At 59.1% G+C, this 56,301-nt stretch carries 57 protein-coding genes and 1 tRNA gene (1 of these 58 cut by a window edge); 30 read left to right on the top strand and 28 right to left on the bottom strand.

From position 1 onward, the window contains the following. Nucleotides 1-753: 753 nt before the first annotated feature. On the bottom strand, nt 754-2,082 hold the full coding sequence (locus E2N92_RS04175) for an AIR synthase-related protein (protein WP_220682434.1): 1,329 nt from the start codon (nt 2,080-2,082) through the stop codon (nt 754-756). A gap of 128 nt (nt 2,083-2,210) precedes the next feature. Here E2N92_RS04175 and E2N92_RS04170 point away from each other — a divergent pair, with 128 nt between their 5' ends. Then, a complete protein-coding gene (locus E2N92_RS04170) occupies nt 2,211-2,447 on the top strand; it encodes a type II toxin-antitoxin system HicB family antitoxin (RefSeq protein ID WP_220682433.1) in 237 nt (78 codons plus the stop codon). Continuing rightward, nucleotides 2,444-2,704 carry a type II toxin-antitoxin system HicA family toxin gene (locus tag E2N92_RS04165; protein WP_220682432.1) on the top strand — a complete coding sequence of 87 codons (261 nt, stop codon included), beginning with the start codon at nt 2,444-2,446 and terminating at the stop codon, nt 2,702-2,704. The genes E2N92_RS04170 and E2N92_RS04165 overlap by 4 nt, the downstream gene beginning before the upstream one ends. A 221-nt stretch (nt 2,705-2,925) precedes the next feature. Here the strand turns inward: E2N92_RS04165 and E2N92_RS04160 are convergent, their stop codons facing one another. Then, nucleotides 2,926-3,084, bottom strand: a complete 159-nt coding sequence (locus E2N92_RS04160; RefSeq protein WP_220682431.1) for a hypothetical protein — start codon at nt 3,082-3,084, stop codon at nt 2,926-2,928. Between the two features lie 296 nt (nt 3,085-3,380). On the opposite strand from E2N92_RS04160, the gene thiD reads away from it, so the two are divergent. After that, nucleotides 3,381-4,184 carry a bifunctional hydroxymethylpyrimidine kinase/phosphomethylpyrimidine kinase gene (gene thiD / locus E2N92_RS04155; protein ID WP_220682430.1) on the top strand — a complete coding sequence of 268 codons (804 nt, stop codon included), beginning with the start codon at nt 3,381-3,383 and terminating at the stop codon, nt 4,182-4,184. 115 nt (nt 4,185-4,299) lie between these two features. Here the strand turns inward: thiD and E2N92_RS13695 are convergent, their stop codons facing one another. Further along, nucleotides 4,300-4,425 (bottom strand): hypothetical protein, encoded by a 126-nt coding sequence (locus tag E2N92_RS13695; RefSeq protein ID WP_281425795.1) that lies wholly within the window; start codon nt 4,423-4,425, stop codon nt 4,300-4,302. Nucleotides 4,426-4,618: 193 nt separating this feature from the next. Between E2N92_RS13695 and E2N92_RS04150 the strand changes: the two genes are divergently transcribed. The 9 genes from E2N92_RS04150 (at nt 4,619) to E2N92_RS04110 (ending at nt 10,684) form a co-directional block, all read left to right on the top strand. Continuing rightward, nucleotides 4,619-5,077 carry a type IV pilin domain-containing protein gene (locus E2N92_RS04150; protein ID WP_220682429.1) on the top strand — a complete coding sequence of 153 codons (459 nt, stop codon included), beginning with the start codon at nt 4,619-4,621 and terminating at the stop codon, nt 5,075-5,077. A gap of 36 nt (nt 5,078-5,113) precedes the next feature. Then, nucleotides 5,114-5,506, top strand: coding sequence for a type IV pilin domain-containing protein (locus tag E2N92_RS04145; protein WP_220682428.1), 393 nt, complete (start codon nt 5,114-5,116; stop codon nt 5,504-5,506). 357 nt (nt 5,507-5,863) lie between these two features. Next, on the top strand, nt 5,864-6,307 hold the full coding sequence (locus E2N92_RS04140; RefSeq protein WP_220682427.1) for a type IV pilin domain-containing protein: 444 nt from the start codon (nt 5,864-5,866) through the stop codon (nt 6,305-6,307). 349 nt (nt 6,308-6,656) lie between these two features. After that, nucleotides 6,657-7,100, top strand: a complete 444-nt coding sequence (locus E2N92_RS04135; RefSeq protein ID WP_220682426.1) for a type IV pilin domain-containing protein — start codon at nt 6,657-6,659, stop codon at nt 7,098-7,100. A 7-nt stretch (nt 7,101-7,107) separates the two neighbouring features. Further along, nucleotides 7,108-8,862 carry a hypothetical protein gene (locus tag E2N92_RS13550; protein ID WP_246589307.1) on the top strand — a complete coding sequence of 585 codons (1,755 nt, stop codon included), beginning with the start codon at nt 7,108-7,110 and terminating at the stop codon, nt 8,860-8,862. 142 nt (nt 8,863-9,004) lie between these two features. After that, nucleotides 9,005-9,535 carry a hypothetical protein gene (locus tag E2N92_RS04125; RefSeq protein ID WP_220682425.1) on the top strand — a complete coding sequence of 177 codons (531 nt, stop codon included), beginning with the start codon at nt 9,005-9,007 and terminating at the stop codon, nt 9,533-9,535. Between the two features lie 119 nt (nt 9,536-9,654). Then, on the top strand, nt 9,655-9,927 hold the full coding sequence (locus tag E2N92_RS04120) for a type II toxin-antitoxin system HicB family antitoxin (RefSeq protein ID WP_220682424.1): 273 nt from the start codon (nt 9,655-9,657) through the stop codon (nt 9,925-9,927). Nucleotides 9,928-10,065: 138 nt separating this feature from the next. Then, entirely contained in the window at nt 10,066-10,263 is a 198-nt protein-coding gene (locus tag E2N92_RS04115) for an antitoxin family protein (protein ID WP_220682423.1), read from the top strand. Beyond that, nucleotides 10,244-10,684 carry a type II toxin-antitoxin system VapC family toxin gene (locus E2N92_RS04110; protein ID WP_220682422.1) on the top strand — a complete coding sequence of 147 codons (441 nt, stop codon included), beginning with the start codon at nt 10,244-10,246 and terminating at the stop codon, nt 10,682-10,684. Before E2N92_RS04115 ends, E2N92_RS04110 begins: the two co-directional genes overlap by 20 nt. Before the next feature lie 982 nt (nt 10,685-11,666). Here E2N92_RS04110 and E2N92_RS04105 read toward each other — a convergent pair. From E2N92_RS04105 to E2N92_RS04095, 3 genes are read right to left on the bottom strand one after another with little or no spacing between them, the layout of a single operon-like run. Continuing rightward, the gene (locus E2N92_RS04105; RefSeq protein ID WP_220682421.1) at nt 11,667-12,236 is read right to left on the bottom strand and encodes a DUF447 domain-containing protein; all 570 of its coding nucleotides are present in this window, start codon (nt 12,234-12,236) and stop codon (nt 11,667-11,669) included. Beyond that, the gene (locus E2N92_RS04100; protein ID WP_220682420.1) at nt 12,224-13,045 is read right to left on the bottom strand and encodes a triphosphoribosyl-dephospho-CoA synthase; all 822 of its coding nucleotides are present in this window, start codon (nt 13,043-13,045) and stop codon (nt 12,224-12,226) included. Before E2N92_RS04100 ends, E2N92_RS04105 begins: the two co-directional genes overlap by 13 nt. After that, a complete protein-coding gene (locus E2N92_RS04095; RefSeq protein ID WP_220682419.1) occupies nt 13,017-14,153 on the bottom strand; it encodes a methanogenesis marker 9 domain-containing protein in 1,137 nt (378 codons plus the stop codon). Before E2N92_RS04095 ends, E2N92_RS04100 begins: the two co-directional genes overlap by 29 nt. Before the next feature lie 327 nt (nt 14,154-14,480). Between E2N92_RS04095 and cfbA the strand changes: the two genes are divergently transcribed. Genes cfbA through ilvE form a run of 5 tightly spaced genes read left to right on the top strand, consistent with a single transcriptional unit; the run spans nt 14,481 to nt 19,441 of the window. Next, nucleotides 14,481-14,885 carry a sirohydrochlorin nickelochelatase gene (gene cfbA / locus E2N92_RS04090; protein WP_220682418.1) on the top strand — a complete coding sequence of 135 codons (405 nt, stop codon included), beginning with the start codon at nt 14,481-14,483 and terminating at the stop codon, nt 14,883-14,885. Further along, a complete protein-coding gene (cfbE, locus tag E2N92_RS04085; RefSeq protein WP_220682417.1) occupies nt 14,886-16,067 on the top strand; it encodes a coenzyme F430 synthase in 1,182 nt (393 codons plus the stop codon). It begins immediately after the preceding gene. 6 nt (nt 16,068-16,073) lie between these two features. Then, on the top strand, nt 16,074-17,147 hold the full coding sequence (gene cfbD / locus E2N92_RS04080) for a Ni-sirohydrochlorin a,c-diamide reductive cyclase catalytic subunit (protein WP_220682416.1): 1,074 nt from the start codon (nt 16,074-16,076) through the stop codon (nt 17,145-17,147). Nucleotides 17,148-17,151: 4 nt separating this feature from the next. Continuing rightward, nucleotides 17,152-18,540 (top strand): Ni-sirohydrochlorin a,c-diamide synthase, encoded by a 1,389-nt coding sequence (gene cfbB, locus E2N92_RS04075; protein WP_220682415.1) that lies wholly within the window; start codon nt 17,152-17,154, stop codon nt 18,538-18,540. A gap of 34 nt (nt 18,541-18,574) precedes the next feature. Next, a complete protein-coding gene (ilvE, locus tag E2N92_RS04070; protein ID WP_220682414.1) occupies nt 18,575-19,441 on the top strand; it encodes a branched-chain-amino-acid transaminase in 867 nt (288 codons plus the stop codon). A 287-nt stretch (nt 19,442-19,728) separates the two neighbouring features. Here ilvE and E2N92_RS04065 read toward each other — a convergent pair whose 3' ends face one another. Beyond that, the gene (locus tag E2N92_RS04065) at nt 19,729-20,112 is read right to left on the bottom strand and encodes a PRC-barrel domain-containing protein (protein ID WP_220682413.1); all 384 of its coding nucleotides are present in this window, start codon (nt 20,110-20,112) and stop codon (nt 19,729-19,731) included. Between the two features lie 137 nt (nt 20,113-20,249). On the opposite strand from E2N92_RS04065, the gene E2N92_RS04060 reads away from it, so the two are divergent. The 7 genes from E2N92_RS04060 to E2N92_RS04030 all read left to right on the top strand — a co-directional run bounded on the left by E2N92_RS04060 (nt 20,250) and on the right by E2N92_RS04030 (nt 25,560). After that, nucleotides 20,250-20,322: transfer RNA gene (locus tag E2N92_RS04060), tRNA-Glu, on the top strand. Between the two features lie 57 nt (nt 20,323-20,379). Beyond that, nucleotides 20,380-21,600, top strand: coding sequence for a tyrosine-type recombinase/integrase (locus E2N92_RS04055; RefSeq protein WP_220682412.1), 1,221 nt, complete (start codon nt 20,380-20,382; stop codon nt 21,598-21,600). A 190-nt stretch (nt 21,601-21,790) separates the two neighbouring features. Beyond that, on the top strand, nt 21,791-21,934 hold the full coding sequence (locus tag E2N92_RS04050) for a hypothetical protein (RefSeq protein ID WP_220682411.1): 144 nt from the start codon (nt 21,791-21,793) through the stop codon (nt 21,932-21,934). Nucleotides 21,935-22,029: 95 nt separating this feature from the next. Continuing rightward, nucleotides 22,030-22,167 carry a hypothetical protein gene (locus E2N92_RS04045; protein WP_220683042.1) on the top strand — a complete coding sequence of 46 codons (138 nt, stop codon included), beginning with the start codon at nt 22,030-22,032 and terminating at the stop codon, nt 22,165-22,167. Beyond that, nucleotides 22,164-22,514 (top strand): hypothetical protein, encoded by a 351-nt coding sequence (locus E2N92_RS04040; RefSeq protein ID WP_220682410.1) that lies wholly within the window; start codon nt 22,164-22,166, stop codon nt 22,512-22,514. Before E2N92_RS04045 ends, E2N92_RS04040 begins: the two co-directional genes overlap by 4 nt. Then, entirely contained in the window at nt 22,511-25,324 is a 2,814-nt protein-coding gene (locus tag E2N92_RS04035) for a hypothetical protein (protein ID WP_220682409.1), read from the top strand. The genes E2N92_RS04040 and E2N92_RS04035 overlap by 4 nt, the downstream gene beginning before the upstream one ends. Continuing rightward, a complete protein-coding gene (locus E2N92_RS04030; RefSeq protein ID WP_220682408.1) occupies nt 25,321-25,560 on the top strand; it encodes a hypothetical protein in 240 nt (79 codons plus the stop codon). The genes E2N92_RS04035 and E2N92_RS04030 overlap by 4 nt, the downstream gene beginning before the upstream one ends. Before the next feature lie 284 nt (nt 25,561-25,844). On the opposite strand, the gene brxL is transcribed toward E2N92_RS04030, so the two are convergent. The 10 genes from brxL to E2N92_RS03980 form a co-directional block, all read right to left on the bottom strand. Continuing rightward, entirely contained in the window at nt 25,845-27,875 is a 2,031-nt protein-coding gene (gene brxL, locus E2N92_RS04025; protein WP_246589306.1) for a protease Lon-related BREX system protein BrxL, read from the bottom strand. A 22-nt stretch (nt 27,876-27,897) separates the two neighbouring features. Continuing rightward, the gene (gene pglZ, locus E2N92_RS04020) at nt 27,898-30,195 is read right to left on the bottom strand and encodes a BREX-1 system phosphatase PglZ type B (RefSeq protein ID WP_220682406.1); all 2,298 of its coding nucleotides are present in this window, start codon (nt 30,193-30,195) and stop codon (nt 27,898-27,900) included. Nucleotides 30,196-30,224: 29 nt separating this feature from the next. Next, entirely contained in the window at nt 30,225-31,883 is a 1,659-nt protein-coding gene (locus E2N92_RS04015) for a DUF2254 domain-containing protein (RefSeq protein ID WP_220682405.1), read from the bottom strand. Next, on the bottom strand, nt 31,864-35,160 hold the full coding sequence (locus E2N92_RS04010; RefSeq protein ID WP_220682404.1) for an Eco57I restriction-modification methylase domain-containing protein: 3,297 nt from the start codon (nt 35,158-35,160) through the stop codon (nt 31,864-31,866). Before E2N92_RS04010 ends, E2N92_RS04015 begins: the two co-directional genes overlap by 20 nt. Then, on the bottom strand, nt 35,157-38,639 hold the full coding sequence (gene brxC, locus E2N92_RS04005; protein WP_246589305.1) for a BREX system P-loop protein BrxC: 3,483 nt from the start codon (nt 38,637-38,639) through the stop codon (nt 35,157-35,159). The genes E2N92_RS04010 and brxC overlap by 4 nt, the downstream gene beginning before the upstream one ends. Beyond that, the gene (locus E2N92_RS04000; protein ID WP_220682403.1) at nt 38,639-39,190 is read right to left on the bottom strand and encodes a BREX protein BrxB domain-containing protein; all 552 of its coding nucleotides are present in this window, start codon (nt 39,188-39,190) and stop codon (nt 38,639-38,641) included. Before E2N92_RS04000 ends, brxC begins: the two co-directional genes overlap by 1 nt. Then, nucleotides 39,183-39,884, bottom strand: coding sequence for a hypothetical protein (locus E2N92_RS03995; RefSeq protein ID WP_220682402.1), 702 nt, complete (start codon nt 39,882-39,884; stop codon nt 39,183-39,185). Before E2N92_RS03995 ends, E2N92_RS04000 begins: the two co-directional genes overlap by 8 nt. Nucleotides 39,885-40,297: 413 nt before the next feature. Further along, complete coding sequence (locus tag E2N92_RS03990) at nt 40,298-40,438, bottom strand: hypothetical protein (protein ID WP_246589304.1); 141 nt, start codon at nt 40,436-40,438, stop codon at nt 40,298-40,300. Nucleotides 40,439-40,442: 4 nt separating this feature from the next. Then, entirely contained in the window at nt 40,443-41,642 is a 1,200-nt protein-coding gene (locus tag E2N92_RS03985; RefSeq protein ID WP_220682400.1) for an ORC1-type DNA replication protein, read from the bottom strand. Nucleotides 41,643-41,709: 67 nt separating this feature from the next. After that, complete coding sequence (locus E2N92_RS03980; RefSeq protein ID WP_343222874.1) at nt 41,710-41,961, bottom strand: hypothetical protein; 252 nt, start codon at nt 41,959-41,961, stop codon at nt 41,710-41,712. Nucleotides 41,962-42,074: 113 nt separating this feature from the next. Here E2N92_RS03980 and E2N92_RS03975 point away from each other — a divergent pair, with 113 nt between their 5' ends. Next, nucleotides 42,075-42,578 (top strand): hypothetical protein, encoded by a 504-nt coding sequence (locus E2N92_RS03975; RefSeq protein WP_220682399.1) that lies wholly within the window; start codon nt 42,075-42,077, stop codon nt 42,576-42,578. 470 nt (nt 42,579-43,048) lie between these two features. Continuing rightward, nucleotides 43,049-43,792, top strand: coding sequence for a hypothetical protein (locus E2N92_RS03970; protein ID WP_220682398.1), 744 nt, complete (start codon nt 43,049-43,051; stop codon nt 43,790-43,792). A gap of 763 nt (nt 43,793-44,555) precedes the next feature. On the opposite strand, the gene E2N92_RS03965 is transcribed toward E2N92_RS03970, so the two are convergent. The 6 genes from E2N92_RS03965 to E2N92_RS03940 form a co-directional block, all read right to left on the bottom strand. Further along, complete coding sequence (locus tag E2N92_RS03965; RefSeq protein ID WP_220682397.1) at nt 44,556-44,894, bottom strand: hypothetical protein; 339 nt, start codon at nt 44,892-44,894, stop codon at nt 44,556-44,558. An 89-nt stretch (nt 44,895-44,983) separates the two neighbouring features. After that, nucleotides 44,984-45,874 (bottom strand): ArdC family protein, encoded by an 891-nt coding sequence (locus tag E2N92_RS03960; protein WP_220682396.1) that lies wholly within the window; start codon nt 45,872-45,874, stop codon nt 44,984-44,986. Beyond that, nucleotides 45,874-46,107, bottom strand: coding sequence for a hypothetical protein (locus E2N92_RS03955; protein WP_220682395.1), 234 nt, complete (start codon nt 46,105-46,107; stop codon nt 45,874-45,876). Before E2N92_RS03955 ends, E2N92_RS03960 begins: the two co-directional genes overlap by 1 nt. Then, nucleotides 46,101-46,280 (bottom strand): endonuclease Q family protein, encoded by a 180-nt coding sequence (locus E2N92_RS03950; protein WP_220682394.1) that lies wholly within the window; start codon nt 46,278-46,280, stop codon nt 46,101-46,103. Before E2N92_RS03950 ends, E2N92_RS03955 begins: the two co-directional genes overlap by 7 nt. Further along, entirely contained in the window at nt 46,280-46,420 is a 141-nt protein-coding gene (locus E2N92_RS03945; RefSeq protein WP_220682393.1) for a hypothetical protein, read from the bottom strand. The genes E2N92_RS03950 and E2N92_RS03945 overlap by 1 nt, the downstream gene beginning before the upstream one ends. Next, nucleotides 46,420-46,689 carry a hypothetical protein gene (locus E2N92_RS03940; protein ID WP_220682392.1) on the bottom strand — a complete coding sequence of 90 codons (270 nt, stop codon included), beginning with the start codon at nt 46,687-46,689 and terminating at the stop codon, nt 46,420-46,422. The genes E2N92_RS03945 and E2N92_RS03940 overlap by 1 nt, the downstream gene beginning before the upstream one ends. A 122-nt stretch (nt 46,690-46,811) precedes the next feature. On the opposite strand from E2N92_RS03940, the gene E2N92_RS03935 reads away from it, so the two are divergent. Further along, on the top strand, nt 46,812-46,985 hold the full coding sequence (locus E2N92_RS03935; RefSeq protein WP_220682391.1) for a helix-turn-helix domain-containing protein: 174 nt from the start codon (nt 46,812-46,814) through the stop codon (nt 46,983-46,985). Between the two features lie 111 nt (nt 46,986-47,096). Here the strand turns inward: E2N92_RS03935 and E2N92_RS03930 are convergent, their stop codons facing one another. Next, nucleotides 47,097-47,519 (bottom strand): hypothetical protein, encoded by a 423-nt coding sequence (locus E2N92_RS03930; RefSeq protein WP_220682390.1) that lies wholly within the window; start codon nt 47,517-47,519, stop codon nt 47,097-47,099. A gap of 559 nt (nt 47,520-48,078) precedes the next feature. Here E2N92_RS03930 and E2N92_RS03925 point away from each other — a divergent pair. Then, nucleotides 48,079-49,761 carry an MBL fold metallo-hydrolase gene (locus E2N92_RS03925; RefSeq protein ID WP_220682389.1) on the top strand — a complete coding sequence of 561 codons (1,683 nt, stop codon included), beginning with the start codon at nt 48,079-48,081 and terminating at the stop codon, nt 49,759-49,761. Between the two features lie 285 nt (nt 49,762-50,046). Here the strand turns inward: E2N92_RS03925 and E2N92_RS03920 are convergent, their stop codons facing one another. The 4 genes from E2N92_RS03920 to E2N92_RS03905 all read right to left on the bottom strand — a co-directional run bounded on the left by E2N92_RS03920 (nt 50,047) and on the right by E2N92_RS03905 (nt 52,164). After that, entirely contained in the window at nt 50,047-50,619 is a 573-nt protein-coding gene (locus E2N92_RS03920; RefSeq protein WP_220682388.1) for a hypothetical protein, read from the bottom strand. 233 nt (nt 50,620-50,852) lie between these two features. Further along, nucleotides 50,853-51,044 (bottom strand): hypothetical protein, encoded by a 192-nt coding sequence (locus E2N92_RS03915; RefSeq protein ID WP_220682387.1) that lies wholly within the window; start codon nt 51,042-51,044, stop codon nt 50,853-50,855. A 111-nt stretch (nt 51,045-51,155) separates the two neighbouring features. Beyond that, complete coding sequence (locus E2N92_RS03910; RefSeq protein WP_220682386.1) at nt 51,156-51,455, bottom strand: hypothetical protein; 300 nt, start codon at nt 51,453-51,455, stop codon at nt 51,156-51,158. Nucleotides 51,456-51,552: 97 nt separating this feature from the next. Further along, nucleotides 51,553-52,164, bottom strand: a complete 612-nt coding sequence (locus E2N92_RS03905) for a class I SAM-dependent methyltransferase family protein (protein WP_220682385.1) — start codon at nt 52,162-52,164, stop codon at nt 51,553-51,555. A 173-nt stretch (nt 52,165-52,337) separates the two neighbouring features. Between E2N92_RS03905 and E2N92_RS03900 the strand changes: the two genes are divergently transcribed. Both E2N92_RS03900 and E2N92_RS03895 read left to right on the top strand, forming a co-directional pair. Further along, nucleotides 52,338-54,167, top strand: a complete 1,830-nt coding sequence (locus tag E2N92_RS03900) for a ligand-gated ion channel (RefSeq protein WP_220682384.1) — start codon at nt 52,338-52,340, stop codon at nt 54,165-54,167. 149 nt (nt 54,168-54,316) lie between these two features. After that, a protein-coding gene (locus tag E2N92_RS03895) for a hybrid sensor histidine kinase/response regulator (RefSeq protein WP_220682383.1) crosses the window boundary here: on the top strand, nt 54,317-56,301 show its 5' portion. 346 nt of this gene lie beyond the right edge of the window; the window shows 1,985 of its 2,331 coding nt (coding positions 1-1,985); it begins with the start codon at nt 54,317-54,319; its stop codon lies beyond the right edge, outside the window.

The raw sequence follows: 56,301 nt of genomic DNA, 5'->3' as shown, positions 1-56,301 counted from the left end.
TCAACTGAACCGGTTCTGAAGGATAGAGCGTGGTCCCCGGTCTGATCCTTCGGGCGGCCAGCCTTTCGGATGGCCCATTGGGCTTCGAAACGATTTCAACGGCATTTTATCATCTCAGAAAAGCCTTCCTGTCTCCCTTCAAAATCGCGCCGATCTCCGGGCGTTTACAACGGCCCCTGGCCCGCGTACCGCGGCTCTCCTGACCTCAGCATTACTTCCAATCATAACGCCCGTCAGGGGGCGTTTATGGGGGTGGTTTCCATGGCATGATCGGGAAATTGAGCCTATTCTGACGAGATTGCTCGATTTGCCCGGTACGGGCCGCGATCGGTCTGGCAGATCCCGAATCGGGGGCCGATATGGGCGTATTCTCCCCGGGATCAGGATGGCCCCGGCCCGGACCGGGGGCATGAAGAGAAAGGGTCGAAAAAGATCTTCGAGCGAATGGCCTCTTTACAGGGATTGGGCGTATAAATGGCCGTATTATGGCTCAAAAGCTCCCATGATCCCTTCAAAATCGCGCCGATATCCGGGCATTCACGACGCCCCCTGGCCGCCGCACTGTGGTCATCTGACTGGCAATATCACTTCCGGTCATATGGCTCATCAGGGGGCGTTTATGGCCGCGGTTTTCGGGGCGTATTCTGGAAAACAGGATTATTCCGGGGAGATCGCTCGATCTCCCCGATCCGGCCGGGAATCGGGGTGGCCGGTCCCGAAACCGGGGCTGATCCGGGCAGATCTCTCCCCGCTTCACCCGGTATTCTGGAGCCTTCTGAGGATCCGCTCTTTTTTCGCCACCGCGGCGTCGGCGGCGCGGCGGACCTGCTCCTTCATCTCCTCGAAGTCGCGCGGTTCGGTGTCCACGACCTTCTTCACCGGGGTGTAGGCCGATTCCCTGAACCGCGGCTGGAAGTCCCGCTCCTCGCCCTCGGAGATGAGGACCGACGCCGCCGGGCCTTCCTCGACGTACCCGATCTCCGCGATCGGGACGCCGGCAGACCTGACGACGGCCATGACCTCATCGGCATATTCGGGGGGGACGACGATGAGGAGGGCGTCGAGGGAGACGCCGAGATAGTCGATCTCCAGGTCGTCGAGCATCTCCAGCACCTGCGGCTGCACGAGTTTCCTGAGGTTGCCGTCGTCGACGACGATCTTGCAGTCGGCGGTCTCGGCCATCTCGTAGACGTCGCCGCGGAGTCCGCCGTTGGTGACGTCGGTCATGGTGTGGATCTGCTCGAGGACCGGGCTCCTGAGGAGCGCCTCGCAGGCCTTGAGGAAGTGGAGGTTGATCGTCTCCTCGACGACCTCGGAGCGGCCGAAGTACAGGGCGGTGGTGGCGATGGTCCCGCCGCCCGCGCCGGCGGTCATGAGCAGCACGTCGCCGGGCCTGGTCTCTTTGCGGGCGGTGAGGTGGTCGGCGACCCCGACGGCCCCGACGCACCCGGTCATCCGGTCGCCGATGACCATGTCCCCGCCGATGCGAAGGGTCGACCCGGTCACCAGCGGGACATTCATCGCCTCGGCGACGGCGGCGATCCCGGCGGTGTAGTCGAAGATCTTGGCGACGTCGCCGTCGTCGGCGACGTGGATGTCGGAGAGGAGAGCGATGGGGTGCGCACCCATCACGTAGGCGTCGCGGAGCGTCGCCCGGGTCACATGGAACCCGGCGAGGAAGGGGAAGTCGGAGAGGCGCGAGTGCATCCCGTCGACGGTGGTGATGATGTATTCTCCGCCGGCCCTGACGGCCCCGGCGTCGTCCATCTCGTCGACGCCGACGGCGGCCGCGGCCTTCCCGATGATCCTGGGGAACTGGCGGTGGGCGAAGAAGTCGCCCCGGCCCCTGGACCCGACGCCGAACTCGCCCATCGTGACGTTTGCATGTTCGTATTCGAAGAGGTCGCCGGTCAGCCCTGAGGTGTTCTCCACCTCCTCGACGACGGCCGCGGCGAACTGCCGGGCATATGCCCTGGAGACGCCGCTCTTGATCTCAAGGATCCTGTCGGTGAGGGCTTCGACCACGTCCTCCCTGCTCCTGCCTGCCGCACGTTCGCGGCGGGCGAATCCCTCGATGTCCATGAAAAGAGGTCGACCGGAGCCATGTTAAAGGCAGTGATGGGTGGCCGTGCGGGAGGGGCAAGGGTTGATATCGGGGGCGTCCCACTGGGAGGGTGCCGGCCTGTCCGGTATGTGGGGGGAGATGAGGAATGAGGAGGTACACCCTGACCGCGGCCCTCTGGGAGGAGGGCGGGGTCTATGTCTCGAAGTGTCCTGAGATCGGCGTCGCGAGTTGCGGCGAGACGCCCGACCGTGCCCTCGCCCATCTCAGGGAGGCGGCTGAACTCTATCTGGAGAACGCCAAGGCGCTCGGCATGAACGGCGACATGGCCCCGGCACTCCGCTCGCCGCGCAAGTTCACGACGACCTTCGAGGTGGCGGAGTGACGCGCCTCTCGATGGTCTCTTCCGACCGGGTCATCAGGGCGCTGAAGAGGGCCGGGTTCGACTTCGCACCGAAACGGAGCAGGGGGAGCCAGGTCGCCCTCACCCGCGTCGACGAGAGCGGCCGTCGCCTCCTGGTGGTCGTGCCGCGCCGCGGCGACCTCCCGGTGGGGACGCTTCTCTCGGTGCTCCAGCAGGCCGACCTCCCGAAGGAGCGGTTTCTCCTGCTCGTCCGTGAGGCGATTGCGGTCTCTTCCTGAGGGTGGAGGAGAAGGAGGGACAAATTGTTTTCTCAAGCCTGCCGGATGGACGTTGTTTTGAGCAGCGCTTCTGGGTGGGGAGATCCTTGCTCTCTCTCCCGCAGACTATCGTCGTCATGAGGGTATGGCATGAGACGGCAGGTGAGAATTTTTCTGGTGGGCGGCATGCCTGATTCTCACGACTTCCCTTCCATACGCGCCGGGGCCTGCCCTCCTCCTTTTCAATGCCGTTTTTTGATGAGGAGGCCTGCGATTGAGAAGCCGAGCGGAACTCCTATGGCAAGAACCAAGTTCACGTTCCCATCGACGACATAACCGAGCCCACAGATGAGAAGAAATATGACGATCGCCTGGAGGAGCACGTTCCCTACTTTTTCCATCGTGTTCATCATTTCATTGTGTCGGTGATCTAATTTGTCGTGTCCTGGTCGTTTGCAGGCGGTTTGAGCGCCCGGATCGCATCTCTCTTTTTCTGGATGAGGATTGGGCCGGGAAGGCACTGGCACCATCGGTGCACCTGAAGGGGAGGTTGCCACGCGGAGATCGTTCTCCAGGGCATTTCTCTGGAGCCGATGCATCTGGAGATGTGACCATCCTTATTGTTCTTGACCCGGCACGGCGTCTCCGCCATGGCAGTGCGCCACCTACTTCTGCTCGAAGTGCCCATCTTCAGATCATGATCCGGTATTCCTCTTCTCCGTGCGCCATGACGATCGCGGGCTCCGACTCGGGCGGCGGGGCCGGGATCCAGGCCGACCTGGCGACCTTCGCGGCCTACGGGGTCTGGGGGACGGCGGCGGTGACGGCGGTGACGGCCCAGAACCCTGGGGGGGTGCGGGGGTCTTGGGCGCTCCCGCCCGAGACGGTGGCCGCCCAGATCGCTGCGGTCTCCGAGGCCTATCAGGTCGGGGCCTTCAAGACCGGGATGCTTGCGGATGCATCGGTGATCAGGGCGGTCGCCGCCGCCCTGCCCGGCGGCGTGCCCCTGGTCGTCGACCCGGTGATGGTGGCGACCTCGGGCACCCGTCTCCTGGCCCGGGACGCCCTCGACGTCCTGGTCGACGACCTGCTCTCGCGGGCGGCGGTGGTGACCCCGAACCTTCCCGAGGCCGGGGTGCTCGCGGGTTTCCCGGTGAGGAGCATGGACGGGATGCGGGCGGCCGGGGCGGCGGTCCTCGCGATGGGGGCGGCCGCCGTGGTGGTGAAGGGGGGTCACCTGGAGGGCGCGCCGGCCGATCTCTTCATGGACGCCGACGGGGAGGTGCTCCTCTCCGGTCTGCGCCATCCGTATGCGGTCCACGGCACCGGGTGCTGCTTCTCCGCGGCCCTTGCCGCCGGCCTCGCTCTCGGTATGTCCCCAAGAGATGCCTTTGTCAGGGCGAAGTCCTTCATCGAAGGTGCCATCGCCCATGCCGTCCCCGACCTGCAGGGGAGGCGGTCGGTGAACCCGCTGTGGCGGTGCGGCAGGGGTGGGAATTGATCGTTCTGTTTCTGTCATGACGATGTTCAATCTCTCTTTTTTTTAGGGTTGCAATCAAATTCTGCATGGTTCGAAGGCCAAGATCTGATGGAAAAACTTATAATATTGATTCATGCTATGGCGGGGTCATCTGCTCGCCCGCACCCGCTCCGCCGGAGAGGACGATACGCTCCTCAATGTCCCGGATCGGGAATATCTCTGGGTATATGTCGTGAATTTCGGCACGGTCCCGGGTCTCCACCTCCTCGTTGCCCCTCCGCTCTCCGTCCCTGCGATCCCCCGACTTTTCTGGCCGGTATGGCATTTACTGGAGATAAATCCTCAAAATCGAATTATAATTGTGAAATTATCTCTGATTAAAATCGGCAGGTTTATATCTGCTCGCTTGAGAGCATATACTATCCAGCCTCACCTGAGGTCTGGAGGTGAAACCGATGAAACTGTTCGAGAAGTTTGAAAAGAATGACGAGGCTGTGTCGCCGGTTATCGGCGTCATCCTCATGGTCGCCATCACGGTGATCCTCGCGGCGGTCATCGCTGCGTTCGTGTTTGGTATGGCCGGCAACATGTCGTCCACCAAGAATGTCGCCGCCACCGCCACCCAGCAGGGTTCCGCCATTATCGTCACCTACCAGGGTGGGGCAGACTCCAACAATGTCGAGTATCTGAGGATTTCTCCTGACGGTACCAATTCGTTTTACTACTATGCGAACTCCACGGGAGTTATGAATGTGACCTCAGTGGATCAGATTAGCTCTCCTGTTGTTGGGAGCATTCCTGTTGGTTACAGTCAGAAGTTTGACAACAAGGGATCTGCAGCGAAGGACCACGTCGTCGTTGCCGCCCACTTCGCGGATGGCTCCGACCAGGTCGTCCTGGACACCTTTGTCTGAACCTCTTCCCCTTTTTCTTTATGAGGGTGGAGACCTATGATTCGGTCTGGAGATGACGACGCGGTCTCCCCGACCGTCGCCACCGTCCTCATGGTCGCCGTCACCGTGACCCTCGCCGCTTTTGTCGCTTCCTTCTCGCTCGGCACCCTCGGGGATATCCCTGAAAATGGGCTTGTCGGGGCAAAGGCTGTCAGGACGGATGACGGGGCGATTCAGGTCACATATCTCGGCGGCGATGGGTCGGCCGCGGTCGATCACCTGAACTGGACGATCGATGGGGCTGAACAGGCCGACCTGCTCGACCATACGATCGGGTCGGTGGCCGTCAATGCGACGACATCCGCAGATCCCGGGAAGAAGCACCGGGTCATGGTCATCGCGACGTACAACGACGGTTCGTCGCAGGTCGTTCTGGACACCTCTGTCTGACCATCTTTACCCTTTTTTCTCATAACGGCGTACCCCGGCGACCTCTCTCCTTTCGGTCCCGATGCCTGCCATCGCCCGCGCAGGTTAGGGGGCGGGGAAGAAGGCGCAGGGGCCGCTATACATCCTGATATCCTTGAATAATGGTGCTGAAACTCCTCTCTTTTCTTTCTCTCCCTTGTCCGTCCTCCTCGTCAGGGCGGAGGATCTGCCTTGAGGACGGCGGAATTGCAGAACTCAAAACATAAGATATAAATTATTGCCAATCAAAAGTTCAAAATTAAATTAATAATATATTTATACTGCTTTGGGCGAGCATATTCTATCCTGACTCCCCGGAGGAAGGAAGGTGAAAAACCGATGAATCATCTCGTCCAGAATGAAGAAGCAATCTCTCCGGTTATAGGCGTCATCCTGATGGTCGCCATCACGGTGATCCTCGCGGCCGTGATCGCCGCCTTTGTCCTTGGTATGGCCGGCAATATCTCGACTCCCAAGATTGTCGCCGTCACCGCCACTCAACAGGGCAGTGATGAAATTATCATAACCTACAAAGGCGGTGCTGATCACCAGTTGATAGAATGGCTCAGTGTAACCGCACCAAACGGTACGATCTATTATACTACCAGTAAAAAGGGCACTCTTAGCGCAAGCAGTTCAGGTGCTACTGGGCCCTTGGTTGGCAGTTCTATGGTGCTGATGAGGGAGAGTAGTGATGGTGACTGGAGCGGCAAGAACCATGTTGTCGTAACCGGCCACTTCACAGACGGCAGCGAACAGGTCGTTCTTGACACTTTCGTCTGAACGTCTCTCCTATTTTTTCTCATAACAGCACACCCCGACGATACCTTCGCTCTTTGCTCCGATGCCTGTCGTCACCGCGCAGACCTAGGGCTGAAAACGAGGGAGGAATGGGCGCGATCTGTCCGGGAATTGCGGGCTGCCGATGAGGCTGTACTGATCTTTTTTCTCTGTCTGTGCCCCTCCTCGGGGCAGAAGATCTGCCCGGTGGGTGGTGAAATTGCAGAACTCAAAACACAAGATATAAATTATCATGTGTTTAGAATCTCGTGATAAATTAAAAATATTATTATATTTCCTCGATGAAGCATATGCTATCCTGACTCCCCGGAGGAAGGAAGGTGAAAAACCGATGAAAGAGTTCGTAAAAAATGAAGAAGCGGTATCTCCGGTGATCGGCGTCATCCTGATGGTCGCCATCACGGTGATCCTCGCGGCGGTCATCGCCGCGTTCGTCTTCGGCATGGCCGGCAATGTCTCGACCACCAAGATCGTCGCCGCCACCGCCATTCAGCAGAATGATGATATTATTATCACCTATAAGGGCGGGGCGGACAACGGCGAATTAAGTTATCTGATAATGAATGTTGAGGACAAAGCCCTCTGTTATACTGTCGGCGATACGGGTTCAACTGGTACTAGCGCACCCGCGGAGTCTGAAGTGAGTGGATGCCGTGTCCCTGTAGGCAAAGCATGGACATTTACTGGCGCTGGCGGTGACGGTAAGAATCACGTCGTCGTGACAGGTCATTTCAAGGACGGGTACGAGCAGGTCATCCTGGACACCTTTGTCTGATCCTGAAATGAACCTTTTTTTTCGGGACTGCTGCACCATCTTTGTCGTCTGCGTACTGCTCGCCTGCAGTGTGGGCTATCCCGCCCTGTATCTGACGGACGAATGGATCTCGGCCAGTCAACTCAACCACCTGGTCGAGGGCAAAGACCCCCTCTTCGGTTACGAACCCTATGGCGGAGGAGGGTACGCACAGTCGCATCACGACTGCCTCTGCTACACCCTCGCCCTGCCGGTCGTCTCCCTCCCTGCCTACTATCTCTTCTCACTCTTCGGCGACGACTTCCGCCTCGTCGTGGTCCTCCTCTGGTCGGCCCTGCTGCTCCTTCTCCTCCTCATGATCGAGTTCTGGTACCCGCAGTACGCCCGCTGGCAGGGCATCCCGTGGACCTACGCGGGGATCATCTCGTGGGGAGTGCTTTTCGTCCTCAACATGGCACTCTACCGCCCCTTCTGGTTCGTGCGGGGGGTGCACCCCTACGACCTCAGCGTCTATCCCGAGGTCGCCGCGATCGTCTTCACCAACGGCGTGGCCTTCGCCCTCTTCGGTGTGCTTGCCTGCCTCATCTTCCGGGAAGTCTTCAACTCCGACCGCTGGGGACTCTTCGGTCTGGTGGCGACGGTCTGCTGCTCGTCGTATCTCTTCTGGGCAGGGAACGCCAAGGATCACATGCTCGTCGCCCTCTTCTTTGCGACGGCCCTGTACCTCTTTACCCTCTGGATCTCCCGCGACCGGCCCCTCTGGCTCTTCGCCTCCTTCATCGCCGTCGGGTGGACGGCATGGGCGCGGCCTGAACTGGGGCCCGCCCTGGCCGTCGGGTTCTTCCTCTTCGCCCTCGCGCTCTCGGTGCGGAAAGGGTGGCGCACCGCCGGAACAACGGCCCTCGCCGTCCTCGGGGTGCCGCTCGGCGCTCTCCCACTCTTCGTAAACAACCTGGCCCTCTGCGGCAACCCCCTCCTCCTCCCCTGGGTCGCAGGCTACGCCTCGGCCACCTCCTCGCAGATGCCGGAGGGAATGGGGAGCCTCCTGTTCAACGTGATCAGGCAGTTCACTCCCTCCTCCGGCGACCTCTTCTCCGGCCTCTACGGCGCCTTCATCGACCCGGTCTCTGGAAATTCGGCCGGGATCTTCCAGGTCTCCTCGCTCTCCTTCTTCGCCCTCATCCTGGCTATTACTGTCGGCTACGCCCTCTACCGTCAGGGCGATATCGGCATCCCTCAGCGAGATCTCCATCTCCTCGCCTTCTTCGCCCTGGCCGCGGTCCTGGTGATGATCACCTACCTCCGCTCCGTCGCCTGGATGCCGTCAAGCCCGGGCATCGTCCCGGACATGCGCTACCTCTCCCCCCTCTACCTACCGACGCTCGTCCTCGGCCTCTATGCCCTCAAATACGTGGGCTTCGGCGACGGCGAGATCAAGACCTCGTTGAAAACACTCTTCTGGCTCGTGCTCCTTGACCTGCCTCTCATCTACGTCGTCCTCCTGGTCATCTCAGGTACATGGGCGGCCGGAGAGATCGCCTTCCTGATGTATCTCACCTATCTCTACCTCGGGGTGACTGTGACGCTCTTCTGCGGGGTCTTCCTCAACAAAATCCCTTCCAGAGCCCTCGCCTATGCCGTCCCGGTGCTGATGATCTTCTCCCTTGCATGGGGACTGGTGGTGGACTTCCGCTTCGCCACCACCTGCTGGGAAGGCTACCACTTCTGGATCCCGGCGGTGCAGTATATCTGGTACATCCAGTACTGGCTCTTCCCCTTCTGATGAGGGGATGGCCATCTCTCTGGAATGAGACCGGATACGGCAGATTCTTCTCTGTACACGCCCTCTTCTTCAGGAGAATGACCGACGCTCTCTCTGACCAACACCATCTCGCACGACCATCCTGCCGGCAGGAGACGCTGCGATGACGACGACCACCCGCCCCTTCCTCGCCGCCCTCCTCGCCCTCACCCTCGCCCTGCCCACCAACATCTACCTCATCGGCGACGGCATCGGTGCCGGCATCCAGTTCGCCCTCTTCCGGTACCAGCAGACCTACATGGGCACAAATCTCATCACCCTCTTCCGCGACCTCGACTATGTCACCTCGGGCATCCTTGCTGGCCGTTCCGCACTCTCCGTCCTCCTCTGGCTCGGCGGCACCCTCCTCCTCCTCGTCGCGGTCGCCTGCCTCGTCCTCAAACGGCACGAGGAATACGAAACCTTCAGAAAACCCCTCTCCCTCCTCGTCACCGGCGCCGGCATCGCCTACCTCGCCGCGGTGATCGCGCAGTACGGCCCGCTCTTCCACGGGCCCGCGGGTTTCTCCGTGCCGGTCGGCGTGCCTCTCCTCCTCGGCGTCGCGTGGATCATCTCCCGCGGAACAGAAGAAGAGAATGAGAGAGAGGAGGATGGGATGTCGTGCATCGGGGAGGACGGGCCTGGTAAAGAATGAAAGGTACATACTCTGACTCCACCAGCACCACCCTCCCGGACCCGGCGACAGGACCGTCCATCCCCTCATATGGCAAAGTCTTATTCTTCTCAGGGATCCATGGTCCCTCTTGAGTGGACATGATCATCGAATACATCACGGCGGCATTGCAGCATGCCCACTATGAGATCATCGAGGGCGAAGAACCCTACTATGGGGAGATCCCTGACCTGCCGGGGGTATGGGCCACCGGTACGACCCTGGAAGAGTGCCGGAAAAATCTGGCCGAAGTCGTCGACGACTGGCTTGTGATCCAGCTGAGGAGGGGAATTTCCATCCCGCCAATCGATGGGATCACCACCCCGGAGACCCCCTATCAGGCCCGTCCAAATCCTTATGTACCAATACGATAGTACGAACCATCACGTGATGATGCCATCGAGTCTTCATTCCCGGAGACTGATGATCTATCATCAACACCCTCATACCCTGTCGGTGAGGGAAAAACCTTCCAGAAATATCTTTCATGGTACAACCGAGAGGAGAAGACGATGACAAAAGTGATCGATGCCATCTATGAATCCGGCGTCCTCAGGCCCCTCCAGAAGATCGACCTGAAGGAGGGGACACGGATCCGGATCGCCATAGAAGAACCATCCAACACCATCGATGCCGCATTCGGTCTTTTGAAAGGGAAAGATACTGAAAAAGCGCTGAAAGAGATGGAAAATGAATGGGGCCTTTATTGATTCAAATGTCTTCCTAAAGATACTGGAAGGAGATGAAGAGATCTCTCGACATTTTTTGGCCTTCAGTCAGAAAAAGCGGATCTACCGAAATGCAATTGTCGGGAGCGAAGTCATGCATGTGTTTATACGCCTGTACACCGGCAAAAAACCTCATGAAATAAAAACAAATCCCGATATTATAACAGAAATAAAAACAGAACTCCAGAAAGTCGAAAAACTTATTGATATTGCTCAGACCATCCCCCTCACCCATTCTGAAGAGCAGAAGGCGCGAGAATTGATGAGAGAGTACGGCCTTTTGCCGAACGATGCTCTTATCGCCGCAACATGTCTTCAGCATGCGATCCCTGAGATCGCAACATTTGACAATGATTTCAAAAGATGCCCGTTTCTCACGATCTCTCGACTCACGTCCGAATGAAAGGAGATTATAGGGTTCTGTAGAATCGGGCATGAACGTGGGGTTCAAGCATACGTGATGAAAATTTCTCGTCACGTGCTCTCTCTCTTTTCAAGACAGGAGAACTGGTGGAGACTTCGTTCCATCGCAGCCCCCACCTATCTTCGGTCCGTGGAGGGTCCGGGGGGTGAAACTCCCCGGCGCGAGATGGCAGGGAAATCTCGACGATGGGGGCGGTCGATCCATCAGAAGAATTTTTTTATCCTCTGCGTATCGGCTTCAACGTGATATGAAGAGTGCAAACTCTCATGCAAACTTGAAGAGAGGATCGTCTGGATCATTTTCATGGTAATTCAACATGAAGGGAAAGCACGTCTCAAGCATATGGGATGAAAATTTCTCGTCGCTCGATCGCTCTTTTTCAAGACTGAAGAACCGATGGGGATCGTGTTCCTTCGCCGCCCCCGCCTATCCTCGTCGTGGGGGGTCCGGGGGGTCTCCCCCCGGCGCGAGATACCAGGACAGATTCTGCGATAGGGGCGGCACGCCTGATCATCATGCCTTCCCACACCCTTGTGCCGGGGGCGCTGTCCCTCGGACCGCCGGGGATGAAGAGAGGACCGGGAAGGCAGAGGGTTGATCGTTCAGAGGGTGTTTCTTTCCTCTGCATATCAAGTCCATGCAGGTGCTTGGGGCGGTAAAATCTTTATCCACCACCCCACAGCCAAAAATGATCGTAAGTATCAGGAGAAGGGACGGATCGTGCTCCCTCTTCGGAGAAGCCACCACGTAGGAACATTATCGGAGAGCCGCCCTCAAACTCGCCCACGGCGCGGCGGTGTAGGAAGGTGATGAATGCAGAGTTGCGCGACGGAGAAGCAGGTCTCTCCCCATCGTCATCATCAATGAGGAGGAGGGCCGGAGAGTTTTGGGATGACCTCAGTGCCAGATCCAGAGACGAGATCGATTCCGTCTTCCCGTGATCGCGGTTCACCCGGAACGTTCACTTCTTCTCGTCGCCGAGAAATCCCTTCAACACCCGCGCCGCCTCCCACTCCCGCGGCCCCCCGCACCGCTGCACCAGCGCCAGGTGATGATCGATGAGGGCCCTGAGATGCGGGTCTCGGTTCTGCACATACCGGGTGGCATGCACCGTCGCCTCGATGATCCCGGCAAACCCGCGGTTCACCGGGCAGACCCCCTCCTTCAGGACCACCGGCTCCGCCAGCGGGGTGAGGGCGACCAGGGTCTTCTCCGCGGTCTCGTGCTTCACCTCCGCCGCGAACGCCGCCCAGGCCTCGCACGCCCGCAGGCGCTCCACCCGCCGGCCCCCGACCTCCTCGGCGACCAGATCCTCGGGCGGCAGGTCCTCGAAGGCCGTGCGCACCCAGACCACCGGGTCGGCGGTGAGGTTGGCGACCACCCATCCGTCCCGTCTGATATTTGCCTCGGTGTGGGAACCCCGGAACAGGACCATCGAGAGCGCGCCGTTGCGGCAGATGATCCCCATCGGTGCGGCATTGCCGCGGGTCGTCGCGACCACCTCGTTGATCCCCTCTCTCAGGAATCCCATGCCCACCCCTCGTTGAGCGCGAGATAGATCCCCGCGATCATGATGTCGGCCAGCGAACCCGGGTTCACCCCGGCGGCCAGACACTCCTCGTCGAAGGCCTCCAGCGAGAGCGTCCCGGCCTTCACCTCGCCGGCCCGTTCCATCGTCCGGCGGGCCGCGTCGTCGCCCAGTTTCTTCGCGACAAAGGTGTCCGGGTGGGCCGCCAGCAGGTCGAGGAAGGCCCGCACGATCGCCTCCTTCCCGCTGCCGTGGGCGAAGAGGAGATCCTTTGTCTCCCGGCAGAGCGCGAAGCCGTTCGTCCACTCCCGCGCCACCATGTCCCGCGGCGCCGAGTAGGCCATCACATCGTAGAGGGTCATCCCCTCCTCGCGCAGGCGCTCCAGCGCCGTGGGATCGTTCACGTCCAGGTCGTCGCTCTCCAGCACCCGCACCTGCGTCGCCCCGAAAGCCCGGTAGAAGGCCACCGCGTCATCGACCGTCGTCGCCTGCACCGCCCGCACGGCCCCGTCGACGCCGCCGCCCCGGACCAGCGGGACCAGCAGGATAAACGCCCCGAAATGCGTGTTCCCGCCGGCATGGCAGTTGGTGTCCTTCACCGCCTCCAGGATCACCTCACCGATCCCCGGCCCGCCCTCCTCGGCCAGACCCAGGGCCCGGCCCGCGAAGACTGCCGAGGCCAGGAAGTGTTCCAGACGAGTGTCGGGATAGTCGTGGCCCCGGTCCACGTTCCCCGGCTTCGGGGAGGCCGAGACCTCCAGGGCCATCGCGAGCTGCGCCAGCTCAGCACTCTTCTTTGCCCGACACTCCATCGAAGATCCGCTCCATGATCTCGTCGGCAAGCCGGCGCTTCAGGCGCATATACTCCTGGTCGCTGATTCCGGCCGCTTTCGTCGCGATCCCGCGCAGCATGCACGGCGAACTCGACTTGCAGCACCAGGCCATACTCCCGAAACAGGTCATCTTCCCGTCGGCCAGCGGGGTGTCGGCGACCGCTTCGGCCTTCATCGCCATATACTCCTCCCTGGTGAGTCCCAATCTCTCCAGGAACGGGAGAAGCGGGCAGTGCTTCACCGGCAGGCAGCAGAAGGTGAGCGACCTGATGTCGCCGCCCCGGCAGAGCTGCTTGGGGGCGTTGTACCACCCGGTCTCGTCGGCCCGCCGGCAGATCGCCGCATCGATCCCGGCCAGCGTCCGCTCGTCCGAACGTCGTGCGAGCGAGACCATATCGGCCCCATGGGCGAACATGTCCATCGCCCGGTCGAAGGAAGTGATCGAGTTGTTCGCGATGAGCGGCAACGGGCAGGCATTCCGGATCTGGCGCAGCCGTGCGTAGCCGAAGTCCATCAGGTCCACATGGAGGAGGTCGGCCCCGCTCTTCCAGAGGAGACGGGCGAGCGCGGCGTCGTTCTCCGCAACGCCGGCCCGCATCTTCACCGAGACGGTCACGTCCAGCGCCTTGAGCGCCCTGACGATCTCGGCAAGCCGGTGCGGTTCGTGCAGCAGGGCCTCGCCGCACCCGATCGCCGTCATCTGGGGCTGGCGGCAATGGGCATCGATCTCGTAGACCACACCGTCCCCGATCTCCTCGGCGACTGCCGCGTACGAGGCGGGCGTGCTCCCCCGCAGGTTCAGGCCGATCAACACCCCGCTTCCCTCCAGGGCACTGACCTGTTCCTTCAACTCGGCGACCGGGTCATCGTACACAAACTCGTCCCGGCCCCCCGCCGCCATCGCGCGGCTCGCCTCCATCGTCTCCGCGTCGATGGAGTATCCGCCGATGAACGCGGCACCGATATGCTCTTTTCTGGCCAGCACATAGGCGGCGTCGGTTATCCCTGCCATCGATGCAATGACAACCGGAGTCTTCACCACCTGGCCGTTGAGGATCAATCCGCAGCGTTCGTACCACTCGATCATGCTTCCTCCAATGTTGTCCCTGTCATCACAAAGCCCTTTTGTTACGGGCTGTTGAGGGTGTACGCCTTGCCGGTGCGTTCAAGCGGGATGCCCCTCGCGAAGTCCTCGTTCTCGGACGTGTCCGGCATTCGATGGACTGATGGCCGTGCCGTCTGTCCTTCTCCGAAAACACCGTGATCCCGTCGACCGGGCGGAGTTGACCGTGAGGAACGTCCCCTTGCATCGCACAGGAGGTGCGGGTGTCGGAAGGCAATGCCCCGGCGGCCCGGCGGGCCGGAAACCCAATCGGTAACACATTTATGCTACGAAAGTTGTACTCATTATTATATGTCACGAAAGGGATTACTACTCGTCGGCCACGGCAGCAAACTTGCCTACAACAAGGAACTCATCGAGAAGACCGCCGCTCACATCGCCGACCAGCACCCCGAATACCTGGTCAGGCCGGGCTTCATGTCCATGAACACCCCGACGGTGGAGGACGCCCTGAACCTCTTTAAGGAAGACGAGATCGAGATGCTCGTCGTCGTCCCGCTCTTCCTTGCCAAGGGCATCCACATCCTCAAGGACATCCCGGCCCTCCTCGGCCTCCCCGAGGGCGAGAAGAAGGGGCTCTTCGCCCACACCACCGGCGAGATCCCGCTGGTCTATGCCAACCCCATCGGGCCCGACCCCCTCCTGGCCGACCTGATGGTCAAGAACGCCGAAGACGCGATCAACGCAGAAGTCTGAATGAAGATTCTCGTCCTCGACACCATCCACGGCGGCGCCGAGATCGCCGGGGCGCTGGAGGAGGCCGGGCACACCGTCGACGCGGTGGACGTCTACCGCGGCGAGACCGGGATCCCCGCTGCCGTGGCGGCGGGACGGTCCTACGACCTGGTCGTCGCCCCGGTCCACCTCGACCCCGACCACCCTCTCCTCGGGCGGGCGCCTGAGCGCGTCACCCACCATGAGGCGGTCCGCCGCCTCCTTCTCTCCTGCCGCCCGGAATTGATGGTCGAGGTCACCGGTGCGAGGGGGAAGACCACCACGGCGACGGCCCTCGCGCATCTGCTCGGGGGCCCCGGGGTGCTTCACACCTCGATGGGCACCTTCGTTTTTCCTGAACGCCGGCGTCTGTGGAGACGCTCCATCACGCCGGCCTCGGTCCTCCCGGCCGCGAAGGAAGCGGTCGCGTGCGGCGGGTGGTTGATCGCCGAAGAGTCTCTCGGGGTCTCGGGGGTGGGCGACCTTGCGGTCCTCACCTCGGGCGACGACTACCCCTGCGCCGCCGGGAAGAAGCGGGCCCTCGCCGAGAAGGTCCGCTCCCTCGCCGCCGCGCCGCGGGTGCTCGTCCCCACCGGGGTGAACGTGCCGGGCGCGATCGCCGCCGACGCAGTCGCCGTCGTCGAGGGGACGCGCTGCACCTACCGGTACGGCGATGCGAAAGGCTCCTTCGAGAACCCGCTCCTTGCCCTGCGGGGTTACCGGACGGCACTGCACCTGGCGGCCGCCGCCGCCTGCCTGCTCGGCCGCGATCCCGCAGGCCTCGCGGACTTCGCTCCCCTTCCCGGACGGATGGCGGTCTCCCGCGAGGAGGGCCGCCTCACCGTCGACTGCGCGAACAGCGGCGCCTGCCGCGAGGTCGCCGTCGACGCCGCCGCGTACGCCCGGGCTCTCGGGGGCGCCGCCCCCCTCGTCCTGGTGATCGGGACCGAGGGGCAGACCATCTGCGAGGGCTTCCCGGCCGCGGAGGTTCGGGCCGCGGTGGCGGCGATCGCACCCGACCGCACCGTCGTCGTCGGCGACTACGACGCAGACGACCTCCCGGCCGGCGCCGTGACGGCCGCCGACCTGGAGGACGGGATCCACAGAGCAGAGCAGATGAGCTACGGTGGGACTATTGTCCTTGCCGTCAAGACATGGAGATAGGATAGAATGGAATACGTACAACCACGCCCAAGCTCGATCGTCGCTTCCCTGTACACCGCCCGCGACCTCGGGGTGGAGGTGGCGATCCTTCACGGCCCATCGGGCTGCTCCTTCAAGCACGCCCGTCTCCTTGAAGAGGACGGGATGCGGGTCCTGACCACCTCGCTCGGCGAGAACGAGTTCATCTTCGGTGGTCAGGGCGTCCTGGAGCGGGTGCTCAGGTACGCCGAGACCGAGTTCTCCCCGAAGCGGATGGCGGTGATCGGGACCTGCGTCTCGATGATCATCGGCGAGGACATCGAAGCCGCCATCGAGGCGTCGGGCGTCGAGACCCCGACCATCGGCGTCGAGATCCATGCGGGCTTCAGGGAGAACATCGAAGGCGTCCTTGCGGTCCTCGAACCGGCCGCACGGGCCGGGTGGATCAGCGAGGACGAACTCGAACGGCAGCGCCGTCTCCTCGCCGCGGCAAACCAGGTGGAACGGCTCAGGGGTGCGGCCTCGCAGCCGTACATCGAACCCTCGCGGGGCGACCTCAAGCACCTCGCCGCCTGCCGTCTCCTCGACCTTGCGCGGAGCGGGAAACGGGGGGTCGCGGTGCTCAACGCCAAGAAAGAGACGGCATACATGTTTGCCGACGAACTCTGCGCCCTCCGCGAGGCCTGCCCTGAGGCCGAGATCACCTATCTCGCCAACCTCGAGGACCGCGGTCTCCCGAAGGTCCGGGCCGACGGCGAGCGCGTCCTGGCCGGGATGCAGGAGCGGGGGCTCGACCCCGAACTCCTCGGCTCGCTCGACGAGTATGGCGAGAACGGCGCGGCCGTCGGCGAACGGATCCGCGAGATCAAACCCGACTTCGCCTTCCTGGTCGGCGTGCCCCACGCCGTCCCGCCGGAGTACACCGACGGGATCGAGACGATCTCGGTCACCAACGGCCCCAGGCAGGTCGCGCCCCTCAAGGCGATCGGCCACGCCATGGTCGTCGTCGAGGTCGACCTCCACCCCAAGACCCTCGGGGTCAGGGAGATGGTGGAGAGCGAGTTCGGGGCGGTGTTGCGGAGCATGGCAGAGGGAGAGTGAGCAGATGAAAGGGCTTCTCATCTCAGGCGACCGCTCGGGCAGCGGGAAGACGAGCATCACCCTCGCCCTCGCCGCCCTCCTCTCGCGGGAGGCCACGGTCCAGACCTACAAGGTGGCGATGGACTACATCGACCCGTCGTACCTGACGGCGGTCACCGGCAGGCCCTGCCGGAACCTGGACTCCTATGTAATGTCCCCGGCCCAGATGCGGGGAGTCTTCGAGCATGGTGCGAAGGGCGCCGACCTTGCCCTGGTCGAAGGAGTGCGGGGGCTTTTCGAGGGTGCCGAGGCCGTCGGCGACGCCGGCAGCACCGCCTCGGTCGCCAAGGCCCTCGATCTCCCGGTGGTCCTGGTCGTGGACGCCCGGAGCATCACCAGGAGCGCCGCCGCCATCGTCAACGGGTATGCTGGCTTCGACCCAGACGTGAAGGTCGTCGGTGTCATCCTCAACAACATCAGGACCGCAGGTCACCGTGAAAAGACCACGAGAGCCATCGAACACTACTGCGGGCTCCCGGTGATCGGTGCGGTCCCGAGGGACGAGGGGATGCAGCTGGCGATGCGCCACCTCGGCCTGGTCCCCTACCGCGAGGGGCAGGAAGGCGGCGACTTCCTGGCGCGGGTCGAGGCGGTCCAGGACGTCGTGGCCTCGTGCATCGACCTCGACGCCCTGAAGGCGCTGATGGTCGAGTACACCCCGCAAGGTCCGGCCGAAGAGATCTTCGCGCCGGTGCGGGCGGCGCCCGACCTCAGGGTCGCGGTTGCCTACGACGAGGCCTTCACCTTCTACTACAACGACCTCTTCGACCTCCTGCGTGTGCTGGGGGCAGAAGTCGTCACCTTCAGCCCCATCCACGACTCATTCCCGGAGGCCGACGGCTACATCCTCGGCGGCGGGTATCCCGAGATCCACGCCGCCGGGCTTGAGAAGAATCGGGGGATGCGGGAGGGACTCCGTGCCGCCGCCGAGGACGGCGTCCCCATCTACGCCGAGTGCGGCGGACTCGTCTATCTCACCGACTGCCTGGTCCTGCGCTCCGGGTGGCAGGGACGGGAGCATGAGGAAGTCTACGAGATGTGCGGTGTCCTCCCTGGTGAAGCGGCCATCCCGGCCCGCCGGACCCTGGGCTACGTCGAGGGCCGGTCAGGCCCTGCCTGTCCCTTCGGGGACTGGGCGTTCAAGGGGCACGAGTTCCATTATTCCGAGGTCGACCTCGCCGAAGGGACGACCTATGCCTACCGCCTCTCCAGGGGTACCGGGATCGCCGGCGGGATGGACGGGGCGGTCCGCGGCAACGTCCTCGCGAGTTACACCCACCTCCACCCGGTGGCGAGCGCCGCCCTGTACCGGGGATTCGTCTCCCGGTGCAGGGAACGCTGGAACGGACCATAAACTTCTATACCCTCGTCGCGCCAACAGATCACGCATGATCATTTACCTCAACGGTGAGTTTGTCCCCGAGGAGGAGGCAAAGGTCTCGGTCTTCGACCACGGCCTGCTGTACGGCGACGGTGTCTTTGAGGGGATCCGGGCCTATGACGGACGGGTCTTCAGACTGGACGAGCACATCGACCGACTCTATGACTCGGCCAAGACGATCGACCTTGAGGTTCCCATCACCAGGGAGGAGTTCAAGGAGGCGCTTCTTGAAACCCTGCGCAGGAACAACCTCAAGGACGCCTACATCAGGCCGATCGTCACCCGCGGCAAGGGTGACCTGGGCCTCGACCCGCGCAAGTGCGCCACCCCGACGGTGATCATCATCGCCACCGGGTGGGGCGCGATGTACGGCGACCTCTACGAGAAGGGCCTGACCGCGATCACCGTCTCGGTCCGCAGAAACGCCGCCGACGCTCTCCCGCCGAACGTCAAGAGCCTCAACTATCTCAACAATATCCTTGCCAAGATCGAGGCCAACTACAAGGGCGGCGACGAGGCGATCTTCCTCGACACCCACGGCAACATCACCGAGGGCTCGGGCGACAACCTCTTCCTGGTCAAGAACGGCGTCCTCATCACCCCGCACACCCTCAACAACCTGCGCGGCGTCACCAGACACGTCGTCCTCGAGGCCGCGGCCTCGCTCGGGCTCACGGTCATGGAGCGCGACGTCGGCTACTTCGACCTCTACACCGCCGACGAGGTCTTTGTCACCGGCACCGCGGCCGAACTCGGCCCGATCGTCACCATCGACGGCCGGACCATCGGGACCGGCACCCCCGGCCCGGTCACCAAGCAGCTGATGGCCGGGTTCTCGGCGATCACCAGGAACGAAGGGACCCCGATCTACTGATCGGACCCTCGTTTTTTGTGGCTCTGTTCACAATCTTTTCTGAGGTGTGTGCCTGGGGTCAACCCCTTCCCTGCACCTGTATCTGATCGGCAGAGGACGGAAGTATCTTCAGCATGATCAGGCGTGCCGCCCCGGGTCGTCGGATCTGTACCGCCATCTCGCGAGAAGATAGGGCGGGGGCGGCACCTGAGCGGTGCCATCCGGGATCGATCTTTCCGTCCCTCGAAACACCGATCTGAACATTTTTTGTCCATTCTGCCTGATTCAACAGAGCCTTTGCTTCTTTTTTATTTGATCTCGATCTCCCAGGGCGGGCTGTAGTCGTAGAACCGGTACACCCGCTCGAACCAGGAGAGGTCGTCGGCCTTCGGCCAGTGGCCGCGGTCGAAGTTGGGTGCGGTCTCCATCGTCTCTTTCCTCATCTTCAGGAGGAAATCGTCCTCTTCTTCGGTGAGCGCCTGCCAGGGCACGGGGTACAACTTCTCTCCCAGGCCCATGATCCCGCCTGACGAGAGGACGGCAAAGACGATCGAACCCGAGGCCATGTCCACCATCAGGTGATGGACTTCCCCGAGGTATTCGCCCAGGGCGTTCTTCACCCTCTTGCCGATGATCCTGTCGGTGGCCACAATCCGTGGGTGGACCACCGTGACCGGACTTGCAAAACTCATTTCTTTTGCTCCCCCCTCTTGTGTGCATGCGTCTGTGGCCATCCGATTATTTGAAGGTTGTGGGGAGAGGGCGCTGGCGGCCGCCGGCGTACCGAAAATTTAAGTACCAGAATTTGCATATAGAGTATGGCACTTCTGCTGCCATAGTGTAGTGGCCAATCATGTCGGCCTTTCACGCCGACGACTGGGGTTCGAATCCCCATGGCAGCATTCCGACTTTCGGTCCAAATCCCTAACGCTTTTCCCGTCTTGACCGAAGGCATATGTATGAGATCTGCTCCAACACGATCTGATAGCTCTTTTCATTGCATCAAGAGCGAGTATGCGGACCGTTCCGTCGCCAAAGGGCTTGCAAACGGCACCCTCACCCCGTGCGACGCCGACCTGATCCGCGAGTTCGTTGCAGAATGCCAGTCCTGCAACAACATCAGTGCAGCCAGAACCAACAAACTCGTCTACACCCTCGTCGGGTGGCGACGCTTCATCGGCCCGTACCTCGAGAACCGCATGGCCGACATCTACCAGGGCATCACTCTTCTCAAAACCGCCAACAGCGCCCGCGGCAAACCCTTCAAGCAAAACACCGTCGCCGACCACGTCATCATCCTCAAGCAACTCTACACCTGGATGATCGAGAACGGCTACACCGACCTTCCTCACAGAAAGATCCAGCGCATCAAAAACCCGGCCAAAGACACCATGACCAAAGAGGCCGCCGACCTCCTCACGCCCGCCGAGGTGACGGCCATCATGGATGCCTGCTTCTGGAGCCGGGACCGCGCCCTCATCATGATGCTCTATGAAGGCGGGTTCCGGATCGGCGAGATCGCCACCCTCGCCTGGAAGGACGTTCTCATGGACGAGTATGGCGCGGTGGTCAACGTCAAGTTCAAGACCAACAAACCCCGGTACATCAGGCTCGTCATGGCCCGCGAGCACCTCGCCGCGTGGCGTGCCGACTACCCGTTCAAACCTGTCGGCGAGGCCCTCGTCTTCCTGAACCAGCGCAACCGTCCACTCACGCACGCCACTGTCCAGAAACAACTCACCCGCATCGCCAAACGGGCCGGGATCACCCGGCATATCACGCCGCACATCTTTCGCCACTCCAGGATCACCCACATGATCACCGAAGGAGTCTCGGAAAGCGTGATCAAACTGATGATGTGGGGTGACATCACCACTCCGATGTTCAAAACCTACGCCCATCTCACCGGGCACGACATCGACCAGGAGATCCTCCGGACCTACGGCATCGCCCAGGGAGACGGCAACGGGAGACACCGGCGGCCGCGGCTCGAACCCCGACAGTGCCCACACTGTCAGGCCGTCAACGGTCCGTCTTCAAACTTCTGCAGTCTTTGCGGCCGGACGCTCACCGAGGAGGCGACCGAGAGCATGGACGAGTGCATCACCATCGCCAAAGGTTCCCAGGAGTACGACCTCCTCCTCAAACAACTGCGCAGCGACCTGGACCGGCAGGGGTGAACCCCACCCTCTTTTTTTGAGATCGCCCCGGGCGATACGTAACCGTGTCCTATAAACCCCGACTTCCCGACTTTCGGAGCAATCACCTCTTCTTTTTATATCCCCTCGTCCACCTTCTCCTTAGTGCGGTGCCGCCGGTCCCCCCGACCTGTTCTGACACAAAGCGGGCCGCACAGGAGGAAACCAGACTATGAGAGAAATCTCTCAGGAAGTCCTCGACCACATGCCCGACCCGATCGCGAAGATGGTCTGGGAAAAGTGGATCCAGGACGGTAAAGCCAGATTAAAAACCCCCCACAACGAGGTACAGAAATGTCAGGCGACGGCCCGATAAATGGCAGCCCCCATGTAGAACCATGCTCCAACACGAGTTCACGGAGGTCTGCCACATCCCCGTCGTCGTGCGAAGATGTAATATCTGTCGATCCGGTGCCGTTCTACCTCATCCCCCAGGCACTCATCCGGGAGATGCAGCAGTACGGCGACGCCATTTCTGAGATGTACGTCCACCGGACCCGCGGGCACGTCTATCAGATCACGCTGATCGTGCGGGGTGAGGACCTATGAGCGAGGCGGCCGTCAACGGCACGCTGCGCCTCGGGTCCCGCGGCGGCCTGCACCTCCTCGTCGGCGACGAGCATTACCGCGTCGGTGCCGACGACCTCAAACCCCTCCTCTTCCACGGCCATGTGGTCCCGGTGACGGGGCTCGTCGCCGAGGAGATGGAGGACGGGTCGGTGGTCACCGAGACGGCGATCGTGGGCCACGCGGCGATGAACGTCTTCGAACGGTCGGTGAAGGTCTTCACCGTCGCCGGCCACTTCATCGTGCCGCTGGTGAGTGTGCAGCGGGTGGTGCGGGGCGAAGCGGCCTCGGCGCCGCTGTTTCCGCTTATCCCGGAGGGGTGCCCATGATCGCTGCGGCCCTTGCCGCCCTCTTCCCGGCGGGCGGTGTGGTGGAGGTGCGGGCACTCGCCGACCGCTTCACCCACTCAGGCTACTTCGACGATTTTGCGAAGTTGGCAAACGCCGCCGAGGCGCTCGACGCCGACCCTGAGGTGAAGGGGACGTACGTCACCCTCAACGTCGTGGACCCGGCGCTGCTCGCGAGGCGGGCAAACCGCGTGAAGATGCGGTTGACGCGAAGCGACCCCACCACCGCCGACGCCGACATCCTCAGGCGCCGGTGGCTTCCCATCGACCTCGACCCGGTGCGGCCGAGCGGGGTGTCGTCCACCGACGAGGAGCATGCGGCGGCGCTGCAGCGGGCCGAGACGATCGCCCGCTGGCTCGCGGAGCAGGGCTTTTCTGATCCGATCATGGCCGACTCGGGCAATGGCGCCCATCTGCTCTACCGCATCGACCTTGCGAACGACGAGGCGGCCGCCGCCCTGGTGAAGCGGGTGCTCGTCACCCTCGACGCCCTCTTCTCCGACGACGCGGTGACCGTCGACACGGCGAACTTCAACGCCGCCCGCATCTGGAAACTGTATGGGACCACCTCGCGCAAGGGCGACCACACCCCCGCCCGCCCGCACCGGCGGGCGAAGATCCTCTCGGTGCCTGAGAAGACGAACATCATCACCATCGAGGTGCTCCAGAAGGTCGCCGGCCGCCTCCCCATCGAGGCACCGCCACCCGCACCGAAGAACGGCACGCCCCTCGAACTTGGCGCCTGGCTCAGGGACCACGGCCTCGGCGTCCGGAACACCCGGCCCTGGCAGGGCGGGACGCTCTACGCCCTGGAGGACTGCCCGTTCAGCGGTGCGCACCACGACGGCGCCTTCGCCGTCCAGTTCCCCTCCGGTGCGATCTATGCCGGGTGCCACCATGCGAGCTGCGGCGGCGGGGTGCAGCGGTGGCCTGAGTTGCGGGACCGCTATGAGCCGCGGGAGAAGCGTGCCCGGAGAAAACGGGAGGAGGTGCCGCCACCACCCCCACCCGTCCCGCCGGCACCCGACCCGGCCGACCGGGAGGAGGCGATGGAGATCCTCACCGAGGGCGACCCGCTCGCCTTCCTCCTCGACACCTTCGGCCGCGAGCACGTCGGCGACCGCATCGTCGCCGAGTGCCTGGTGATGTCCCTCGCCTCGCAGTCGGTGGAGAACACCACCGGCCTGCACGTCTCCGTGTCGGGCAACTCGGGCAAGGGCAAGAGCCATGCCTGCACCACGATGCTCAAGCAGGTCCCGGCGGCGTACCGTCTCGCCGGCACCGTGAGCAACAAAGCGCTTTACTACCACGACAACCTCCGCCCGGGCACGGTCTTCCTCTTCGACGACGTCTCCCTCTCCGACGATCTCCAGGAGGTCCTCAAGGCCGCGACGGCAAACTTCAGGGAGCGGATCGAGCACCACACCGTCTCGCCGGACCGCAAGATCCAGGTCTGCCGCCTCCCGGAGCGGTGCGTCTGGTGGCTCGCCCGCGTCGAGGACCCAGGCGACGACCAGGTGATGAACCGGATGCTCACGGTCTGGATCGACGACTCGCTCGAGCAGGACGAACGGGTGCTCGAGCACATGAAACATGCCGAGGCCCGCGAGGCGGCGGAGGGCGACGCCGAGGACCCCGGCCTCCCGGTCTGCCGGGCGATGTGGGAGGTGCTCAAGGAGGAGCGTCTCCACGTCTCCATCCCGTACGCCGAACGGGTGCAGTTCTCGGTGACGGCCAACCGCCGCAACCCGGGCATGCTCTTCGACCTCATCAAGGCCTCGGCGCTGCTCCACCGGTTCCAGCGCGAGCGCTACGACGGCGGCATCCGGGCAAACCGCGAGGACTTCGCCATCGCCGCCAGGATCTATACGGCGATCAACGGCGACTCTGGCGGGCAGGAGACCAAACTAACAAAAAATGAGGCCGCTGCCCTGGAGACGGTGGCGGCGATGGGCTGGGACCAGTTCACGATCAAGATGCTCCAGGACGCCCTCGGGCTTTCCTACCACCAGGTCTACCGCATCCTCCACGGCTATGCGAGCCGCGGCTCGACCTACTCCGGCCTCCTGGAGAAGTGTCCGGCGATCAGTTACTTCGACACGACGGTCACGGAGGACGCGGAGGGGTGTGCGATCCGCCGGCGTGAGCACCTCTTCTCCTTCGACCTGATGGTCTACCGGCAGTGGGCCCGCGGGGCCGGGGTGTGGATCGACGACCGCAGAGACGGCGGTGAGGACCGGGACCGGGACGATGGTCCCGGCCCCGCCGACTCTTGCAACATTGCAGCAGGTTTCCAGCAGGATTACAGCAGCGGCCGCGAAGATCAAGCGGCGCAGGACGACGTTGTAACTGACAGTACTAGTACAGATAGAGAGACGCGTCTCTCTCTTAGTACTCGTTTCCAGCAAAACCCACACCCACCCGGTGGCCGGGATCCTCATGGGTCTGTGGGTGGGTGTGTGTGCGAAACCCGAAATGTTGCAACTGATCCGGTGATCTCGACGTCTAGCAGAGAAAAAAAGGATCGGGCCGCGCCGTGTTGCTCGTTGAGTGACGGCGCCTTCCGCAAACTGCTGCAAACGGCTGTAAAACGGAAGGGTTTGTTGCAAGAGACGTTGCCGGGTGTCCTGGACCACCGGGAGTTCACGCGGGTGAGCACCGACCTGGGCCGGTGCGATGTGTGCGCCGAGGGGAAGGCGGTGCACCGGTCGGGTGATGGGCAGGTGGTGCTCTGCGAGGGGTGTTTTGCCCGGCTGGTGCGGGAGTGGAATATGGGGAAGGGGATCTCATGATCCCTTTTGATCCTCTCCTCGCGCCGGCGGTGGTGCTCGGGATGGCGGGCGCGGTGCTGGTCGCGTGTCGGAGTGCGAGGGTGCGGACGGCGGGGTTTGGCGTGTGGGTGTGCGGGAATATGTTGTGGGTGGCGTACGGGTTCTGGAGCGGGAATGTGTACGTGACAGTGATGTTTACGTTTTATGCGGTGACGGCGGGGGTGGGGATGGTGAATGCGGGGGAGAAAAGTGCTTGAGAGGTTATTTTAGAGGGTTGTATAATTTTCTTGACGGCGATGACGAGCCAGGTCAACGGAGTTTCCATCCCTGAACTATTCCATCGACGATGTTCGAACCTTTAGCAGTGAGACCATGACAGGATTAATGACGGGAGAGAGAATAGTAAAGAATTCTTGGTAGGGCCGATCGACATCGTGGGGGGGACATCAGATCAACAAAGATGGACATCTCCCCTTCTTAATGGTGACTTTTCCTGTAGAGAGAAGGATGCTGTTGGTGAACATCCACACATGGCATCTGATCACTCTCCGATCGCCTTCAGCAGAGCATCACGAGGATCAGTGTAGTAAACCACGGTAAGTCGTGTTGCGAGTTCATCGGACATCTCATTCATCTGCCTTCGGCTCGCGACAGGGAGGAGGAGCATGGTCGCCCCCTTCTCAACCACAAGTTCGGCCATGTCGAGAGAATGGTAAACTGGTTCGATGGTCCCGCCGACGCTCATCCCGCCGCCGATCACCATGCCCCCTTTGAGGCTCTTGTTGAGCGTCGCCGAGACCAGTGTTAGGAGAATTGGGACCGAAAGTGAAACCCCGCCACCGGCAGGCGTCATCGAACGGACCTGGACAGAGTACTCGACGTTGGTCGGGTCATGGTCGCCAACGAGATGCCGATACTGAGTATAGAGCACCTGCTCCGCCGTTCGGAGACTCTCGCGAAGGCCTGCCGGCGCCTTGACGTTGATCAGCCGGATACTCGAACCGGGGGTTACCGTTACTTCGATCTTGTAGAGGCCGCTGCCGCCTCCTTCCTCGTCAGGACCGACAGCCCAGCATTGGCCGGACGGGAGGGGGTCAGGGCTGATCGTGTTCTCCTTGTGCAATTCAGGAGTGGCAACGTACTGCTCAATGCCTCCATGGCCGAGCCGGTAACTGAACATCGTGTTGCGAAACTCCGCTGAACCGATCCGCTTCTGCTGCTCCTTCACCCGGCGCCGACACTCGAGCCCGAGGCGGGTGGCCCATTCGAGATCCTTGTCGGGGATCTCTGTCTCGGCCGAGGGGTAGAGGAGTTTGAGGAGGCCGTCGATTGTCTTCATGACTGCCCGACGGTCACGGCCAGATAGGGCGTCGCCAAGGAGGAGCTGGTCAGAGATGAGGTGGAGTCGAGTGCTGCTGCGGAGTTGCCGCCAGGACTCACTTAGGAAGTCGCTGACGAGCCCATAGTGCTCGGTCATCATGGATGGGTGGATCTTTGGGTAGTCCCACCCTGGGATGTAACTGTGAATCCGATCCATGAAAGCCGTGTCGTCCCGCATCTCCGGCGGCATCGGACCAAAGAGATGGCCGATGCGTTGCTGATGCTCGACATCGACGTCGAAGTTGCCGAGCAAGATAATGCCGCCCTCGGCGCGGATACTCTCACGGCCACGACTGAACTCACCCGATTCCATGTAGCCCTTCATGATGTTGACACCATCCTTCTGGTCGAATCTGATCCCTGAAACCTCGTCGAAGCAAACGACGTCATACTGGCAGACGAGACCGCGCTGGCCTGAGGCGTTGTTGACGAACATCTTGGCCACCGTTGCCTTGCCACCAGAGACGAGGTGCGAGTATGGACTGATCTGCTGGTAAAGGTAGGATTTGCCCGTGCCACGCGGACCAAGTTCAATGCAGTTGTAGTTCTTCTCGACGAACGGGACCATTCGGAGGAAGAGGACATTCTGGGCGCGCTCGTCAAGGGATTTTGGTTCGAGGCCGACACTCCGGATCAGGAATTCTTTCCACTCGTGAGTGGTCATCTCCTGCCGTCCGCGAGCCAGATCCTTGAGGACGTTCCGCTTGGAAAGCTGGATAGGTCGGAGATTGACGATAGAGAAGGGCCTGCTGCTCCTACTCTCACCGGGGCCTGCACCGTACTCGAGTTCGACTTCGGCGTAAAACCCGCCAGTTAACATCCGTTCGTTCTCATAAACCATCTCGGCTGGGATATAGACATCGTTGAGGAGGAGGGTTGGAATGGTCGCCATGAAGGTGTCGGAGCGGGTGTCAAGGCGGGCGGTGATTAGATCGATCACTTTGACTGAACCCTGCTCGCGTGCGCGGGCTTTGAAGAGTTCGTTCTCGCCAGCGCGGACGATCCGCTCGGCGAGTTGCCTCTGGACGATGTCGAGGCCTTCACGGATCTCGACTTCGTCGGTGGTGGCGCAGTATTTGCCGATCAGGAACTCGGCAACGTAGGTCGGGACAGGGTAGCCCCCGCGGAACTTGTGGGCGAGGTCTTTGCGGACCACGTAGCCTTCGAACGCCGCTGTAACCTTTGAATCCAACTCGTCAAAGCCACACATTCAGTTATTCCACTCCGATTTTGACATTTCTCTGTGCCACTGGATTTTTCTGCCGATCCATAACGACGAGCCAGGCGTCCCTACCTTCCATACTGTCATCGCTGATGATAAGTGATACATTGCCCTCGATTCCAACTTCCCGACTGCTTGCTGTGACACTGCTCTGTGCGTCGGCTGGCCTCAATCGGATGTCGGCTACATGGCCCTCAGCACCGTCAACATGGGCCTTGCATCGCAACCCAGTCCATGTGATTCGGCCAATCACAATGCCTTTACTACGGCTCGCGCCTTTTCGGACAACAATCTCCGGTACAACTGTCTCCTGTGGACTGAGTCCACCGTGCTCATATTCCCTCCCCCCCTCAAAGCAGGAACTCCCTGGGGCCAGGACGATCCGAACTGTGCGATTCCAGAACCACGGAACTACAGGATATTCAACGACGGCGTTGGCTCTTAAAACTGCACATCGTCCCTTCTTCACCTCAGTGAGCCCAGGCTTCAGTTCGGTTTTCCGGAGTTTGCCAGGGAGGAAGAGCCAGCCATGGTCGGTGACGATGCGTACCTGTTGCCAGCCGGCATCAAGGAGTTCAATCGTCCGGTCGTGGATCTTTTTGATCTCCCGATCGAGGACTTCTGGGAGGGCATATCCCTTGTTGTGCCCTTCCGTATCGATATCACCACAATCTGTCCACGCGGATCTCTCGGGATCCCCGGTCTCTGATTCGCTGAGCACGTTGAATCCTTTGTTTTTAAGAATGCTGCGCAACGCCGAGTTTGTCGCGATCGCCCCACTCTTTGTTTTGGGAGTCAGGTCTTCCCCAGCGTTGAGTTCACCGGCGATCGGCATGACTGCGGGTTTCGCAGTCGAGGTCTGGGTTGGGAGGGCGCTGAAATGATGAGAGAGTTTACAGGAACACCCCGTTTCCTTCAAGATCGAGCAGAGGCGATGGCCGAGGTCCATCCGGAGGCCATCGACAAAGATCATTACCTCACCAGCTGTCGGTTCTTGATTCTCTTTGCGCATCGTTGCGGGTTCCCGTTGCCATTCCTTCTGAAATGCCTCCGCCATTACATCGAGCCAGTTCCGGTAGAGTGCATTGACAGCGACTGTGATCGCCTCTCGATTCTTCTTGTCTGTCGCCTGTTCGAGGGCACGGACCACCGCGTCATCTGCCTGCCACATATCATGGGCGTACCGCTCCGCCTGCTCCTGTATAGTTCCGCCAAACTTCGCATCCTTCGTGATCGTCGCGAGCTGTGCGAGGTGTTCGAGGGCTCGTGCAAGCGGACTCTCCCCCATCTCCGCCCATATCCACTTTCTCCGCTGGGCATGCGTTTTTTCCAGATTAACTATCTGTTTGCGCGCTTCCTCAGGGGAAACACCACTGAGAGCCATGAATTTCAGGGAGAGTTCTTTTTCTTGTGCATCATTGTGTTGTGGCCACGAGTCTGTGTAGACAGTCCACTTCGGTTGTTTTGCACTACGGAGGAGTTGAGGGATCTGGGGATATGCCTCGGGCTTCTCCTTGAATCTTTCCCAGACCTCCGCCCACTTGCCGACCTGAGCCCCGAGTTTATCTGCACCGGTGGAAGCCCCGTCCTTTTCGGGTTCGAGGTCATACTCTTTCCCGCAGATCTTGCAGAAGGCTCCCCAGTCACTGTTGTTTTTCATCCGCTGTTCTTCCCCGGTCGGATCGTTCATCCACTGTAAAATCTGTTTGTTTGGGTCGGGGTGGTGGAGTTCGTTGAAGAAGGATGCGTTGAGCGGTTCCTTTGTCTTCAGGAACTCCACCGATTCGTCGGCGAGAACGGCGGCTGCGTTTCGGATTGCGTCCCGAGTCTCGGAGTCATCGTGGACTTGGATAGAGAGGCCACCCTGGCTTGTCTTTATAAATGCAAGCAGAGTCCAGTCACGCCCGTTCCGTTGCGACCAGACGTTGCCGAGGTATTGGAGGCCGGCGAGTGGTTTGATCTCGTCGGGGCAGTCTTCGAGGTTACGGAGTTGTTCTCGGGAGTATCCAGGAAGGTACACAATCACCGGTTGATCTCTGGGGAGGGGAGAATCGATGGTATGGGCAACGAGGCCGCGGAGGTAGATGGCTGGGCCGGTCAGGTGTTCAGGGTCATAGGTGCCGAAGGTGATAACGGGGAGAATGTCCCGAAGGCGAGCTACGATGGGCGCCCATTCTCCTTTCATGTCTGGGAAGACGACCACCCGCTGCCGGACGACGTCTTCCCGGTTGTAATCATTCATGGCACCAGCGAGCGATTCGCATACCCGGTCAAGGAAGGTTTGTTTCATTTGAATTACCTCGTGCAGTCTGATTTGGATTATAGCGAGATGACAAGTGTTTCGTCATCATAACTCTCATCATAACTCTCATCATAATCATCCGGTGGCTGAAGATATTGTTCCAATTGGAAAGATTCGTAGGCGAGTAAAAGATCGTATTCTTTTTTTGATATTGTGATTGAATCGAGAGAGCCATAATCAAATAAACGAATCTTGTTTTCACCCTTAAAATGTGAAGGAAATATAACTTGGAATTTTACAATCAAATCAAGAGCAATTGTTTCAGTTTCGTTCATCTGATTTTTTATAGATACAATGGCAATATATCGAATTGCATCTACTACACTCTGGACAACCTGTGCTTTCTTTTGATGAGCTGCATATTTTCCAATCTCCTTCAGTTCATCCAATGTCCATAGTGCTTCCTTACTGTGATCGTGGCGGATAGAATATGCACCAAGGAACTGTAATGTTTGGATAGATGAATTAACTAAAGTAGTTTTATCTTGTTTTAAAGATTCGAGTACGATTGCACTTATTCGTTTAAAGATAAAATCATCCTTGAAGAACAGGTTCTTTTCTATTGCAGACCTTCCAAGAGCATTGAGCATTTCACCCACTTTCCGCGCTGAAGTGTTCAGATCTTGCCTGACCGAGGCCTTACCGATATTACTTATTGATTCAACGAACGAAAATAATGTGCAACTCCATTTTATCGTAACCTCATCGTCTTGGGATAATCCTTCAATTCCTTCAATTGAGTCGGATGTTTCTTTCAATATTGTCAGTGAACGATCGACAACAGAAACCAGGCCAGATTCACACGCTTTGAATGCAATTTCTTCTATCGCACGGCAAGATCTATTGAGAATAAGTGTATTCTGCTCTTTGAAAGCCCATTCATTTATTGTATCCAAACGATTGATTATCTCAAATGCATATTTATCTTCCTTATTTTCAATGAGAAGAAAGCCACAACGTTTTATGTCATCAAAGAACCGGAACAAAACGTAATCATCCTGCCAATTCGCCGGACCGCTGGTGACAAGTTCTTTAAATCGCTCTTCAGCACAGATCAGACCCGTGCTCATGGTAGTAAAATCATTAATTTTAATTGCACCGTAGATGACGTCGAAGACTGATTGGAATGGGTCAACCTGCGGGCTGATAGAGTTTACATTGACTAAATCCGCAAGCCTTTTGATCGTTTTCTCTGGGTTCAAGAATTCCAGCGTGCTCAAGACATAAGGAATAAACATAAATATGAGAATAATTCCCAGCGAAAGAAGAAAGAACGTCCCGGTTGTAGTGGATACAGGAAAATTCGGGCTGCCAATGAACAGGAGAAAGATCGAACCGATTGTGATTGAAAGGGCATAACTAGAGAGAAAAACCCACAGTGATGCATTTTTTTTGAATATTTCAATAACTCTCGGGGAATACTTTGAGGCAGTCATTTCAACTGCAAGAAGCGTGAGGGAGATTACGATGGCAAGGATAGTTGCCTGAATCTGGTTTGAAGCGCTAATAAAATATCGGGCATTTTCATCGGTGATGCTTAATTCTGGAAATAATGTTGTAATCACTGTTGCCAAGAAATATGTTCCTACAAAAAGGGCACCGATAATAGAAATCGCGTGCCCATATGGGTGGGTATGGGTCCAATCACTGCATTTTTTATGCAATCTTTCCAGCATTTTTCCTCGCCTTCTGTTTTTCCTCGACGAGCAATATGCACTGGTCCGCCTCCCGCATCTCTCCAGTATTTTCCCTCGCCTTCTGTTTTTCCTCCAATTTGAAGTGAAGGTCGTTTAAACGCTCCGTCGTCCCTGAACAGTTCGGGACCGAGTCGGTACCCCGGTCTTTCCCCCACTTGATGTTTGGTTTCCACCGTAGGATCCCGGCCTCCATGAACGGGCGAATGTTCATCCGCACGCCGTCGTTCAGGTCTGGTTCCCAGCCCATCGCCTGTTCGTGGAGTGGCTTCCACCGTACGTAGATATCAAACGGTGGCTCGCCTTCGAGGATCTTTTCCAGTTTTCCTTTGAGATTCTCTGCAGCGGCAAGCCTCCGTTCTGAACCAGGTTTCTCCTGTCGGATTTCATCCTTCTGTTGGGCGATCCAGTTCCCAAGGTATGTGTAGATCAGTTTCTGGAGAGCGTTCCGGTCGAGTCTGTGGTAATTGAGCAGGACAGAGAAACCATCCTTCGTGCCGTCCCAGACCTGCCAGATGAACGGTCGGTGGTGGAAGAGTTTGCAGTGCGATGCAAAGAACTCGTCGCGGAGGAATCCCTCAAGCCCACTGTTCTTCGTGTATCCGGCCTGTTTTAGGATTTCCTCCTCCTTTCTTGGCGACCAATCACCCCCATATGCGGCGGCGAGAATGCTCCGAAGACGTTCCGTTGCCGGGCGTTCTCCCCATACTGGTGGGATGCAGACGATGCCGTCCGATTTCGCAAATAAAAGGAGCTTTTCGCTTTCGGCAATCCATTTTTTTGCCATCGATGATAACTCCACTGTCGGATCGATTTCCGCCGGCCAGCGGTACCCAAGGAGACCGACAATAGAGACGTGTAGTGGGGTAGCAGAAGGTTTTGGATGGCCGTGAAAAAGCCATTGGGTGGGATCGTCAGAATATGGTTTTGGTAGTCCATTTGGGTATTGTTCAGAAGCAACCTTTATCCAATGATCAAGGTTAAAGGGGACTTTACCAAGTGTGGCATTGGTTACCTTCAAACTTTGATCAATTTGACGAACCGCAGCATGGTATTCTTTACTCTGACAAAATGTCCAAATGGGGAGAAGGTTTCTTATATCCTTTGGCAATAATATTGCAACATTAGAATCAAATGTTGCCCCTGTATATAGAGCGACAGGGAGGGGTTCCATCGCACTAACTGCAACTCCCCATTTTCCCCAGCATTTATTTCCTCTTTGATCACTATTATGCAACTTTTCCCGCCGGATTCTTGCATCTTCCCGTAAATGTCCCTCTTTTATATCAAAAAATAAAATCATATATTGCCCGCCAAAGGGGATGTTTTTCTCCACAGTAGTCTGTTGGAAAACCCAAAGATCGTCTAGTTTGGGAATTTCCCAGAATCTTCTCTGAAAACGAGGGGAGTCCCCATTCAATACCCCTACATAACAATCCGAATATTCTTCGAGTAGGGGTCCCGCAGAAACAGTGGTGAGAACGATTCGTGAATCGGGGTTTTTAGATTGTTCAATTTGATTTACTATTTGAAAGTTTTGATTTGATAATCCATTTGATTTTTCATGGGTTTCCTTGATTTCAGATACGTCCATTGTTAAAATCGACGAATTATACTCTGGATCCATATTTGAGGACACAATTAAAATTGCTTTTACAATATGTCCTGAAATTTCTTCAAATGCATTTGGTCCCAATCTACAGATTATCTTTACACACTGGCTTTGTAATAATTCATTGCGCATTTTATGATAACTAGTCAGAAATAACCAATTTTGTGGAGAAACTAATCCGAATAAACCTCTAGCACAACAGAATAATTTTGATCGCCCAATAAAAACAGTAGACAAATCATATTTTGAGGATGGAAAGTCTCTTTCAATTACTGGCCTCAGACTGTCTGCTTGCCTTCGGTTACTCAAAAATGGCGGGTTCGTCACCACGATATGATAGTCCTTCCGGCGCAGGTATTGCACCGCTTTCAGGATCCCACTCGCCGTCTCGCCGAACGCCTCGGCCACCGGGTCACTGATCGCCTTCTCCTTTGCAAGTGCCGTCTCCAATTTATTCATCAGTACATCTGCTGGAACTAAGGTGCCGGTTTCCTCGATCTGGATCAGACTACCGAGGCTGTCGGCGTTCTTAAACAGGTCATAGTACTTCTCGAGTTCATCTTCGAGCAACCCGTCTCCAGCGGCAAGTTTGAGCCACTCGGCCTTCTCCGCACGGATGGGGAGACCGACACAGGCCAAGTTCGGGAGCGGAAGGTACTGATTGGTGGGGAAGCCAGCCTTCCATGCTTCCATTGCGATGGCAAAGGCGGCGATCTGGATGCAGCGGGGATCGAGCTCGAGCCCGTGTAAGTTATCCCGCACAATCCCCCTGATTGCCTCGTTGCGGGACTCACCCTCTTCCTGCCGAATCGCAAGCAGCATGTGGAAGGCTTCGACGAGGAAGTGCCCGCTGCCGCACGCCGGATCAAGAAGCCAGAGTTCCTTTGCCTTCTTCGGGAACGTGGAGAAATTATGCTGGACCTCGTCCTTGTAGTAGATCCACTCAGACCGTAAGGGGCTCTCTGGATGGCAGTCGAGCCACCAGGCGCCGAGCGTGTTCTGGAGCAGGAACTGCACCATATATGGCTCGGTGAAGAGTTGCGTGACTGCGCAGATGTCTGCTCCTTCGATTTTTCGTTCCGACTTTTTGACTTTCTCCTTCTCCTCTGTCTGCCAGAACTGGTAAGTCCAACCGAGTGCATCCTGTGTTTGGAATGTTTCCGTCGGTATGCCCTCCAGGATCTCCTGAAGGGCCGCTTGATCCTCCGGGGCGTACTTCAGGAGGAGAAGCGGATCATCCTGCTGAAAGATTCCCGGTAGCATTCCCGCTGCATACTCGGTCACGACCTCCCACTGGTCGATACCACGGTTGCGTGCGATCTCGGCGCATTCGTCAAGTGTGACCGGTACTTGATAAAGTGGGTGAATCAACAGATCGTTCTCAGCCAAGAAACGGGCAAAGAGCATCCGGTGCCACTGTTCATACGCGACCGCCCGGACGAGATCCTGCCATGACCCAAAGCCTCGGCACCGGACACGGAGCCTCCGGCGCAGTTCGTTTTGCTCAGGAGTGAGGTAAGTTGGCTTCTTTCCCTGATCCACGGAGAGTGCCCGCAGGGCACGATCTGCGCCAGCAGTCGCTGCTCGTCGGGCAGCCTGCACTGCCTTATCCAACTGGTTCCGCGCTGATTTCTCCAGCACTGTCATTTTAGCATCACTGGGTTGCCCTTACCTATTTCGCTCATCGCTCGTTCTTTCAGATCGGCCAGATAGGAGTCAAGTTCCTCCTCGGTTCTGACAATAGCCCCAGAGGAGAGTAGAACCTCCACTGTCTTCGGCTCCAGCATTTTCGCCATCTCTGCTCGAATATCAGGCAGAGACTGCTCTATTAATCGTGCGGTCTGTGAGAAGGATATGAGTGGGGTCTTTTTGATTTGAGTGATGATCTCATCATCGTTTTTCAGGGACAGAGGAGATTGGATGATAAGGTTGTACCTGATCTGAAGATCCACCTGCTGGGATTCTGAGAGTTGCTGCCAGAGTTTGTCTTTTTTCAACTCAGTGAGTGCCGACTCCTGCGCAGACCGAACTTGCTTTGCTCCTTTGGTCAGGGCTTCGCGCAACCCGTTTCGAACTTTCATCAGAAGTGGAGGTACCGGATCCGGATCTGAGAGTAAACTCCGCTGCTCGAAGATCGCGTTGTACTGCTCTAGAACCTCATTGAGGATGTCCAGTCCTTCTGCATAATCGATTAATACTGTCAATTGTCGCCATGCCGGAATTCGTTCCACAATCTGTTGAGATTTTTGTTTCAAATTCTTGACATCGCTCTTGATGGCGGACTGATTTGCCACAATCTCTTTGACAAGTTGGTTGCCGGAGAGTGATCGCAGATCTGCCAGGTATCCAGGCGTCTGCAGTTCCGGCCTGGGCGCTTCACCCCCTGACTTCTCGGCGAGTCTGCTGACCACATCAAGCACACTGGATGCGGATTCGACCCATGCAATGCCTTCGGTTGGAATTGAGAGGTCCGTACAGAGAGCCCGCAGTAAGAGTTTATCATCCACTGAGAGAACTACTGTTTCAGTGTGGAACTCCATCTTCCCGAGATTCTTCCGATCCATTTCTTTCGCTGTGATCTGCTTCCTTTGCAGGGTGCCACTCAGATGTTCAGAGGCACAGAGGGCAATGAGCGCTCCATCGACCGCGTCCTTCGGCCACCCAAACGGAGGACCTTCAAGCACTTTTCGCATCTCGTTGCCGGTCTTTGGACCAGAATGTAATTGATGCAGGATTTCCTTGCAGACAGGGTGCTCTTCGGTCGCCTTTGAGAATCCGATCGCCTCTAGTGGAGATTTCACATCCGCCTTGACCCGAGTGATCACTCGATCCCAGCCAACAGCATCCGCTTCGTTGAACCTGGGGAACATGCGGAGCATCGAGTTCAGCGCCGCGTCGTGAACTGCTTTGGGGAGGTCTGGACAGTCGACGGGGATCCCACCCCCGGGATACATCTTCGTATTCTTAAGTATAGAACCAATATACCTCTCAATCTTCGTTTGATGACTCTTGCACTTCGCCTCGATATTGGTTCTGGCCTGATGCCCTTCAGACGTCGTTGGTGTCGGTCGACTCTGAATAATCTCAGTTGCGGCAAGCATCCCAGCAATCTCATTCTTAATCTCGTTGTGATGCATCCGGGGTAGATAGATCATGACAAGGGGACTCTCGTTCCCTTCCTCCTGGGCCTCGAGCCTTACCTGAGACTCCTGGGCCTCCCACCCGTGCCGTATCCAGAGCGGGGCGTCGGTTCCGATTGCCGGTTTCGTCGGCCCAAAGATTGTAAGGTCGATCTTGCGAGGGGTCTTGCTCTTCCCCTGGACTAGACTGAGCCCACGCAATTCCTTTTCAATAGCGTGGCCAAGCAACTCGTCCCGCTTGAACATGATCTTCGAATCGTCTGCTTTGTAATGCGCGATTTTAGTCCGATAATCTGAATCCCACGCCTTTCCTTCCTTGGTCTGGATGTGATAGACCCGATCCCCTACATCACTGATCACACAGCGATCATTGAGATCTTCAAGGAGTTTGGGAACCTTCTTTCTGAGCGGATCACTCCCTGCGACGAGATCTGTGACAAGAAGATCTGATAATGTTTGTTCGTTTGCACGGACACCAAAGGAATCGTCAATATGCTGAATGAGAAAGATCAGCGCACAGATACGTGACCTGAGTTCACCATCTGAGGTCCCATCATTCTCCTTCCCGATCATCTCGTTGATCTCTGCAGCGAGCAGTCCGTTCCGTATCAAATAGGTATTCAACTGGTTGAAAATGAAGTCAGCCGGGATGACGGTCCCAATAGGCTTGGATGCAGCGTTCTGGGCACCATCGTATGCCAGGCGCAACTGTGTCCGCAGTTGCGTACTCATCCCCCCCGTATCGACGGCGTGCAGGATCCGGTCCCACAACCGTTTCCGGGTAGGAAGAAGTGGATAGTCGAGGATGAGAGCCTTATTGTCTTCCATCTGGTGGGCGAGTTTGGTTCCACCAAGATGCCTTGAGATCTCCCCGTTCACCTGATCAAAGACCTCCTGCAGCGGCTTCTTCATTGACTCCTTCTTGCGTAGCACCGTCTGACGAAGTACTACATCGACATCCTTCGACTCTAACTGGACGCGAACCGAAAATCGTCCTTGGAGCCTCTGGAGCAGGACATTCGCTTGAAGGGCCTCCTGTCCTGTAGCTACGATGAGCAGCTTCCCCTCGAAACATTTACAACAGTCTTCAATGATCTCTTGAAATGCGAGCAATTGCTTATTGCTCTCTCCGATCATCAGATATTGTTGCACTTCGTCAAGCACCAGGAGGACGAGTGGAATTTGTCCCTCGATAGAACCCTTCAGAAGGAAGATATCTTTCATCAGACCGATCAGTTCGGGATTTGTCATCTGACGGTTTGTGATGAACTGATTGCTAAGAAATTCGGTCGCCTGTGTGGTGGAGTCAGCGAATTTCGGTTTCAGTTCGAGAAGGGCGTGGGCGAAATATTCTGAGACAAAAGGCCGCCCCATATCCTTCTCTTTTCCGAGTTCTCGCAGTTTTTCATACAATTCGTCATAAATGCCTTCCTGCACGAGCCAGAGATGTACGCGTGCGATATCGGGGTTGTCTGGCAGTCCTGCGGAGCGGAGAACGACCTGGAGTACCGCAAGACGGGGATCGTCCGAATCACCATTGGAGAGCGTACCCGCTGCTGACCAGATGCCTCCCGCCCGGCGGGCTTCTGTCGTCAACTCCTTCAACGCTTCAACAATGTCGGGCTGAAGATTGCAGATCCCGCGGGCGGTAGCTCCGTCAGCAAAGTTAAGATCCGACCAAAGAAACTCAAGGACGCGAACGAGATGTGATTTCCCGGATCCAAAGAACCCGCTCACCCATGCCGCGGGTTGTGAAGGATGATCGAGATTCTGGAGATATGATCTGAGGATCCTTCTGAGTCCATCATGATAGGATCCTTCACAGACAAAGTGTTCAAGTTCGTAGCGTGCGACAACCCATTGCTTATCTTCTCTGTTCTCTGGGAGTGGACCAACCTTCGCAACACCGTCGTTGGGTAAGGTGTAGGTCTTCGGGTCATCGTCGAATACTTCTCGGTTTAAAATTGAAGAGTAATTTGGCATCATCAATCTGTTCCCCCTGCTTCAATCGGGGTGGCAAGATAGTTCCATCCATCCCGCGCCTTCAATAATCGATAATTTCTTCCATCCCGTTCTCCTGGGAAAAAAACAAGAAGGCGACCTGGAATCGGGATGTTGTTCACAATCTCCTCCACGACTTTGCTGATCCGTATGATACCATACAGCGATCCAATGCCCGTAATCGCAATAACAGACGAAAATGTACTCCTCTTAGCATGTTTCTCGACGTATTCAGAGAGGAACTCGAGGAAATTTATCTCTTCAAATTTTATGAGTTTAGGATTTTGGTAGTATTTTTCACGATATTCATTTGATGCAAGAAACTGATCAAAGAGGATTGTAAGATCAATTAGAACCCAATTGTGTCCTGCTTCCCGTGTGTCAATAGCAAATAATTCCATCTGCTTTTGAAGCCGGCGTTCCAGTGGAGGGTCATAGATGCAGAACCAGACCTTTTCTTGTGGTGATAGTGAGTCATTCCATGGGAGCGATACTTGTCTCTTGTATGCCGCACGCAGGTCGTCGATTTTACTCACTGGTGGTCACCCCGGCGAAGATCTCTGGGGAAAAGGTGATTTCCATCATCCCACCACTCTCACGGTATTTTATCCATCCCTTCTTGGAAGCCAGATGAACCGAATCCTTAAGTTCACGTTCGGTTGCATCGAGTGCGTGAACCCAGAGGGAATCGAAAAGTGTCCGTCCCTGTAATCCGCTTAAATGCCCGATGTAAAGTGCAAACACAGTTGAAACAGCGTTAGGTGAGGCCTTCGTTCGTTTTTTATTCACACTGCCATGAAGATGCCCAGACTGGGTCCACGACGAGAGCAGTTCCCGTGTCATCACTCTGATCACTACCGGGCTGTACCCATTTTGAAATGCCTCTTCGAGTAATGAGGACAGCGTCTTTTTTTCCGCGATTGCCCCCGGGGGCAGTTCGAGGATGTAAGATGCGGAAACCCGAAGAGATGCGTCACGACATAAGGCACAGAGAAGTGCTAGAACCGGACGCTCATCCTCTTCGCTCAGGCTCCAAGCCCAGCGAAATGCCCGAAAAAGAGAGATCCGAGGATCGAGCCCGTATGTTTTCTTCAGGAGAGAAAAAGACTTTTTTCTTCCATAGGTGCTAGATTTTTGGAGTAGATTGTCCTCTTGCACTCTGTGTTTGAGTTCATCAAATGAAGTCTCCGTGTCGGTTGCATTCAATAGTATTGATATTTCTTTGAACATTATAGTTCGAGCAGTGTGAGCTCCGACTGTGTTTAAAAAACCAGCATCCTCAGGATATTGTTGATCGCTAAAATGATGTTGCACATCTATTTGATGTCCCGTTTGATTTATAAAAATTTTATGAATTGCATTTAATGAATCAAGGGTTATTTCAGAACCATTTATGTAAAAAATCAATTTGATAATGGATCTATAACTCTATGATTGTAATAACAGTTCATAGATCCTTGGGTTTTATTCTGGGAGATCCCTTATCCTAGTAGACCATCTCTCCAAGTTGAAGGAATTGATCCTGGTGTCATGGACAAGGTGAAGTGATCCGTGTCAAGATATTCCTAGATTTCTTCTAGGCATGTGGGGGGGTAAGGCCATGCAAAAAGCCCGGCCGCGTGACCGGGCACCTCGCTCCCCCCTCACTTTTTCCGATACACATTCAACCCAATCTTAATCTCCTCATGCTCCGGCACCGAGACATTCCCCTCAGTCGAGGCGATCGTGATCGACTTGCCCGACTTCGACTCCCCGAAATCCTTCGCGAGGTCGACCGTGATCACCAGCCTATCCCCCTCCAGTCTCATATCGACGTTTTTCATCGTCAGCAACTCCGATACAACCGTTCATCGACTCTCCCGATGAACCTGCCGAAACCGCATCGGAGACCCCCTCCCGCACCACAATCTCCCGCGTCCGCCCCTGCCCCTTCTTGCGCCGCCGCGTCCTCACCAACCGCAACCCCTCCAGCCGCTGCACCCGCTCATGAAACATCGTATAACTCATCGGCTCGACCGCCGTGACCGCCTCGTACACCCGGCCCGAGGTCGTTTCCTCCCTTCGGTCCGCCATCCCGGCGAGCACCGCGAGCACCGACTGTTCCGTCGGGGTGAGCGTCTGCACTGTGCTGGCAAGACGGGTGCGCATCACGACGGCGAAGACCGTCTCCACGTCCCCGACCGTCACCGTCTTCTGGCCTGCTCGCTCGGCGTGGTGCACCGCTCCTTTCATCAGGTCCATCCCGATCCTGAGGTCGGCGGTCCCAACCGTCCGCTCCGCCACATCATCGAGCACCGCCGGCGGCACCACCCCGGGATACACTCCGGCCCGCACCCGGTCGGCCAGGATGCTCCGCACCTCGTCGGCGGAGTAGGGCGGGAACGAGATGGTGCTCGCCTGGAGACTTGACCAGGTGGACGGGTCGAGGATATGATGAAGAGGGAGGTCCATCGAGGAGTCGGTCATCACCACGCCGGTCCGCGCCCCTGGATAGAACTCATGGAGACGGAGGATGCGGATGAGCACGTCGTTCAAGACCCGTTTCTGAACAAGGTGGTTGGCATCGTCGAGGCAGACGACGAGCACCGCCCCCCGCCTGGCAAGGTTGTCCCCGATCTCGGAGAGAATCCGGGAACTGGAGGGCCCGTGTGAAGGCGGCGAGTGGTTGAAAAGCGTGAGGTAGATCTGGCTGAGCACGGCGTAGGTCGTCCGCTTCCCCAGACAGGAGACGAGGATCGGCACGACCTGCGGGGTCGTCTCCTCGACCTCGGCGAAGAGTCGGCGGACGGCGGTGGTCTTGCCGGTGCCCGGCGGACCCTGGAGGAGGGTGTTGAGCGGGCGGGCGCCGTAGAGGGTCGGCCTGAGGGCGAAGGCGAGGTCTTTGAGTTGGGCGTCGCGGTAGTTGAAGACCTCGGGGAGGTGGTGGGTCTCGAAGAGGGAGGGGTCGCGGAAGAGTGCCTGGTCGGCCATGAGATACCGGGGTGTCATGCGGGAGGGGTGGACGCCCGGATATATAGGGGCGGGCCGGGCACGGGGTGAAAGTGAAAGGGGGCGGTCACCCCCACCCCATCACCTTTACCACCACCGCGACGATCCCGCCGACCACGCCGCCGGCACCGACGGCGGCCCGCCGTTCCCTGACCTCCTCACCGGCCCGCTCGCTCTGCCAGTTCTCGAGCGCCCGGAGCCGCGTCTCCATCTCGGCGTCGCGATTCTCCACCCGCTCCAGTGTCCGGCAGATCCACTTCACGTCCCGGTTCGTTTCAACGATCATCTCCCGCAGGTCCCGCTCGGCGGCCATTTGCATCACCTAAACTCTTTATATGATGTTTTGCGATAAAGTCAGATTAATATTGCTTATAGGAATACTATTCTGTAGCCTGTGAACATTCCCGGGAGTTTCCAGGCAGGAGAGAGCACATGGCAGACTTTGTCCTGTCCACCACGAACAAGACGTCGGTGCGGAAACTCACCGCGCCGATCGTCGATGCTGCCACGTTCAACGGCATCATCGAGGACATCCTGACGAACAACCCGTGGGGGTGCACCCCGTGGGAGGGGTCGGGCGTCTCCCACCCTGCCGTCGAGAAGGCCGCCGAGGCCTACACGGCCCGCATCGTCTACGAGGACGAGTTCGGCGACGTCCTGGGCAACGCCTCCGCCCGGGCGCCGGACCTTGCGGGGTTCAACGCCGCGAAGACCGAACTTCTTGGCAACGCCGCCCTCGAGACCGCGGTCGGGGGGACGGCCGTCGCCGACTCGGGCCGCGAGTCGTACGCGTGCCGCCTGCGGTGCCACGACGCCAATGGCGAGGTCTACTTCGTCGCCTTCACCCGCACCTCGGTGCGGATCTCGTCCTATGAGGACGACGCGATCAGCGACGCGATCGAGACCTGGGCCGACGGGGTCGCCGCCCTGGCCTGAGGGGAGACCACCGGGAGGGGGGGATCACCCCTCCTCCCTTATCTGCCCGTTCTGGGCGTGTTTTTCGATTTTGAGCCTGCTGATCTGGGCGGAATGGGCCGCGTTTGGGAAACTGCTATTTTGAGCGTATTTTGGCGATTTGAGCGCGGAAACCGCGGGTGTATCGGGGCCAGAATGGGGGGTAGAGGTGGTGCCGGACTCGCAGGAGGGGCGGTGCGACTGTGGGCGAGGAAAGGGCGGGAGAGATGGGCAGAAATCGGCGCGTTTTTGGGGTGTTTTTGGGGGAAACGGGTAGGAAAGGGGTTGGTAGGGTTCGGTCCGGACCGGCTCACCCACCCCCGATCAAAACCGAAACACCCATTATGGGGGTGACCAAGAGAGGACATCGAACGCGGTTGATGAAATAAAAAAGTCCAAGACCTGATACCATGTCCCCCCGATCGTTTTACGAGGAGTTCAAAAAAGAATTGATGACCAGCGGCGTCCCGTTTGAGGTCGCGATCGTATTCCCCCTGGTGATAATGGTTCTTTTTGGCATTGTGGTCTTAAATAATTTTGAGATCCTTCCCAACGAGACCATTATCCAGCATTTTATCATAAACACTGCCTCGCCCACTGCCCCGAGTTTCCTCCTCGCCCACTACGTGCCCAGCGACTGCGACAACTGGGGTTTTGAGAGCACACTTGTGGCACTCACCGCTGCTATGTGCGGGATCATCCTGCTCTGGTATGGCGCTCTGCCGGCGCTCGGGTGGAACCCACCGTCCACTCTGCTGCGAAACTCCCTTTTGTGTATCTTCCTTCTTCTCCCGATCCCGTTCTCCGGCTTTCTGCTTGCCATCGCACGCGTGGCAGACATTCACTATATCTATGGGTTCAGCGGGATCGAAGCGGCGGCTGAAGGCCTGCTGGTGTTTCTGATCCTGGCCGCACTTGTCCAGGCCTCCCGGGCGCGGGTCGAGGAGGGGAAAGAAGGGAAGGGTCTTCTGGTGGTCGGGGTGGTTGTCTTCCTTGTCGGTCTTCTGTATCAGTACGTCTCCTGGGAGTTTGGGAAACCCCCGGGTTTCACGGTGCCCGGTTACCTTGCCGGGGTGACCATCCCGTTCCTGCTCTTGCGGGTGAGCGAGGCGGGCGATGGCCGGCGGAAGAAGGGGATCCTGATTCTGATGGGTGCGGTGTTTGTGGTGCTGTCGGTGTGCTGGGTTCTGGTGTGAGGCGGTGCTTTGCTCGAGGACGCAGCGTTTCGACAACAAAAAAAGAAAAATGAAGTTCGGTGAAGGTTGGGAGGTGCAGACCACCATGATGAGGTTGCGATGAGCCTCTTCTGAACCCGCCCCGAGTACACCGGCGACGTGGCGGTACGGCGTCGGCGTCGGTGACAGGCGTATGGTCTTCCATCACGGGAACGGCAGACTTCTCCGCCGGTTCCAGGGTATTTCGCCACATTCGAGTGGCATAGATAATGATGACACTATATTTGGCATAAGTATAGTCCGTGCGCCGTGAAAGTGAACGCGTGCCTTCAGAGCGTTGATCGATATGACCACCGTGGGCCGCTCGCACGCTCCCGTCCCACCGTGGTCCGGTGATCCAGGATCTTGTTCCTGTCGTCTCCGACCGCCCGCGGCTTCGTCGCCCCGGCTCCTCACCGCCGGCTCCGGAGAGGGCGGGCGGTCCCCCGTGCTGCGGCACCGGTCACCGCCCGCCGCCCACCTCCGGCTGCGGCCTGAGGTGGGAAACCGTGAAGATTGGGGTGTCCCGCAAAGGGGAACCGCGTAGCGATGTTTGACGGCCGTTAGGTGTTGGAGGGTCCCGGCGGTCGGTGCGCCGCGAGCCATGCGAGCAAGCACGGGCCGCCGGCGGGGGTGGGTCGGTGGGATAGACCGTCACCGGGGCCGGAGTGCAACGGAGCGCCCCGATCACGGTGAGCGCAGCGCCAGCGTCCTGAGGGAGACATATGGACGGTCCCCTCTGAATCTATTGCTCGTCTTCGGGGAGGGGGTACACCACGGTGTCAAGGGCTTGCGCCCTCGCATAGGCTCCAAGGAACGAACCGTCTCTCCGATCTGCATTGAGGAGTCGGGTGAGACGGTCGGCATTGACGAGGACCTCGGCGTCGAAGTCCTCCACGAACCCTGGCGGGAAGTGCGGTGGGTCGGTGGGTACCGGCAATGACTCAGCGGAGAGGATCGGGCCGACCGTCCACATGTCCCCCTCAGGACTGGAGACCCGCAAGAACCATCCTGCCGCGTGCCAGCCGGGATCGGCTTCGAGGTGCACGTTCTCGATCTGGGTTTTTTTGAGGGTGGTGATCATCACCCTACCGCCGGGTTGTCTTGTTGAGGTTCCCAGAGCGCGCCAGAGGTCCCCGTACACAGTCCTCCACAAAAACCGGCGGAGTGGAATCATGCGATCGCCTCGGACGAGGGCGAGTTCCTCCTCTCCGCGTGCCGAAGGGAGGAGGCCGGGGCCAGGTCCCCGACGAGGAAGTCCGCCGCCTTCTGCGCATCCGTCGCCGCCCGGATCACGTCAGCCGCCGAACCCTCCCGGATGGAGCGCAGCCACCCGGCGACATAGGCCGCCGTGTTCTCGCGGAGCGGCGGCGTATCGATCCCGCACATCGCACACAGAAACGCGGCGCCCATCTCCGCCGTGAGTTCTTCCCTGCTATATGTCTCGCTGCCCAGGCGGACCGCTCCCGTGATCCCCTCGCGGTCCAGACGGTGGGCCGCACCGGTCCAGTGGGTGAGTTCGTGGAAGAGGACCGAGTAGTAGGCCTCGGCCGAGACGAACCGCCCGGCCGGCGGCATCAGGATCACGTCCCGCGACGGCGCATAGGCCGGGTCGCCGGGAACGATGCGGGGATCGTTGCGGCGGACGACCTCATCGCAGGATGCGATCGGCCGCACCGCCCGCCCCTCAGGCGCCGCGACGCCCTCGCACTGCTCGATGCTGAAGACCTTGTAGCACCGCACCACCGGCCGCTCCCGAAGGGCGTGCACGATCACCTCCTCGCCCTGCTCGTTCACCTCCTGGCGGGACTCCTCCATCGACCAGAAGATCACCATCCCCCCGGCCCGCTCGCCCCGGCGGACATGGCCGCCCATCCGCCGCACCTGGTTGTAGGTCCCCCACCACGGCGAACCGGCAAGAAGAATCCGGTTGATCCCGCGGTAGGGCCGGCCCGTGAAAAGGTTGGTGGGGGTCATCCCCTCCCAGGTCTGCCGCCACGGCACCGTGCCGGCTTCCAGGGCGTCGAGGACCCGGGCCCGCACCTGCTCGTAGACCGAGGTCATCATGGCACCTCGATGATCGGGGCCACCGGCCGCCGGCGGGCATGGGCGGCGCAGGCCTCCACCCCGAAGACCGCCACCATCTGTTCATAGTGCCGGCGGATCCGTTCCGCCGCGTACCGGCAGGTCGCCGCCTCCTGTTCGCAGGCCTCGGCCCGCCTCTCCAGGGCGGCGAGCCGCTCGCGGTCGGCAGGCGGGATCGCATCAAGATAGGTGAGGGGGGCCATTCTCACCACCCCCACTTCACCTGCTCGCCGTCCCGCGGGCAGTGGTAGTAGTCCGCACCCTCGACGCGGTCCCGTGACCCGAACGTCAGGACCTCCCCGCAGACCGGGCACCGCGGCACCCGGCCGGCCCGCCGCACCTGGGCGAGCGTGCGGCAGCCGGCGTTGAAGTCCACCGCCTGCATCACGCACCCCTCCGCGGCACCACGGCGTACGCCGGCCCGGTCTCGTACGGGGATGGGACCAGAACACAAGAATGATAGAGGGAGAGGGCAAACTCTCCCTGCTCTTCGTGAGCCGGGGTGGCGTTCGTGTCTGCAAACATCACGCCACCTCGAAGACCGCTGCTTTTCCGATGTCCCCGGCGACCAGCCGGAGGAACTGTGCCCGCACGACCGTATAGAGCCGGCCGGCCATGTGAAAGTTCACCGCACGACCTGAGGAACTCTCCATCACGTAGCCGTGCCGCTCGCCGGCCTCGTCGACCAGCGTCATCTCGTCGAAGGCGAACCGGCCGAGGTCGTCGATCTCAACCTGAAGGCGGCCCCGTTCAAGGGCAATCCTTCCCGCTTTTTTGAAAGGCATCGTTTTCATACCTCCTGTGGACTCCCGCCCACTATGCCATTATAGGACTTAATTGTATAAATATGTTATTATTGGTATACATTGGTATGTATGTGTAACCAATATATACCAATGCGACCTAATGAGAATCAATGCCTGAGAAGATGTATACCCTCGACGAGGTGGCCGAGTTCCTGGCCACGACACCGCGGGAATTGCGGCGGTACATCAGTGAAGGAAAACTTCCAGCCATCAAGATCGGGAAATCGTGGAAGGTCTCGGAAAGCACCATTGATAAAATTCAGTCCGGCGAACTCGTCATCTGATCGTCGTGGCGGTGGCTCTCGTACCTGTTCAGCGTCCCGACACCTCCGGACGCTGGCGCTGTGCTCACCATCGCCGGGGCACTCCGCTCTCGCTCCGGCCCCGGTGACGGTCTATCCCGCCACCCGCCCCCGCCGGCGGTCCGTGCTTGCTCGCACGGCTCGCGGCGCACCGACCGCCGGGGCCCGTCCATCATCTGGAAAAATTTTCAGCGCCCTCATGATCGCCTGCTCCGGCGCTCTCCTGGATCTATGATGGCGTGCATCGTCTGCACCCTCCTGCATCGCCATCGTCAGCGCCCCCATGATCGCCTGCTCCGGCGCTCTCACGTCCCTGGCATCTTCACATTTTCCCACCTCGGGCCGCAGCCTGAGGTGGGCGGCGGGCGGAGCACGGTGCCGCAGCACGGTGCGCAGCCCGCCCGTTCTGGAGCCTCCGGTGAGGAGCGGTGCGACGAAGCCGGGGGCAGTCGGAGATACCAGAAAAAAGATCCAGAGGGAGGGCCGCGGTGCGTCGCGAGCCGCGCGAGTGAGCACGGCGGGCCGTCACCGGCGAGAGGAGAGCGTGATGATCGTGACATGGCCGCCTTGAATGTGATCAGAAAGGGGACCACACGATCGGAACCAATATATCTGATGATCAGGAATGGAGAGTTGATCCACTTGTGGGTCAGTATCGTATAGTCGACTATTGGGAAAAGCGGGGATTTTTAAGGTTCGGAATAGGACGCGGAGCCTTAATTCTCCATGGCAGCATCCGATTTTGGGTTCAAATCCCCTCTGTCTTTCAGCCCCATGCCGAAGGCATCGGTATGGATTTTGCGTCGACGGATCTGACAACTCTTCTTATCTCGTCAAGAGCGGGTATCGGAGCGCTCCGTCACTTACCTTGCCGTTCGGTGCACGCAGTGCCCGGAGCCCGATATTGTCCCCCTTCAATCTCTCCCTGAGCCATATGGATCCTTTATGGGATCAAATTTGGTTTTTAACTGATAATGGGGGTTATTTTCTCTATAAGGATCAAAAAGACAGGTATATCCGTCTGCAACGCCCTTTTTTCCGCGAACAAAGGAGATCGGAAGATTTGAATTCGTCGATGACAGGAAACGACTGGCAAGATATCCCGGGAACAGATAGAGCACGCATCCTTCCCCTGACAAGGAAACCGGACGTCTGCTGCTCGAACGCCTATCTGATCGCGACAGAGCGCGAGATCGTCATCATCGACACCGGGGCCGACGAGGCGCAGATGGAGACGATCGTCTCGACGGTCGAGGCCCTCACCGCAGGACAACCCCGTCCGATCTGCCTCTTGTTCACCCACTGTCATCTCGATCACTGTCTCCAGGCGATCAGGCGACGATCGTGGATCGAGGAGAAGGACGTTTTTGTCTTTGCCCATATCGCGGCGGCGGAAGCACTCGAGTCGGGAGACGAATCGCAGACCGTCGCCGATATCTTCAAGTGGGAGATCGAACCCCTCCGGGTCGACGTACGCCTCCATGCAGGGGATGAACACGAGGTGGCCCTCGGAAACGGCGAGACGATCGTCCTTGAACATCAGGAGCATGCCGCCTTTCCGGTAGACCGCCTCACCTTTCCGTCGGGGAACCTGATATCGGTCTATGCCACCCCCGGCCATAGCCCGGACTCGGTCTGCATAAGGGTCGGCGACCACCTCTTCATCGGCGACCTCCTCTTCTCGGCAAACCCCGGCGTCGCAGGACTCCACCGGTGGGATCCCGGTGCCCTGCTCACCACGGTCGAGGGGGTCCGCCGGATCCTGACCGCTGGCGGTATCGCCCTCTGCTGGAACGGGCATGGAAGAGCGCTCACCGTGCCCGACACCCTCCGTGCCCTCGAGAAACTCGAGGGCGACCTCGAACGCATGAAAGCGGCCGGGAGCTTCGACGGCGTTCGGCTGCGCGAGTCGGTCGAGTACGCACAGGACATGCTCGACGAGGCAAAACGGTTGTTTCCGGTCATCGCAGGCAGGATCTATTATCTCTCCTATTATCTCGAGGTTCTCGGCGAGGTCGAGGAGGCGGAACGGTACCAGCATCTCATCGAGTCCGACACGATCGATGCATTCATCACGGATTTCGACGCGTTCACCGCAGAGTTCAGGGAGGGCAGGAAGATCGACGTCCAGTTCGTCCTCAAAGCGGTGCAGGTCGCGGCAAAGATCGAAGGAGCCTTCGGGCAGGGGCTCGGCGACCCGGCCGTGGATACCTCCCTGGTGCGGCGGGCCTCTCGCCTCCTCACCGATTGCCTCCATACGGTCTGTGCCTTCGATCCTCCCGACCCCGCGGTGCCGGTCGATCTCGTCTCTCTGATGGCGGAGTTTGTGGGGCGCCTCTCCGACCCTTCCTATCTCAACGAGGCGCTTGTCGCCGCGGCCGAGGACGAGGAGGCGTTCAGGTCCGCCCTTGTACAGAGAATCGCCCATCTCCCACTCTTCGAAGGGGTCCGCATCACCTTTCTCCGGGACGCCGACTCTCTCATGGTGCTGACCCGCCCGGAAAGGCTCTGTGACGGCCTCACCGCCGTGATCGAGAGTCTCACCGCCGCAGGAGCGGAAGAGATCGCCGTCTCTGTCCGTGGAACCGGCGAGAGCGTCTCCCTTGCCGTTCAGTCCGGTGCCCTCCATGCCGACTGGCCCTATCTCAGGGCCTGCCGGCGACGGTTCGCCCGTTGTGGCGGCCGGTGCGACCTCAGGACCATTCAGGGAATGCCGGCCCTTGTATTGGACTTCACGAGAGAACCCGTGAGTCGTTGAAAAAATTTCACAAAGAACGGCTTTGTAGAATTTGGTATGAACCCGCGGGTTCAAGCATACGGGATGGAAATTTCCCGTCACTTGCTCTCTCTCTTTTCAAGATGGGAGAATCGGTGGGGATCGTGTTCCATCGCCGCCCCCACGACGAGGACAGGCGGAGGCGGCAATGAAGTGACGGTCCCATGTGGTGTCCCACTCCAGAGAGGGAGCACGGATCCATGCCCCCCTGAGACCACCATGAATGTTCAAATCGCGTACGTGTAAGTCCGGCGATAACGCCTGATTCTACAGACCTTTTCTCTCCTGACACGAGGTGGTGTTCTCGGGCCGACCCATCCCTGGCTGCGGGTTTTCGATCGACTGCAGGATATAGATCGCCCGTTGCATCCTGCCATCCGCACCGGTCAGCCCTTCCGTCTTGCTGAGGAGAAGCCCGCTCTCTTTATCCACGATGAGCCGTACGTCGAAGGTGTTCCCGATCGACGCATAATAATAGGCCCGGGCATCCCATACCTCCCCGGCGGCCTCCATCGGCCCTTCCGCGACGAGGTTCTCCTCACTGAAGGCGATGCCGTCGAGATCGACCCAGAAGAGGCCCATACCCGGATCTCCCGGCTGATACGACCACTCGCCCTCCACCAGCGTGCTGCCGTCGAAGGCGCTGATCACCGTCGAGTCTCCTGCATATCCGGTCTCGTCACGTTCGAGCACCCGGTCGATCCAGAAGGCGTACACCCCGGTCCCTTCATAGTGCACCCATCTCTCCAGGGGATCGTCGGAATCGATCGCGTAGTACGGCGTCAATGCGGCCTCGTAGGTTACGGTCGTTCCCGGCCCAACCCATGCTGGCGGGGACATGGCGGAGACACCACATATCGTCAGCCCCGCCAGGCACCATACCATCAGAGATGCTGTTGATCGTCTCAATCCTCTCACCCAGGCGGGGCTCTGGAGTTGTCCTGGTATATCAGTATGTGGTGCGATGGGAGGGGTGGCGGTGAGATGAGGTGATGCCGACCGGGCCGATCCTGATCATCTGGTCGCTCATCTCCGTCCAAAAAATGATCTTCCTGAATCCCGGAGCATATGGTTCACTCTTCGTTCAACGCCAGATACCCGCTGAGCAGCACCCCCATCGTGGCGATGATCAGACCAAGCGTCCCGATGCTGAAGCCGGTGGGTGCCGAACCGAAGAAATAGTACTCGCTCCCGATGAAGTGCAGGACGCATGCGATGCCGAGGAGGGAGAGGGTAATCGGGAGCGAATTGGTTTTATTGTTCATATGTTAGATCCTCCTTCGGGAGAATTATTTTTGACCCCTGAAGAACCAGGCATGCTCCCGACTCATGGTAGATTCTCCACCACCAAAAAAATCAGAGAAGATGATCGTTCTTCAGTCTACCATCTCGAGGTCGACCTCGATCCCCCCGGTGGCGGCGAAGACCAGGTTGTAGACGAACGCGGCGATCGCCCCGCCGAAGAATCCGCCGATCGCAAAGACGATCACGCTGGTGAGGATCCCGATGATCCCGGTCCCCACGGTCTGGAGCATCCCTGCCCCCTGCCCGACGTCGCCGAAGAGAAACACCACGATCCCGACGATCAGTGCATAGAGTGCCATCAGCACGGCAAAAAAAAGTCCGACCGAGACCACGCCGAGACGTTTCACCTTCACGGTCTGTTTTGCCTTCATCTCATACCCCCCCGCTACCGCGGTCTCTTTCCATCATGGGTTTAAAAAAGGTTGGTGTCACCCTGAGAGGTGATCGTTCCTCCAGGTCGTGCCGCGCTCATCTCCGGACCAGATCGAAGACCCATCTGGAAACGCCCTGCGCCACGTTCCCGCACCGCCGGTATGACCGGATCTCAAGCCTCATCTCCCGGAAACTCCCGGAAAGCCCGGCGATCTCTTTGGGCTTCTTGAAGGTATAGAAATGAACGATTCCGTCGGCCCGCACCAGGGGCACGACCTGCGCCCCTCGTGTCGCCGCCGGCACGACGAACGGCCCCACGCCGGCAAAGGGGACGAGCACCCGCTCGCCGGGTTTGACCATCCCGGCGACCCGCTGCCGCTCGGTGCCGAGCGAAGGGTTGAAGAAGACTGTGGCCACGTCCAGGCGGTACGAGAAGCCGTACTCCCGGTGGCAGGTGACCGTCTCTTCCCCGGCGACCGCCTCGTAGTGGGCGACGCGGTGGTCCCCTTCCAGTTTCGAGACCCGGTTCAGGACCGTCCGGATGTTTTTTCTGTTCCGGACGACCGTCAGGGCGCTCTCTTTTTCATATGCCCGGAGCAGGAGATGAAGCGAGAGGACGGCGACATCTCCGATGACATTATAGCGGTCGGTGAGGAGGTCGAGGTACGGGGCGGGCACCGACCCCGCAAGAGATTCTCTGAGGCGCATAAAGGGTACCAGAAAGGAGTGTGCCGCAGAGACGATGATACTTTGGCCCCCATGCCAGACGGACGGGAAAGACTTATATGTCGTCCTCTGCAGTACAGGGCAGAGGCGCTCCGGCGGAACCTGGGGGTCGCCGCGCCGGTGCTGCCGACAGCAATGGGGGGGAGAGTTTTTCGATGGATCGTCGGGCATTGCTCGTGGCCGTGTGTCTGGTGCTGCTCCTGCCGGCCATGGCCTCTGCAGGAGAGGTCCAGGCACTCGAAGGCAGGGTGCTCGAAGAGGGCGGTGTGATCTATCTGCTCCCCGACCTGCAACCCGGCGAGACCGTCACAGTGCGGGTGAACCGGACTTCAGGGAACCTCGACCCCTTCGTCGCCATCGCGCCGCCCGAGACTAACCGCACCACCCTCGGCGAGGAATTCTGGACCACGGTCGAGAGCAGGGTCAGGGGCGGCGGCGAACCGGTCGCGGAGATCACCGGGGTCGCCGATCAGTTCTTCCTCGCCTGGGACGACGACAGCGCAGAAGGGCATGCCGCCGCATTCTCGTGGGAGGTTCCGGAGGCCGGGGATTATCCGCTTATCATCACCTCCTCCCCGTTGACCAGAACCTTCGGTGAATACGGGCTCCTCGTCGGGATCGACGCTCCGGGTGTGCTCAACGGCACGGCGGAACCGACACCCGGTGCGGTCGTCGCCGTTCCCGACCCGACGATGCCGCCGGCAGGAAAAGGTGTCGAGGAGCGGACCGGCACTCTCACCGCGAACAGGAACTGGACCTTCTTCCCGCTCAAGGACCTCGAGGCCGAAGACACCATCCATGCCGTCGTGGAGACGATTTCGGGGGACCTGAAACCGGTCCTCATCCTCGAGAGCGTCGATGGGAAACCCCTGATGGCGGCCAACTTCCTGGACCACGGGACCAGGGCAGCACTCTCATACCAGGTTCCCACCGACGAGACCGAGGGCCTGGTCCTCCATGTGGAGGCCGGCGAGGGCGAAGGGGAGTTCAGGCTTCTCGTCGGCGTCAACGATCCCGGCGTCCTGGACGGCACCGCTGTTCCCGGCGGACGGCAGGTGATCAGGGACCCGATCACCGTCAGGGCCGCGGTGGAACTGGACCAGATCACCGGCGTGGACCAGAAGGCCGAGAACTACGCCGCCGTCGCAAACATCAGGATGCGGTGGACCGATCCCGAACTCGCCTTCGACCCACAGGAGGAAGGCTCTGCTTTCAAGATCTACCGGGAGATCGACGACTTCGTCGAGGCCGAAGGGACGAGATGGCCCGAGTTTACCCTCTTCAACCAGCAGGGGAACCGGTGGACCCAGAACCGGCTCATCACCATCACACCGGACGGGACAACGACCTACTTCGAACGCTTCTGGACGACCTTCCAGGCCCCTGACTTTTACTTCAAGGACTACCCCTTCGACACTCAGACCTTCTACATCAGGATCCAGGCCCTGTACCCCGAAGAGTTCTTCCAGTATGCCGACTGGGAAGGCAAGACCGTCGTCGGCACGCAACTCGGCGAAGAGGAGTGGTACATCACCAACTACTGGACCGAGGTCGACACCGTCGAACAGGACCGGATCCATTCCAGGTTCTCCTTTGGCTTTGATGCGCAACGGCACCTCGAATATTATATCCTCAGGATCTTCGTCCCCATCTTCATCCTGGTGATGCTCGGGTGGGTCACCTTCCTCCTCAAGGACTACAGCAAACGCGCCGACGTGGCGAGCGCCAACCTCCTCCTCTTCATCGCCTTCAACTTCACCATCGCCGGCGACCTGCCGCGTCTCGGCTACCTCACCTTCCTTGACGCCGTCCTGATCACCACCTTCGTGGTCAGCGGACTCACGGTGGTCTACAACCTGTACCTTAAGTGGCTCGCGACCAAAGAGCAGAAAGAGGTGGCCGAACGCCTCGATCGCGTACTGGTCTGGTGCTACCCGGTCGCGTACATCGTCTCGATCGTGCTGATTACCACTGTTTTTTCGTGAGCACTTTCGGTTTTGAGATCTCTTCTGAATGATCTTCGGGCACCCCCTATCTCCACCAAAATAGAGATGAAAAGTATGCATTCAGCAAACAAGGATCTCATAAATCCTCGAATCGGTCGTAAGTCACATTTTATCGGGGAGAGTTGACCATGATGCGGATCCTCCACGTCGACGACGAATCGCTCATCCTTGAACTGACGCAACTCTTTCTCGAACGTACCGGCGAGATGCAGATCACCTCCTGCACATCTGCAGAAGAGGCGCTCGGATTGATCGAGACCGCGGAGTTCGATGCCGTCATCTCAGACTATGAGATGCCGGGCATGAACGGGATCGACTTTCTCTTCGAACTGAGAAGTGCCGGCATTCCAATCCCTTTCATCATCTTTACCGGGCGGGGGAGAGAGGAGGTGGTGATCGAGGCACTCAACCAGGGGGCCGACTTCTATATCCAGAAAGGGGGCGAGGCAAAGTCACAGTTTGCAGAACTGAGAAACGCGGTCAGGCGGGCCGTGGAAAAGCACCGGTTTGAACAGGAGGTCCGCGAGTCAGAGCGCCGGATCACCGAGATCTTCCACCACCTCCCTGATGCGACCTTTGCCATCGACTGTTCAGGAAAGGTCATCGCCTGGAATCGGGCGATGGAGGCGATGACCGGCGTGGCGGCGGGCGAGATCATCGGCACCGGCGCTCACGCCTATGCACGTCCCTTTTACGATGTATCCAGGCCGTCCCTTGTTGACGCTCTCCTTCATCCTGATGAAGAGGTGCCTTCCTCCTATACCCTTGTTCAACGGGAACCGGGCCTGATCATTGCAGAGACCGCTGAGGCGTCTTTGAACGGGGAGCAGGTGGTGCTCTGGGCCAAGGCGACCCTCCTGTACGGTGAGGACGGGAACGTCGCCGGTGCCATCGAGTCGGTCCGCGATATCACGGCACAGAAACAGGCTGAAAAAGAGGTGATCTCGGCCGGGGAGTACAGACGCACCCTCATCGAGGCGCATATCGATCCCCTGGTGACCATCGGTCCTGACCGGCGGATCAGCGACGTTAATGCAGCGACCGAGGCGTTGACCGGCAGGACGCGGGACACCCTGATCGGTACCGAGTTCTGTGCGCTCTTCACCGACCCCGTCGGTGCGGAGGAGGCGTACTGGAAGGTCATCGCCGATGGCACGGTCAGAGAACACCCCCTCGTGGTCAGGGGGGTCGACGGCGGCATACGGTCGGTTCTCTTCTACGGTACCGTCTATCGGGACGGAGAGGGAGAGACGAGGGGCGTCTTTGCCGAACTGCACGACCCTCTGCCCGGTGGGGAGGGGAGCGGGGAGTGTGGGACGATAGGTTCACCTCTTGCGGAAGCGGTCTCGGGAATTGTCGCGGCTTCGGTGACGGCCGGTTCTGCCGACGCATTCCTGAAGGCCGCCCTTGAAGCGGTGCAGGATCTTCCTGAGATCGGCGGGGGGTGTATCGTACGGTATGATGAGCACGGCACGCTCAGTGTCGTCAGGCAGGAAGACTGTGGTCCTTTTGATGAGATCGTCCCGGGACTCCAGGGGTATGAGGGATCCCCTGTTGCGCCCTTCGCCGAAGAAACACGGGATGGAAGGGGAGATCCTGTTGTTCATCTCCCTCTCACCGATGGGGAAGAGGCCCTGGGTCTCCTCTGTCTCTCGGTGCGGGTGCCTGACCTCTCTGTATATGAGGGGCATGTGGCCCTTGACCTCTCTGCAGACCTGATCGGTGCACTTTATGTTCAGATGCGCCGGAACAGGGAGGGTGAAGCGGCGGAGCGTATCGCCGCTCTTCACTTCGACATCGTCGCTCACGACCTAGCGAATGCCGTCTCTGCCGCTCTTGGATATGCCGATCTCATCGATGAGATGGTGGACGGAGAGGCGAGGATAGTTGCAGAGAAAATGACCCGCGCCATCAGGAAGGGCCAGGAGGTGATCCGTAATCTCAAGACCCTCCGAAAGATCGGCGAGATCCGGAACGGCACCGCCGCGCTCCAGGAGGTCTCCCTTGATGCCGCGATCAAAAACGAGATCTCGCATTTTCCCGGGATCGAGATCGCGTATGCAGAGAGTGGCGCGGTGGTGCTTGCCGACGACCTGATCGGGGAGATATTCTG

The organism is Methanofollis formosanus (assembly GCF_019633745.1).
Lineage (GTDB): Archaea > Halobacteriota > Methanomicrobia > Methanomicrobiales > Methanofollaceae > Methanofollis > Methanofollis formosanus.
The sequence above is the reverse complement of the archived record's forward strand: the minus strand, read 5'-3'. Positions and strand labels throughout refer to the sequence as shown.

Bases quoted from the DNA above. Each gene is read 5' to 3' on its own strand.
- E2N92_RS04175 (WP_220682434.1), bottom strand. From the start codon at position 2,082: ATGGACATCGAGGGATTCGCCCGCCGCGAACGTGCGGCAGGCAGGAGC.
- E2N92_RS04170 (WP_220682433.1), top strand. From the start codon at position 2,211: ATGAGGAGGTACACCCTGACCGCGGCCCTCTGGGAGGAGGGCGGGGTC.
- E2N92_RS04160 (WP_220682431.1), bottom strand. From the start codon at position 3,084: ATGGAAAAAGTAGGGAACGTGCTCCTCCAGGCGATCGTCATATTTCTT.
- thiD (WP_220682430.1), top strand. From the start codon at position 3,381: ATGATCCGGTATTCCTCTTCTCCGTGCGCCATGACGATCGCGGGCTCC.
- E2N92_RS04150 (WP_220682429.1), top strand. From the start codon at position 4,619: ATGAAACTGTTCGAGAAGTTTGAAAAGAATGACGAGGCTGTGTCGCCG.
- E2N92_RS04145 (WP_220682428.1), top strand. From the start codon at position 5,114: ATGATTCGGTCTGGAGATGACGACGCGGTCTCCCCGACCGTCGCCACC.
- E2N92_RS04140 (WP_220682427.1), top strand. From the start codon at position 5,864: ATGAATCATCTCGTCCAGAATGAAGAAGCAATCTCTCCGGTTATAGGC.
- E2N92_RS04135 (WP_220682426.1), top strand. From the start codon at position 6,657: ATGAAAGAGTTCGTAAAAAATGAAGAAGCGGTATCTCCGGTGATCGGC.
- E2N92_RS13550 (WP_246589307.1), top strand. From the start codon at position 7,108: ATGAACCTTTTTTTTCGGGACTGCTGCACCATCTTTGTCGTCTGCGTA.
- E2N92_RS04125 (WP_220682425.1), top strand. From the start codon at position 9,005: ATGACGACGACCACCCGCCCCTTCCTCGCCGCCCTCCTCGCCCTCACC.
- E2N92_RS04120 (WP_220682424.1), top strand. From the start codon at position 9,655: ATGATCATCGAATACATCACGGCGGCATTGCAGCATGCCCACTATGAG.
- E2N92_RS04115 (WP_220682423.1), top strand. From the start codon at position 10,066: ATGACAAAAGTGATCGATGCCATCTATGAATCCGGCGTCCTCAGGCCC.
- E2N92_RS04110 (WP_220682422.1), top strand. From the start codon at position 10,244: ATGAATGGGGCCTTTATTGATTCAAATGTCTTCCTAAAGATACTGGAA.
- E2N92_RS04105 (WP_220682421.1), bottom strand. From the start codon at position 12,236: ATGGGATTCCTGAGAGAGGGGATCAACGAGGTGGTCGCGACGACCCGC.
- E2N92_RS04100 (WP_220682420.1), bottom strand. From the start codon at position 13,045: ATGGAGTGTCGGGCAAAGAAGAGTGCTGAGCTGGCGCAGCTCGCGATG.
- E2N92_RS04095 (WP_220682419.1), bottom strand. From the start codon at position 14,153: ATGATCGAGTGGTACGAACGCTGCGGATTGATCCTCAACGGCCAGGTG.
- cfbA (WP_220682418.1), top strand. From the start codon at position 14,481: ATGTCACGAAAGGGATTACTACTCGTCGGCCACGGCAGCAAACTTGCC.
- cfbE (WP_220682417.1), top strand. From the start codon at position 14,886: ATGAAGATTCTCGTCCTCGACACCATCCACGGCGGCGCCGAGATCGCC.
- cfbD (WP_220682416.1), top strand. From the start codon at position 16,074: ATGGAATACGTACAACCACGCCCAAGCTCGATCGTCGCTTCCCTGTAC.
- cfbB (WP_220682415.1), top strand. From the start codon at position 17,152: ATGAAAGGGCTTCTCATCTCAGGCGACCGCTCGGGCAGCGGGAAGACG.
- ilvE (WP_220682414.1), top strand. From the start codon at position 18,575: ATGATCATTTACCTCAACGGTGAGTTTGTCCCCGAGGAGGAGGCAAAG.
- E2N92_RS04065 (WP_220682413.1), bottom strand. From the start codon at position 20,112: ATGAGTTTTGCAAGTCCGGTCACGGTGGTCCACCCACGGATTGTGGCC.
- E2N92_RS04055 (WP_220682412.1), top strand. From the start codon at position 20,380: ATGAGATCTGCTCCAACACGATCTGATAGCTCTTTTCATTGCATCAAG.
- E2N92_RS04050 (WP_220682411.1), top strand. From the start codon at position 21,791: ATGAGAGAAATCTCTCAGGAAGTCCTCGACCACATGCCCGACCCGATC.
- E2N92_RS04040 (WP_220682410.1), top strand. From the start codon at position 22,164: ATGAGCGAGGCGGCCGTCAACGGCACGCTGCGCCTCGGGTCCCGCGGC.
- E2N92_RS04035 (WP_220682409.1), top strand. From the start codon at position 22,511: ATGATCGCTGCGGCCCTTGCCGCCCTCTTCCCGGCGGGCGGTGTGGTG.
- E2N92_RS04030 (WP_220682408.1), top strand. From the start codon at position 25,321: ATGATCCCTTTTGATCCTCTCCTCGCGCCGGCGGTGGTGCTCGGGATG.
- pglZ (WP_220682406.1), bottom strand. From the start codon at position 30,195: ATGAAACAAACCTTCCTTGACCGGGTATGCGAATCGCTCGCTGGTGCC.
- E2N92_RS04015 (WP_220682405.1), bottom strand. From the start codon at position 31,883: ATGCTGGAAAGATTGCATAAAAAATGCAGTGATTGGACCCATACCCAC.
- E2N92_RS04010 (WP_220682404.1), bottom strand. From the start codon at position 35,160: ATGACAGTGCTGGAGAAATCAGCGCGGAACCAGTTGGATAAGGCAGTG.
- brxC (WP_246589305.1), bottom strand. From the start codon at position 38,639: ATGATGCCAAATTACTCTTCAATTTTAAACCGAGAAGTATTCGACGAT.
- E2N92_RS03995 (WP_220682402.1), bottom strand. From the start codon at position 39,884: ATGTTCAAAGAAATATCAATACTATTGAATGCAACCGACACGGAGACT.
- E2N92_RS03985 (WP_220682400.1), bottom strand. From the start codon at position 41,642: ATGACACCCCGGTATCTCATGGCCGACCAGGCACTCTTCCGCGACCCC.
- E2N92_RS03980 (WP_343222874.1), bottom strand. From the start codon at position 41,961: ATGCAAATGGCCGCCGAGCGGGACCTGCGGGAGATGATCGTTGAAACG.
- E2N92_RS03975 (WP_220682399.1), top strand. From the start codon at position 42,075: ATGGCAGACTTTGTCCTGTCCACCACGAACAAGACGTCGGTGCGGAAA.
- E2N92_RS03970 (WP_220682398.1), top strand. From the start codon at position 43,049: ATGACCAGCGGCGTCCCGTTTGAGGTCGCGATCGTATTCCCCCTGGTG.
- E2N92_RS03965 (WP_220682397.1), bottom strand. From the start codon at position 44,894: ATGATCACCACCCTCAAAAAAACCCAGATCGAGAACGTGCACCTCGAA.
- E2N92_RS03960 (WP_220682396.1), bottom strand. From the start codon at position 45,874: ATGACCTCGGTCTACGAGCAGGTGCGGGCCCGGGTCCTCGACGCCCTG.
- E2N92_RS03950 (WP_220682394.1), bottom strand. From the start codon at position 46,280: ATGCAGGCGGTGGACTTCAACGCCGGCTGCCGCACGCTCGCCCAGGTG.
- E2N92_RS03945 (WP_220682393.1), bottom strand. From the start codon at position 46,420: ATGTTTGCAGACACGAACGCCACCCCGGCTCACGAAGAGCAGGGAGAG.
- E2N92_RS03940 (WP_220682392.1), bottom strand. From the start codon at position 46,689: ATGAAAACGATGCCTTTCAAAAAAGCGGGAAGGATTGCCCTTGAACGG.
- E2N92_RS03935 (WP_220682391.1), top strand. From the start codon at position 46,812: ATGCCTGAGAAGATGTATACCCTCGACGAGGTGGCCGAGTTCCTGGCC.
- E2N92_RS03925 (WP_220682389.1), top strand. From the start codon at position 48,079: ATGACAGGAAACGACTGGCAAGATATCCCGGGAACAGATAGAGCACGC.
- E2N92_RS03920 (WP_220682388.1), bottom strand. From the start codon at position 50,619: ATGTCCCCGCCAGCATGGGTTGGGCCGGGAACGACCGTAACCTACGAG.
- E2N92_RS03915 (WP_220682387.1), bottom strand. From the start codon at position 51,044: ATGAACAATAAAACCAATTCGCTCCCGATTACCCTCTCCCTCCTCGGC.
- E2N92_RS03910 (WP_220682386.1), bottom strand. From the start codon at position 51,455: ATGAAGGCAAAACAGACCGTGAAGGTGAAACGTCTCGGCGTGGTCTCG.
- E2N92_RS03905 (WP_220682385.1), bottom strand. From the start codon at position 52,164: ATGCGCCTCAGAGAATCTCTTGCGGGGTCGGTGCCCGCCCCGTACCTC.
- E2N92_RS03900 (WP_220682384.1), top strand. From the start codon at position 52,338: ATGGATCGTCGGGCATTGCTCGTGGCCGTGTGTCTGGTGCTGCTCCTG.